This is a genomic window from Nonomuraea monospora (genome assembly GCF_039531895.1).
Lineage (GTDB): Bacteria > Actinomycetota > Actinomycetes > Streptosporangiales > Streptosporangiaceae > Nonomuraea > Nonomuraea monospora.
Genome location: NZ_BAAAQX010000044.1, coordinates 1 through 55,970, shown reverse-complemented (window position 1 = coordinate 55,970; position 55,970 = coordinate 1). Strand labels below are relative to the sequence as shown.

Here is a 55,970-nt window from a genome sequence, read left to right as displayed (position 1 = left end):
TGGATCCGTTAACGCCATTGAAACCCCGGTGCGAGTATGAATGGCGGGTGCGGATTCTGGTGGCCGAAGACGAACGAGACCTGGCCGATCTCGTGGCGGTGGGATTGCGCCGCCATGCCATGGCCGTCGACGTGGTGTACGACGGGGCCGCCACGGTGGAGCGGCTCGATATGAGGAGATCTGACCTGCTTCCTGACCGCTGGAGCCCATAGCCGGAGGCGGGACGCTACAGCCATAGCGCGTCGACCACAGCCCCCCGCGCGCACCACCTTGGCCATGATCCAATACCGTGATTGAATCGAGACCTCAGGCGGAGAGACTCTCGTTACCGCAGGTCAGGGGCTACTTTGTTGGAAATTCTTCATTGCTACCGAGACCCCTCAACGGACATCTGCAGGTGAAGGGACTTCACTGCTGCAGGGGGAGCGCCGGGGTTGCGTTCGATCCAGATCGGCAGCCTGGTGGACGATCCGGGCCTGGCGCGGTTGTACTCGTCCAGCCCCTTGGGCGCGTAGCGGATCGCCGTCAGGGGCAGCGCTTCCCGCTTGGCGGTGCTCGCCGAGCGGAACGTCCACGTCGATTCCACCTTCGTGGACAGCGTCGAGTGCGGGACCTGCCTGCCGGCCGTCGTGCTGAGTGTGTACGTGGCGGGGTCCGCGGGCAGGTCGGCGGTCAACCGGCAGGAATCGGCCTCCCACAGCCCGCACCTGGTGTAGTCGATCCTGGAGATGACCTGATCGCCCTGGGCGAGGCTGACGGTGCCGGTGGCCGCGCCGTCCATGCTGACCCGGCCGGGCGCGCCGTCGGAGAACAACCGGGCGCCGTCGAACGTCAGGGTGTTCCCCTCCCGCCACGCGCCCGAGGTGGCGAAGGACGGGCCGCTCACCGCGACACCCAAGGCCCGCCGATCACCGCCGGTGACCACGGAATCGCCGACGCGCAGACCGCTGGATCACTGGCGTCCTCGCGTCCGGTACTCCGCCAGCTTGCCCGGAAGCGGCACATCGTTCGTGGGGGTCAGGAACCCGTCAGAGACGCCTTCGATGGCGGTCGCCACGAAGTAGGTGCCCTTCGCGGCCGTTCCCCCGCCGCGGAAGGTCGTGGTCACCTTGTCGAGGTCCTTCACCCTGGCTGAGTAGGTGGGATCCGCGGGGATGCCGCCGTGGCGTTCGTCCACCAGGTCGTAGCGGGCGACAGAGCCGTCCTCGTCGTGGAAATGCATCCTGGTGACGTACCTGAGGCCGGGCTGCTCGGAGGCGAGCACGAAGTACACGGCGCTGGGATCGGGCCTGCCGCCGACCCAGCCGAGGTGCCACGAACCGTTGATCACCCACATCTCGGTCCATCCGCTGATGACAGCCGTGGGCTGGTCCAGGGTGAACCTGATCGGTTTGGCCTGGCGTGTGTCCAGGACGATCTCCATGCCCTGTTCGCCGACGTTCATCGGCAGGTGCGTGGTCGTGACGCGCATGCCTTCGAAGATGTCCACGTACAGGCTCCACTCGCCGGCGGGGAGCCGGTAGGTGTCCGGCACGCCGCTCAGGATCATCCGGTGACTTTCGCCCTTGGCGTTGTAGAACTCCCCGACCGCGCTGACGGACCGGCCGTCCATGCCGAGCGCGCTGACCTTCACGTCGTGGGACTCCGGCTCCACGTACGCGGTGGTGACGGTACGGACGACGAGGTCACCCGATCGGGCCGTGATGGTGCCCGCGTGATCACCAGGCTGCTTGCCGGTACCGTCGATCGTCACGGTGACCGATGCCGTGCCCTTGGCGGCCACCTCGACCCGCTGCGCCGAGGTGCGCAGCGTATCGCCGTCCACAGTGAGATCCAGCGTGACCGGAGAGTCGCCGGCGTTGGTGTAGGTGATCTCCTTGGTCACCTGCCGCTCGCCGGATCCGCCCCAGCGGAAGACCGTGCCGATGTTCGCGGGACGGGCGAACACCTGCTGCCCGACCGCCCGGACCACGTCCACGCGCCCGGCCCCCTGGTCGAAGTGCGTGGCGCCGGCTGCGGCGCGGAGCTGCCGATGAGCGCGGCTTTGAGCTGCTGGCCGTTCCAGTCCGGATGCCGCTGGGCGAGGATCGCCGCCGCACCCGCGACGTGCGGCGCCGCCATCGAGGTGCCGCTGTGGGCGGCGTACGGGCCGTCCGCCGTGCCCTGCGCGGCAGCGGCCATGATGTCCAGGCCGGGAGCGGTCGCGTCCGGCTTGATCGCGTGATCGCCCAGCTTCGGGCCACGGCTGGAGAAGTCGGCCATCCGATCGGACCTGTCGACCGCGCCGACCGTGAGTGCCGCCTCGGCGCTGCCCGGGCTGCTGACCGAGCCGGGCACTCCGTCGTTGCCCGCCGCGATGACGAACAGCGCTCCCGTACGCGCCGACAGGGTGTCGACGGCGTGCTCCAGCGGGTCGATGCCGGGTATGTCCAGGCTACCGATGCTCACGTTGATGATCTTCGCTTTGACCTCCGTGGCGGCCCATTCCATGCCCGCCAAGATGGCCGATTCGCCGGCGTACTCCCCGCCGACCTTGCCCAGTGCGATCTTCGCGCCCGGCGCGACGCCCCGATACTTCTCGCCGGCTCCGGCCACGATGGAGGCGACATGGGTGCCGTGCCCGACGCCGTCGGTGATGTCGGGTTCGTCGGAGAAGTTCTTCGCCTGCGTGACGTCCTTGAGGGCGGGGTGGGTGGCGTCGTAACCGGAGTCGAGCACGGCGACCGTGACACCGGCTCCGGTCAGCCCCTGTTGCCACGCCTGCGGAGCCCCGATCTGCTGGACACTCCGGTCCAGGGTGAGGGGCCGCTTGCCGTCCAGCCAGATCTTCGACTTGCCTGCGGCCAGTGACCGGGTGCCGCCGACCAGGCTCTGCCAGGTCCGGCCCGCCGTCGCCTTGGGGACGCTCGTGCTGGCCAGCCCCAGCCCGGCCAGTTCCTCGGTCTTTCGCGCTCCGCTGAGCGCCTGCGCCGCCTTCCCCTCGGCGGACTGGACGATCAGCGGAATCTCCGCCTTGTCGGCGTCGCCGTACCCCAGCTGAGCAGCTGCGTGACGTCGAACAAGCGCTCGTCCAGCAGGCCTTTGGCCAGCAGTCGTTTGGCGTCCTGCGGAATGACGTGAAGGTGGCCCTGACGGCGCTGAACGTCGAAGCGATCTGTTCTGCCCGGCCCGGGCTCGATCCGGTGACCGTTCGCCGTGACGGTCACCCGGTCACCGGTCAGCAGCGTCACCGTGCCCGACACCCCGGCCGAGGGAGTCACCGGCTCGGCCGCCTGCGCGGCGCTCGCGGCGCCGCCTGCGATGACGGATGCCGCCAGGGTGACGGCGCATGTCGCGTGGGTTAAGTTCATCTGCCTCTCGTTGTCGATACTCGTCACTCATGACTCGGTACTCATGGCGAGGGGTGACGCTCGCGGGCCGCGAGCGTCACCCCGGGAGCGTCAGACGAGCTTGCGGTAGATCCGGGTGGAGATCGCCTGGGCCGCGTCCGACCGGCCGAACTCCTGGTAGACCCGCGAGGTGATGTCCGTGGCCTTGGGAGCGTAGGCGGGGTAGAAGTCCTTACCGCACTCCAGATCCTTCAGCGCCGCCTTGATCTCCTTGGCCAGGTGCGGCTTGGCCTGCTCGGGCTTGAGGTTCGGCCGGAAGACGGCGTTCTCGCTGCCCTTGGGCAGCTCGCCCTTCCACGCCTTCTTGGCGACGTCCGAAGCCTGCCGGACGACCTTGGTGTGGCTCAGGACGTCGAGCTTGGTCGGCCGGGTCTGGCTGACGCCCAGGCACGCGGCGAACTGCTTGCCCAGCGTGACGAGTTGCTTGTCCTGGTCGAGGACGCGCAGCGACGTGTCTACCGCGGCGTGGAGCTGGTCGTCGTAGTCCTCCTGGGAGGTGACGGTCTTGCCCAGCACCTTCTTGGCCGCCCGGGAGAAGCAGGTCTGGTCGGCGGCGCGCCACTTCTTCAGCTCGCCGTCCGAAAGCGACATCAGCGTCTTGTTGTTCGGGTTGTCGTGCTGGACGGGGTTGACGGCCGGGTCCTTCGGATAGACGTTCGGCGACCAGACCCCGAAGCCGTACTTGGCGCGGTAGGTCCGCAGCGCCTTCAGGTCACCGGCGAGCCGCTCCTTCTCCCCGGCCTGCCAGGTGTGGTGGGGCTCGGGCGCGGCCACGTAGTCCAGGCCCTGCTCGGTCATGCAGGCGACACGCTCGGCCTCCAGCCGCGTCTGCTTGTCGTAGGCGGCGGCCTCGCCAGACGGGGGCGCGGTCAGGCCGCCGAACGAGCCGGCGAGCAGGGTCGCGGCGACTGCCTTGGCGATGAACATGGACGTTCTCCTTCTTCCTTCAAGGGCATGCCTGATCGAGTTTTCGGGCATGCGAAACAGAACTCACGGCCCGGACGGGCCGGATCAGCGGGAAAGTCTCAGCAGGGGATCTTCATGCGGGACGCCTTCGGCGACACCTCGGGCAGGCCGGCGGCGAGATCGACGGCGAGCACGGCGGTGCCGGTCGCCGCGCCCTTCTTCTCGATGAACTCGCCGCCGGCGCGTACCTTCACCGTGCGGTCCCTGGTGTTCACGGTGCGCTCGCCCAGGTAGTGGTAGGTGTTCCGGTCGAAGATCAGCTCGGAGCGGGTGCCGTCGCCCTCGTGCATGGCCACGGCCAGGCCGGGGCGGCCGGCGGCGTCCACGGCGTCGCCGATGAGCACGATGCCGTCCAGTCCGGCCGCCACCTGGTACAGCGCGGCGCCCAGGCTGGGCCGTACCACGGACTCGATCACCAGGCTCTGCAGGGAACGCCAGATGCGCAGCGGCTCCTCGCCCACCTCAGCGACGATCTTCGCGCGGACCTGCGCCGGGTCGGTCGGCCAGGCGGCCAGCCGCGCGTAGGCCGGCTGGCCGGGACAGGTTCCCGGCTCGGACACGATGTCCTCGACGCCGCGGTCCCAGTACTCGCGCGGTGCCGGTCCCGTGGCCGACAGCTTCTGCGTGCGGCTCAGCCACGGCTTGCCCGCGTCGGCGGCCTCCCACCGCTCCTCGCTGACCAGCACCTTGGTGTAGAGCGTGCGGCCCGACTTGTCCTTGGTGTACAGGCTGTTCTGGGACAGCATCTTGGTGTGGACGTACTGGCCGCGCACCGGCACCGTGTCCGACCGGCCGGCGGCGGCTTGGGCGGCCAGGGAGAGCAGCGCCTTGGCGTCGGCGGGAGGAGCGGCGAACGGGTGGTGGCCGGAGGTGCCCGGGTCGGAACCGCCCAGGCCCACCTGGGCGACGATGATGCCACCGGCGAGCACCACCGACATGGCGCCGACCAGGACGACCCGCCGAACCGGTAGCGCGGCGAGCCACCTGCGGCGCTGCCGGACCTCCCGTGACGCGCGCGCCTCGCGGAGGAATCGTTCACGCCCCTTCGCCGCCGTCTCCGGCGTCGGCCCGGGCTCCGCGAACACGGCCTCGATCAGCTTCAGCTCGTCCATCACCACTCCCCGATCGGGTTGACGTCGCCCAGCGCCTTGCGCAGCTTCTTTCGTGCCCTGTTGATCCGGGACCCGACGGTCCCCACCGGTATGCCCAGGGCCGTGGCGATCTCCTCATAGCCCAGCCCGCCGAACACCAGCAGGAACACCGCGTCACGATCACCCATCGCCAGCCCCTTCAGCCCTCGTACGAGCTTCGGCCGGCTGGCCAGCGCCGCGAGCCGCGAGGTCACCCCGTCCTCGTGGCCGTCCGTGGACTCCACGGCCGCGATCTTGCTCAGCGCGTTCAGCCGGCGGCCCTCACTGCGGCGGTGCCGGGCCACGACGTTCGTGGCGATCCCGAACAACCACGACCGTACGGTGCCCCGCCGCGCATCGAAGCCCGCCCTGCCGTTGAACGCGAGCAGGAAAGCGTCCGAGACCAGATCCTCGGCGTGCTCGCTGCCGAGCCGGGCGGCCAGGTACCGGTAGATCTCGGTGAAGTACCGGTCGTACAGGAGGGCGAACACCTCGGGATCGTCCAGCGACTGCTCGACCACGGTGACGTCCTCCAGCACGTCCTTGGCGTCAGGTGGGGCAGTCATGGCATCCTTCCGAAGGCAACGGTCGCCCAGTGTTCGCCGCTCCGCGGGTTTTCTTCACACCAATTTTCCGGCGGTTCTCTATTCGGCGTGCTCGGCTGCGGCTTTCGGGAGTGCGAGCATCACGAGTGCCGGCTCAATCGATGATCAGGCCCTGGGCGCGATCCTCCTCGACGGCGGCTGTCGGGCGTTCGGCGGGCGGGCCGCCCACCAGGCCCCACACCGGGGTGACCGAGCGCTCGAACCTGCCTCCGAGCCTTTGGCGCTGAGGAGGCAAGCGCGCGGCAGCCTGCCCGATGACCTCCTGCGCCGCCCCCGCCCGGTCACCCTGCCGCACCGGCCGGACACGCGCGGATCGGGTACGCCCGCGCCTCCACCGTCCGCCAGTCCCTGGACACCCAGCTCGACGTGCTCAAGGCCGCCGGCGTCACCCGTGTCTTCGCCGAGAAGATCTCCACCCGCGCCACCGTCCGACCCGGGCTCGGCAGGCCGTCACCCTGGCCCGGGAACCGCGCGCGGCGGGCGTGGCGGTCACCCTCGTGGTGCACGAGCACAAGCGGCTCGGCCGCGGCCTCGACCTGGCCGCCCTCGCCGAGCAACTGAAGGCGGTCGACGTCGGCCTGGAGTTCCTCACCGGCGAGCTGCAGGGCTCCCACGACCCCTCGGGCGTGGTGTTCACCGTGCTCGCCGCCCTGTCGGGGATGGAACGCGAGTACATCCGCGACCGCACCCTGGAAGGCCACGAATCCGCCCGCGCCCGCGGCAAGGCCATCGGCGGCGCCGCCGTCACCGACGAGAACATGCTCTCCATGGCCCTGCACCTACGCGACCAGGACCTCAGCCTGCGCGACATCGCCGCCCGGCTCGTCATCACCAGCGGCAAGAAGAAGGGCCGTCACCCCTCGGCCGCGACCGTCCTGCGCATGCCGCGCGGCCACGACGTCTCATCGGTGTCGCCGGCCGTCAGCGGGTGCCGGACCCGCACCGGCGACGGACGCAGCTCACGCGTAAGATCATGCGCCGGCTCCGCCGCAGCGCCGTCCCGATCGAGGCGCTGCGCACCCCCGCCCGCGCGGCCTCGTACGCCGGCGGCTCCCGCAGCCCGAAACGGAAGCACAGGCCCACGAGCGCCGGCGGCGCGGCGATCAGGAACGCCACCCGAGGCGAACCCAGCAGGAGCCTGCACAGGACGAGCAGGACCGGGGACAGCAGCGCCGCCGTCGCGTAGGTGGGGATCAGGCCGATGCCGGCGGTCGCCAGCCCGATGAGCAGGATCGACGTCATCATCGCGGTACGCCGGCCCTCCCGGTCGGCCATCACCCCGAAGAACAGGCTGCCCGCCGACCTCGCCAGGAACGAGACGCCGAAGACCTCGATGAAATGGCCGATCACGACCGCGGTCACCGTTCTGCGGCGTGCGGAACCGAGCTGGGTGTCGGCATGCCGGTTCTCCTGGTGATCGAACTGGCAGGGGCGATCCTCCGAGAGCCCGCGGCCCCCGACGTTGACGATGATGCGGGCCGGGGGCACGCGCAAGCCGCTCGTCAGTACGCTCCAGTGCCGGTCCGTCAGCGGCGGGTGCCTGAGAGGACGACCAGGGAGCAGGTGACCGGCCCCGGCGCGCGGTCACGCCAGGAGAACAGCACAGGATCGGCGATCCCCTCCCAGGTCAGCCATTCGACGGCGACATCGGCGAACCCGGCGCGCTCCAGAATCTCGGTGTAGGTCCCGGGAAGCCAGTAGTAGTCGTGGATCTCGGTGTCGCCCACCTGGACCGTGATCTGTTCGCCCTCGGCGGCGGGCCGCCGGGCCAGGATGGTGGAGCGCGAATGGTCGATGTCCAGGACGGCGAACCGCGCGCCGGGCCGCAGCACCCTGCCGACCTCGTCGGCCAGCGCCTGGATGGCCGCCCGTGACGGCTGCATCAGCAGCACGAACGCGGAGTAGGCCGCGGCCATGGAGGCCGTGTCCAGGAAGTCGAGTCGCCGTCCCTCGGCCTGGTGGTAGGTCACCGACGGGTGGGCGTGCTCGCGCCGGGCGACCTCGAGCATCGCGGGCGAGGCGTCCACCGCCACCACCGGGCTCGCGAAGCGGCGGGCCACCTCCACCGCCACCTCGCCGTGGCCGCAGCCGACGTCCAGCATCGGGCCCCTTGCGCCGCCGTCGCTCCCTGGTTCCAGCGCGCGGAACAGGAAGGGGTAGCCCAGCAGCCAGGACAGGTCGCGTGCGCGCCACTTGGCGTACGCGGCGGCGACCCCGGGATCGTCGAAGGAACTTGTTGCGCCCATCGTCCCAGGTAAGCACGTGCAGGTGGCCGGCAGGCGCGGCTTGAGGGCAAAGGCTTGGCCTGCCCGCGCTCGCGGGGCCTTCCGCTGCCGGGCGGGCAAGACGGTCAGCCCGGCTCGCCGCCGCCCTCCGCGACCTGACATGACCCCGGGCGCGATGCCGTCGGCGGGCCCCTCAACGCATTCCCAGCTGACGGTAGTCAATTAATTACTCTACGTGCATACTGAGGGGACGTCGGCCCAGACCCCTGGGCGCGACGCAGGGATCTCGGGTTCGAAGGAGCACTCATGTCCCCCATCAAGCTCTCCGCCCTCGCCATGGCGCTGGTCACACCTGCCGCCATCGGCCTGATCGCCGTAGCCGGGCCCGCCGCGGCGGCCACCGGCTACTGCCTGGACAGCGGCGGCGACAACTCCGCCGGACGGGTGCCCGCCTACTTGTTCGGTGACTGCTCCAACCCTTCGCCCAACCTGAGGTGGGTCATCGAGCGCGGCCAGATCAAGAACGTGGCCACCGGCTACTGCCTCGACAGCGGCGGCGACAACTCCAGCGGACGGGTGCCCGCCTACTTGTTCGGTGACTGCTCCAACCCTTCGCCCAACCTGAGGTGGGTCATCGAGCGCGGCCAGATCAAGAACGTGGCCACCGGCTACTGCCTCGACAGCGGCGGCGACAACTCCAGCGGACGGGTGCCCGCCTACCTGTTCCGCGACTGCTCCAACCCTTCGTCGAACCTGAGGTGGGTCATCGAGCGCGGCCAGATCAAGAACCGGTAGCGCCCTACGTCCGCAAGCCGCCGATCTAGTACCATCCCGGCTCAGCGACCCTGGGCACAAGGGCGGGACACCCCGCCTCCGGTGCCTCGAACCGCGCGACCGGAGGAGCCGATGCTCAGATGACGGCAGGGCGACCGATCCCCACACAGGACGACGTGCTCGACTACTTCAACACGTTGTCGAACTGGGGCCGATGGGGCGAAGACGACGAGCTGGGCACCCTCAACCACGTCACCGACGGCGTCCGGCTGGCGGCGGCGCGGGCCGTGCGTCACGGCAGGAGCGTGTCGTGCGCGTGGGAGATCGCCGTACCGAAGGAGATGGAGCGGTCGACGACGGCGTGCCCGTGCGCCGCCGACATGCCGGGCGCCGAGCACATGCCGGCGCCCGGCTTCCACAACGACCGGCGCTGGGGTTTCTCGACAGAACGGCTCGGCTACACCTTCCACGGCAACACCATCACCCACGTCGACGCGCCGTGCCACATCTTCTGGGACGGCGAGATGTACAACGGCCGGTCGCACTCGCTGGTCGGCGCCGACACGGGATCGGCGTGGGCGGCCGTCACGGCGGCGGCCAACGGGATCGTCACGCGCGGCATCCTGCTGGACATCGCGAAGGTCCGCGACGTGCCGTGGCTGGAGCCGGGGGAGGGCGTGTTCCCCGACGATCTCGAGGAGGCCGAACGCCGCCAGGGCGTGCGCGTACGACCCGGCGACGCGGTACTCCTGCGCACCGGCCATGGCCGCGTCCGGCACGAGAGCGGTGCGGCCGGCGGTTTCACGCAGGCGGGCTGGCACGCGTCCTGCCTGCCGTGGCTGCACGAACGGCAGGTCGCGCTGATCGGCGCCGACACCCCGCAGGACGTTCAGCCGTCCGGGTACGACGACGTGCTGATGCCGGTGCACGCCGTGAGCCTCGTCGCCATGGGGCTGTGGATGCTCGACAACTGCGACCTGGAGGCGTGCGCGGCGACGGCCGCCGAGCTCGGCCAGTGGGACTTCCACCTCTCGGTCGCGCCGGTCCGCTTCGCGGGCACGTCCGGCAGCCCGGTCAACCCGATCGCCACCTTCTGACCGCAGGACCTGAGCATGCGGCCACGGCGGACCCGCGCGTGTGCCGGCTGCGCGGGGCCGCCCGTGCGGCCGGCGCCGCACCGCGGTCACATGCCGGCGATCAGCCTGTCGACCCGCTCGTCCACACTCCGGAACGGGTCCTTGCACAGCACCGTCCGCTGAGCCTGGTCGTTCAGCTTCAGGTGCACCCAGTCGACCGTGAAGTCGCGCCGCTTCTCCTGCGCCTTGCGGACGAACTCGCCGCGCAGCCGCGCCCGCGTGGTCTGCGGCGGCACCGACTTGGCCTCGAAGATCTTGATGTCGGACGTCACCCGCTCCACCAGGCCCTTGCGCTGCAGCAGGTAGAACAGCCCCCGCCGGCGGTGCACGTCGTGGTAGGCCAGGTCGAGCTGCGCCACCCGCGGCGAGGACAGCGGCAGGTCGTACTTGCTGCGGTAACGCTCGATCATCTGGTACTTCGTCACCCAGTCGATCTCGCGGGAGACCAGGTCGAGGTTCCCGGTCTCGACGGCCCGCAGCGTACGCTCCCACAGGTCCAGCACCCGGTGCGCCGTGGCGTCGCCGCCGCGGCGGTCGACGAAGTCCTTCGCCTTGGTCAGGTACTCCTGCTGGATGTCCAGCGCGGACGCCTCCCGCCCGTTGGCCAGCCGGACCTTGCGGCGGCCCGTCATGTCGTGGGACACCTCGCGGATCGCCCGGATCGGGTTCTCCAGCGCCAGGTCGCGGATCGCGACGCCCGCCTCGATCATGCGCAGCACCAGGTCGGTGGCGCCGACCTTGAGCAGCATCGTGGTCTCGCTCATGTTCGAGTCGCCTACGATCACGTGCAGCCGGCGGAAGCGCTCGGCGTCGCCGTGCGGCTCGTCGCGGGTGTTGATGATGGGACGGCTTCGCGTGGTGGCGCTGGAGACGCCCTCCCAGATGTGCTCCGCGCGCTGGGACAGGCAGTACACGGCGCCGCGCGGCGTCTGCAGCACCTTCCCGGCCCCGCACACGACCTGCCGGGTCACCAGGAACGGGATCAGCACGTCCGCCAGCCGCCCGAACTCCCCGTGGCGGCCCACACAGTAGTTCTCGTGGCAGCCGTAGGAGTTGCCGGCCGAGTCGGTGTTGTTCTTGAACAGGTAGATGTCCCCGGCGATGCCCTCCTCGCGCAGCCGCCGCTCGGCATCGACGGCCAGGCCCTCCACGATGCGCTCACCGGCCTTGTCGTGCGTCACCAGCTCCACGACGTTGTCACACTCGGGAGTGGCATACTCCGGGTGGCTGCCGACGTCGAGGTACAGGCGTGCGCCGTTGCCCAGGAAGACGTTGCTCGATCTGCCCCAGGACACCACCTTCCGGAAGAGGTAGCGCGCCACCTCGTCGGGAGACAGCCTGCGTTGCCCCCTGAAGGTGCAGGTGATGCCGTACTCGTTCTCCAGGCCAAAGATGCGACGGTCCATCGCCACCTCATTCCCTCCTCCGACCGTTATACGTGCCCCGTGGGGAGCAGAACCACTCTCCGGGCGGGACGGGACGTGTGACGGCCGACGCACGCGCGGCCGGGAGCGGTCGGGCCATCGTGCCGCGATGAGTTCTGGACAGGCGCTGCGCGAAGTGCTGGAATTCACCGCCGCCGAGGTGGCCGCCCAGCTCGGCACCACGGTCCCGGCCGTCAACAGCGCCCTGCAGCGGGCACGCGCCGCCCTCGCCGACGCGGGCGAGTCCCCGGTACGGGCGGGAGGCGTGATGCGCGGCACCTCCTCGTGACCGCGCGCGTAACGGTCAGACGGCGGGCTTCAGGTATCCGGCGGCGGCCAGCCCCGCGAAGGCTGCGTCGGTGTCGGTCATCTGCCCGCTGAGCACGTGCCGGACGAACGCGCCGACCGGCATCAGCACGGTCTCGATGAACTCGGCGTCGTCCAGCCTCGGCTCGGCGACCTTGCGGCACCCCCGGGCCAGGACGGCGTGGCGGCGGTGCGAGGCGTACGACGACAGGAAGGTCCGCATGACGACCTCCAGCGTCGCGGCCTCGTAGCCGGTCTCCTCCAGCAGCTCCCGGGCCGCCGCGACCTCGACCGGCTCGTCGCCGCCGGCGTTTCCGCCCGGCAGCTCCAGCAGCACCCGCCCGGGCCCCGGCCGGTACTGCCGGGCCAGCACCACCTGCTCGTCGCCGGTCAGGGCGACGACGGCGACGGTCGAGCCGCCCACGAGGATGTCCCACACGTCCTCGTTGCCGTCGGGGTAGCGGTACCGTCGGCCACGGACTTTCAGGAACCCGGCCGGTTCGTCCAGCTCACCCAGTTGCGTCCACTCACTGACCCTGGCGTCACTCACACGTCCAAGTTTATGGATCATCAACACGGCGGCCACACCGCGCCCGGCCGCGGGCGGCGGGGGCTGTGGCTCGCCATGGTGACCGCCCCGGCCGGGAGGGCTCCGCGCCCCTACATGGTCGTCCCGCCCGAGACGTCGAGCCGGTGCCCGGTGATGTAGCGGCTGTCGCTGGAGGCGAGGAAGGCGACGGCGTCGGCCACGTCGGCCGGTGTGCCCAGCCGGCCGAGGGGCGTCTGGGACGACAGCCAGGCCAGGGCCTCGCCGACCAGGCGCCCTTGGTGCATGTCGGTGTCGATGACGCCGGGCGCCACGAGGTTGACCGTGATGCCGCGCGGCCCGAGCTGCTTGGCCAGGGCGACGGTCATGACGTCGAGCGCGGCCTTGGACATGGCGTAGCCGATCGCTCTGGGCATGGCCGCTCCCCGGGTCAGCATGGTGCCGACGGTGATGATCCGTCCGCCGTCGCGCAGCCGCGGCAGGGCCTGCTGGGTGATGAGGAACGGGGCGGTGGTGTTGACCGCGAGCAGGCGCTCGAACGCCTCCCGGGTGACGCCGTCGATCTCGGTCTGGCCGCCTAGGACGCCCGCGTTGTTGACCAGGATGTCCAGCCCGTCGGCGTGCGCGTCGAAGGCGGTCCACAGGGTTTCGGCGTCGCCGGGCGCGCCCAGCTCGGCCTGGACGGCGAACGCCCGCCCGCCGTCCGCTTCGATGGCGGCGACGGTGTCCTTGGCGGCGGCGTGGTTGGTGCCGTAGTGGACGGCGACGCGGGCGCCTTCGCGGGCCAGCCGGGTGGCGATGGCGCGGCCGATGCCCCGGCTGCCGCCGGTCACCAGTGCCGTCTTTCCGGTCAAAGTCATGATCAGGCCTCTCCATGCGGTGCAGGGGTGGTGGTCGTAGGGTCACGATGGGGCCGTCCCCCATTTCGCGTACCACGTACGAGAAATGGACCATAACCATTCAGGTACCATGTACGCAAATGACCGGAAGGGGCGTGCATGGCCGACGAGGAACCCGTCAGCATCTGGATGCAGCCGGAGCAGCAGGAACGCTCAGGCCCGGGACGGCGACCCGGCTACAGCCGCGAGCAGATCACCCGCACGGCCGTCCGGATCGCCGACGCCGAAGGGGTGGAGGCCGCCACCATGCGGCGGATCGCCGCAGAGCTGGGCACCGGCGCCATGTCGCTCTACCGCTACGTGCCCCGCCGCGACGACCTGTTCGACCTCATGATCGACCTGGCGATGAGCGAGGTCGGACTGCCCGCAGGCCCGTCCGGTGACTGGCGGGCCGACCTGACGCTGCTGGCCCGGCAGGTGCGCGCCACGGGACTGCGCCATCCGTGGCTGATCACCCTGCTCACCTCCCGCCCCACGCTGGGCCCCCACCTGCTGCGCGTGCACGAGTTCGCCCTCGGCGCCCTCGACGGCCTCGGGCTCGGCATCGACGACGTCACCGGCCTGGTCACCATGCTCGACGACCACCTGCACAGCGCGATCCGCCGCGAGATCGGCTGGCTGGAGGAGTCCCGCCGCACCGGCCTGGACTCCGAGCGCTGGAAGCGGGACTACATGGGGCCGTACGTCCGCCAGGTCGTCGAATCCGGCGCCTTTCCCCTGTTCAACCGGTCGATCCTGGAGTCCCGCACGGCCCACCTCTCTCCCGAGGAGCGGTTCCGGCACGACCTCGGCCGCATCCTGGACGCCATCGCCGCGCTCATACCGTCACTTCGTCCCCGCTGAGGCCATCACCAGGACGGACGAGGCGTCGCGCTCGGCTTCAGCCCCGGCGGACGTCTTCGCGGCCCGGCGAAGGCCTGGGAGAGCCGGATGCGGTATGCGGCTGGACCGGCTCAGGACGACCTCGGGACGGGTGCCGTGCTGGTGCGGCCCGACGGCATCGTCGCCTGGACGAGTGATCACGACCCTGACCCCGAAGCGTTCGAACGAGCCGCCCGCCAGTGGTTCGGGCGCCGGTGATGGTGGGGGGATGCCGGGAAAAAAATCGTTTCCCGTGCCTCACCCGTCCTCGCTACACTCACCAACCGACACCCAAGACGTGACCCAGGGAGGGAGCCGGCCATGTGCGACCACAGCGCCGTCCCCCTGTCGCGTTACGAGGTGATCCTGGTGTCTTCGGGAACCCGGTGCCGGCTGCGCGGCCGTCACTGGTTGCTGCCCTGACCAGACCTTTCTCTGGGCTTTCACAGGCCGCCTGATCGCGCTGTCCTGTCCAGATCCCGTCCCCCGAAGGGGCCCATGAGCCATGCGTGCTCACGTCGTCAACGTCCTGCACAACATCCGGAACCTCGGCATCCTCGCCCACGTCGACGCCGGCAAGACCACCGTCACGGAGCGGATGCTCTACCTGACCGGCGCCACCTACAAGCGCGGTGAGGTGCACGACGGCACGACCGTCACCGACTTCGACCCCCAGGAGCGCGACCGCGGCATCACCATCTTCGCCGCCGCGGTGAGCTGCGACTGGGACGGGCACCGGATCAACCTGATCGACACCCCCGGCCACGTCGACTTCTCCGACGAGGTGGAGCGTTCCCTGCGGGTGCTCGACGGCGCGATCGCGGTGTTCGACGGCGTGGCCGGGGTGGAGCCGCAGAGCGAGTCGGTGTGGCGGCGCGCCGACCGGCACGGGGTCCCGCGCATCGCGTTCGTCAACAAGCTGGACCGCGCGGGCGCCGACCTCGACGCGGCGGTCGAGTCGATCCGCCGCACGCTGCATCCCGCGCCGCTGGTCGTGCAGCTTCCGATCGGACGCGAGGACGGCTTCGCCGGCGTCGTCGACCTGCTCGCCATGCGGGCCCTGACCTGGGACGACGGCGTCCTGGAGACCGGCCCGGTGCCAGGGGAGCTGCTGGAGGAGGCGAGGCGGCGGCGCCGGACGCTGGAGGAGGCCGTGGCCGAGCTGCATCCCGGCGCGCTGGAGGAGTTCTGCGCCGAGCCGTCGGTGTCCGAGGCGACGCTGGTGGCGGCGCTGCGCGAGCTGACCGGTAGCGGCGCGGGCGTGGTGGTGCTGTGCGGCTCGGCCTACCGGGACCGCGGGATCGAGCCGCTGCTGGACGCCGCCGTCCGGTATCTGCCCTCGCCGCTGGACGTGCCCGCCGTGCGCGGCCAGGACGGGCAGCGGCGCCCGGCCGATCCCGAGGCGCCGCTGGCCGCGCTGGCGTTCAAGGTGAACGCGACGCCGACCGGGCGGCTGACGTACCTGCGGATCTATTCAGGCACGATGCGGAAGGGAGAGACGGTGCTGGACGCGGGCACGGGACGGACCGAGCGGATCGCGCGGATCCTGCGCGTGCAGGCCGACCGGCACGCCGAGACGGACCAGGCGGCGGCCGGCGACATCGTCGCCGTGGTCGGGCCGAAGGCGGCCCGCACGGGCACGACGCTGTGCGCGCCGGACGCCCCGCTGCTGCTGGAGCCGCCGGGCGCGACCGAGCCGGTGGTGTCCGTGGCCGTCGAGGCGCGCCGCGGCACCGACGGCGACCGGCTGGCGGCGGCGCTGGCCCGGCTGGCGGAGGAGGACCCCTCCCTGGCCGTGCGCACCGACGCCGAGACCGGACAGACCGTGCTGTCCGGGATGGGCGAGCTGCATCTGGAGGTGGCGGCGGAGAAGCTGCGGCGCGAGCACCGGCTGGCCGTGAGCGTCGGCCGGCCGCAGGTCGCGCTCAGGGAGACGGTCGGCCGAGGCGTGTCAGGGCTGCTGTACCGGCACGTCAAGCAGGACGGCGGCGCCGGGCAGTTCGCCCACGTGGTGATCGACGTCGAACCGCTGGCCGAGGGCTTCGCCTTCGTCTCCACGGTGACCGGCGGCCGGGTGCCGCGCGAGTACGTGCGGGCGGTCGAGGCCGGCTGCCGGGAAGCGCTGTCCGACGGGCCGCTCGGCGGCCATCCGGTGACCGGGCTGCGCGTCACGCTGACCGACGGGGCCACGCACGTCAAGGACTCCTCGGAGATGGCGTTCCGCGCCGCCGGGCGGCTGACGCTGCGCGAGGCGCTGCGCCGGTGCGCGATGGTGCTGCTGGAGCCGGTGGTGGAGGTGACGGTGACCGTGCCCGACGAGATGGCCGGCGGGGTGCTGGGCGACCTGTCGGCGCGGCGCGGGCGCATCTCGGGCTCCAAGGCGCGGGCCGGCGCGGTGGTGATCACCGCGGTGGTGCCGCTGGCCGAGGTGTTCGGGTACGCGACCCGGCTGCGTAGCCGTACGCAGGGGCGGGGGACGTTCACCACGCGCCCCGCGGGGTACGCGCCCGCCTGACACGCCTGGGGAGCGCCGGGCCGGTGCGGCAACGGCCCGGCGCTCCGGTGTCACTACACGGAGTCGTAGATCCACGCCTGGTCCGAGTACGCCCTGTTCGCGCAGTCCCATTGCATGGCCAGCGCGCCGTTGGCGTTGCTGCCGGCGCTGATGCCCAGACATCTTCCGCTCTTGTAGTTGCGGAACTGGACGCGATTTCCGCCCAGGGACTCCTCCAGCCACGTCTGGTTGTTGTAGGTCTGCGCGTTGCATTCCGCCTGAATGGCGAGTGCGCCGTTGGCCACACTGGCCCGATCGATGCCCAGGCAGAGGAAGCTGTTCTGGTTGAGGATCTGGTAGGCGTTGGCCCGCGAGCCGATCTGGAAGAGCCACCAGCCCTGGTCCGAGATGGGTTGGTAGGCGCACTGCCACTGCATCGCGAGGGCGCCGATGTCCTTGCTCCCGGAGTTGATGCCCAGGCACTTGTTGGAAAGTCCGTTGATCAGGTAGAGCGGGTTAGCCGGTGGGACTGCCGCTGCCGGGGCGGCCATCATGGCAGGGCCCCCGATCAACATCAGGGCTGCCACTGCGGCATGGCGGAGCTTTCTGCTACGGGTTACGCGCATGGCGGTCACCTCTCCTGCTCGTCGCGGATCCCAGCATCGGCGTGCGGCCGTGGCACGGTAAGAGTGTTTCGGCGTCCGCCGAAAGACACAGCTCCCGGGCCCGCGCTACAGCGGCATCCGGGGCGGTGCCGGAGGCAGGCGATCGCCCCGCAGGCCCGACCCGGCGACCAGCGCGTCGCCCAGTTCCGACCGCAGGTACAGGACCGAGCGGCCGTGGCGGGCGCCGGCGAGCAGGCCGGCGGCGCGGAGGGTGCGGAGATGCTGGTTGACGGCCGATGTGGTGACCCCCAGGCGGCCGGCGAGTTCGGTCGATGAGGCGGGGGTCTCCAGCATGGTGAGCAGGCCCGCCCGGGTGGCGCCCAGCAGGTCCGTCAGCACGGCCGGGGACGGGCGGGACTCCGCCTGCCAGAGCGTGCCGGCGCCCCGGGTCCCGTACATGATCACAGGCGGTTCGGACGGCGAGATGGGGATGGTGGCGGCCCGGCTGAAGAGGGTCGGGACCAGGGTGAGGCCTTCACCGCTGGTGGAGCGCCGGTAGCGGGTGTCGCTGATGAGGCGCGCGCGGACGACCCCGTCCCGCAACTGGACGCGCTCGTTGAGGTCGGCGAACATCGCGGCCAGGCCGTGAGCCGAGATGACCTGGCCGCGGTGGACCACGTCGGCTTGCAGGACCGCGCGCATCCTGGGCCACCAGGGCGCGAAGCAGGTGCGCCAGTACTCGCGCAGCGCGTCCAGGATGCGGGCCGACGGGTCGCCGCGCAGCGGTTCGGGGAGGCGGGGGTGGAGGGCGCGCAGGTCGGCGAGCACCCGGTCGGCGGGGACGCGGGCGACGGCGGCGAGTTCGTCGTCGATGCGGGTGAGCGGGGCGTGGGGCCGGGGCGACAGGTAGTCGGGCGTCCACATGTCGTCGTTGGTGAGCGCCAGGAGGAGGGGCACGTCCAGCGTGGATCGGGCCTGCTCGGTGCGGCGCAGCCAGGGCAGGTGCACGGGATAGCGCCCGGGGTCGCGGAACGTCCGCAACGACAGCGTGAGCTCGTTGAGCGGCGAGATGGCGAAGCGGACGTCCGCCACGTCCATCCCCGCGAGCTCGTACTCAATCAGCCCCGGCATGAAGCCATACGCTACATCAATTGGCGGCAAAGGCCTTATCAGGGGATAAAGTTCCCCGTGATTCAGACCTTCCTCCCTTCGGACCGCGTCGCCCGCGCGCTCACCCTGAGCACGATGGCGTTCGCGCTCTCCAGCGGCGTCTTCTACGCCGTCAGCACCCTGTACTTCACGTTCGTCATCGGCCTCGGCGTGACGACGGTGGGGCTCGGGCTGGGCATCGCGGGCGCCACCGGGGTGCTGGCCGCGTACGGGGGAGGGTGGCTGGCCGATCGGGTCGGCGCGCACCGCGTCCAGACGGTGGCGACGGCGCTCAACGGGGTGGCGCTGCTCGCCTACTCGTTCGTCTCGGACGCCGTCGCGTTCACCCTGATCGCCTGCCTGGCCGTGATCATGCGTTCGGTGGGCTCCTCGTCGAAGCAGGCGATGCTGGCCCGCTGGTACCTCGGCCCCGAGCGGGTCCAGGTCCGGGCCCGGATGCGCGTGGTCACGAACGTCTTCATCGGCCTGGGCACGGGAGCCGCCGCCGTGGCGCTCCTGATCGGCACCGCGGCGGCGTACCGGGTGGCGATGCTCGCCGCCGGCGTCCTGCTGGTGGTGGCCGCCGTGCCGCTGGCCGCGCTCGGGCGCCGGGTGCCCGAGCTCGCCGCCAGGATGACCGCCGTCCGGGAGCGCGCCGAACCCGGCGGTCCTTCGCCGCTCAGAGATCGTACGTACGTCGCGAGCGTGGCGTGCAACGCCGTGGTGGCCATGCACTTCGGCCTGCTGACCGTCGGGATGCCGCTCTGGGTGGCCACCACCGGCGCGCCCGTCGCCATCGTGTCCGTGCTGCTCGTCCTCAACACCGTGGCCGTGGCCGCGCTCCAGGTGCGCGCCTCGCGCGGCACCGACGACGTGCGCAAGGCCGGGCTCACGGTCAGGCGCGCGTCGTGGCTGCTGGCGATCGCCTGCGGCCTGTACGCCCTGGCCGGCTACGGAAGCGCGATCGTCGCCTGTGCCCTGCTCGTCCTGGCCGCGTCCGCCCACACGCTGGGCGAGATCCTGGGCGAGGCGGGCGGCTGGGGCATGGCCTTCGAGCTGGCCGACCAGCGCAGCGCCGGCGCCTACCAGGGCCTCAGCCAGGCCGGGTACGCGATCGCCGCGATGCTCTCCCCGATCCTGGCCACCACGGCACTCCAGCACGGCACCGGCGGCTGGCTCGGCCTGGCCGCCCTCTTCGTCCTGGCCGGGACGGGCGCCGCCGCGGTGGCCCGGCACGCAGCCGCGCGGACGGACCGGCTGGAAGCTCGGCGGCGGGCATCACCATCGCCGGCCCGAACAAAATGACTCGCCGCGTCAGCGGGAAGGCCGATGTAATACCGCCATGCGCATCACCTCGGAGACGTTCTCTGACGGCATCCGCGAACGGCTCTTCACCATCGGAGACATCCCGGGGGTGCTCTGGACGCCCGCCGAGGGCTCGGGTCCCCGTCCGCTGGTCCTGATCGGGCACGGCGGCGGCTCGCACAAGAAGGGCTGGGAGGTCGTCTCCCGGGCCTTCCCCTACGTCACCTCCTGCGGCTTCGCGGTCGCCGCGATCGACGCGCCGGGCACCGGCGACAGGCCGGAGCACCCGGAGGTCCGGCGGCTCGTCGCGAGCATCCAGGAACGAGAGGCCGCGGGCGAGCCCTTCTGGCTCAGCCCGGAGTGGCCCGCCCTCAACGAGACCGTGGCGGCGCAGCTCATCCCCGACTGGCAGACCGCCCTTGATGCGCTCCGGAAGCTGGACTCCGTCGGTGACAGCCGTCCCGTCGGGTACTACGGCCTGTCCCAGGGCGGCGAGATGGGCGTCCGCCTCGTCGCGGCCGAACCCCGGATCGGCGCCGCCGTCCTCGGCCTCATCGGAAGCGAGTGGCTCATCGACGCCGCGGCGCGGATCACGGTCCCGGTCGAGTTCCTGCTGCAGTGGGACGATGAAGGCAATCCGCGTGACTCGGTCATGAAGCTGTTCGACGCGCTCGGCTCCGCCGAGAAGACCCTGCACGCCAACCCCGGCGGCCACTTCCGCGTCCCGTCGTTCGAGATCGACAGCTCGATCCGATTCTTCGCCCGGCACCTGGGCGGCTCCTGACAGGTGTCCTGACGCGTACCGGCCGCCGCCAGAGGCCCTGGATCACAATCGATCGACCAACCCGTCGAGATATTCAGGGGTCAGCGGGCCCGCGTCGAACAGGACGCGCATGTAGATCGGCGCCAGCACATGATCCAGCACCTCCAGCGCGTCGGGCGGCTCCTCACCACGGTCGCGAGCACGATCCAGCATGGCCTGCAACTGCCTGCGCCGATCGGCCAGCAGCGCGTCACGCGCCTGAAGCCCCTGCCGGCCCTCGCCTGACAGCGCGACGGCCAGCCGCACCAGCGCCAGGCCGTCGGGTCCGGTGACCTCGCGGGCCACGGCGGCGGCGTAGGTGCGCAGGTCGCCGGCCAGGCTGCCGGTGTCGGGCATCGGCGACTGCTTGTTGAGCCGGGCCAGCAGCACGTCGCTGAGCAGGGCCTGGAGGTTGCCCCATCGGCGGTAGAGGCTGGTGTCGGCCACGCCCGCGCGGGCCGCGATGTCGCCGATGGTGAAGTTGCCGTAGCCGCGTTCGCCGACCAGCTCGGTGACGGCCTGGTGCACGGCCGCGCGGACCCGGGCGCTGCGCCCGCCGGGTCGTCTGGCCCGCTCCTGCTCTTCCATGCTCCCACCTTAAAGCAGTTGCGGCTTGCGTTATAGTCGTCCTAAACGCAGTCAATGACTGCTTTTAGGAAGAGGTGTACGTGAGAGCGTTGCTCACCCTGGCCTGCGCAGGTCAGTTCATGGTGTTGCTCGACAACACGATCGTCGGCGCGGCCCTGCCCGACATGCAGGAGCGGCTGCACACCGGGCTGACCGGCCTGCAGTGGATCGTCGACGCCTACGTGCTGCTGGTGGCCATGCTGCTGCTGTCGGGCGGCGTCTTCGCCGACCGGTTCGGCCGCAAGCGGGTGTTCCTGGCCGGGGTGGTGGTGTTCACGGCCGCGTCGGTGGTGTGCGCGCTCGCGCCCTCGATCGGCTGGCTGATCGCCGGGCGGGTGCTGCAGGGCGTCGGGGCCGCCGCGCTGAGCCCCGCGTCGCTGGCGCTGCTCACCGCCGCGTATCCCGCACCGGGCGAGCGCGTCCGGGCGATCGGGCTGTGGGCCGGGTTCAGCGGCCTCGGCCTGGCCGCCGGGCCGCTGGCGGGCGGGATCCTGGTGGAGGCCTTCGGCTGGCCCGCCATCTTCCTGGTCAACGTGCCCATCGGGGTGGTCCTGCTGCTGGCCGGGCTGCGCGTGCTGAGGGAGTCGCGCAACCCGGGCGCGCCGCCGATCGACGTTCCCGGCACGCTCCTGTCCGCGGCGGGCGTGGGCGCCGTGACCTATGGCCTCATCGAGGGCGGCTCCCGCGGCTGGACCTCGCCGGTGATCCTGGGCAGCTTCGCCGCCGGGCTGGCGCTGCTGGCCGCGTTCGTCGTGGTCGAGGGACGGGTGCCGACGCCGATGCTGCCGCTGCGGCTGTTTCGCCGGCGGTTGTTCACGGTGTCCAACACGGCGATGGTCGTGGTCGGGTTCGCGCTGATGGGGTCGTCGTTCTTCTTCTCCCAGTTCTTCGTCTACGTCCAGAACACCTCGATCCTGGTCGCCGGGCTGCGGACACTGCCCACATCGCTGGCCATGGTGATCGTCAGCCCGTACGCGGGCCGGCTGGCGGCCAGGTACGGCTTCCGCGTCGTCACCGGCATCGGCCTGGCACTGGCCGGGGCGGGGCTGCTGGCGCTGGGCTTCGTCCACGCCGACACCGGCTACGGGAACGTGTGGTGGCGGCTGGCGGTCGTCGGCGTCGGGTTCGCCCTGACCATGTCACCGCTGACCGGGGCCGCCATCCAGGCGGTCAGCCCGCAGGAGGGCGGCTTGGCCTCGGGCGTCAGCAGCACCACCCGGCAGATCGGCGCGGTGCTCGGCGTGGCGGTGCTCGGGGCGATCGTGCACACGCGGGAGTCCGGTGGCGCTTCCTTCGCGGCCGGTCTCAACAGCGCCTTTCTCGTGGCGGGCGCGGTGACGCTGGTCTGCGCCGTGTTCACCGGCCTGTGGCTGACGGCGGGCCGACCGGCGGCGGGCGTCCGGGCAGAGGGTGAGCCGTCGCTGACAGCTCCTGCCGGCCGGTCCACGTCCTGAGCCGCTCGGGGTGGCAGCCTGGCTACTGCATCAGCTCGGAGTGCGGATGCTCCGGTGTCGTCGGGCAGACGTAGAGCTGCTGGCTGTAGCCGCGGCCGATCTGGACTGCTGTCGGGTGGCCGTGGCCGGCGGTTCGGTCCTCGTACGGGATCCAGCTCTGTTTGCTGTCGTCCCACTCGCCCGTGGCGATGGTCAGCAGCGGCGCCATGGGGGCGCCGCAAACTCGACAGTGCTGAGGAACAGGGTCGGTGAGGCCCCAGGAAGCCCAGCCGCCGACCTTCCAGCCGGGAGCGACCGACAACGCGTCGCCGTAGAACTCCTGCGGGGCGGGCGCGTAGGAGCCGTCCGGAGCAGCGCCCGCGGCCTGCCACGCGTTCCAGTCCGCCAGCCGCTCCTGCGACTCCTCACTCAACTCCATGAGATCGGGGTACTCGGTGACCTGCTCCGGGTCGATCAGGCACGGCTCGGGCACGTAGCCGTCGAACTGCACCGCCGGCGGCTCAGGGGGCGTGCTCAGGACGTCGACGACCTCAGCCGCGGACCGCCAGAACAGCGCGGTCCTGGGCATGTACTGCTCCGGAGGGTGATCGAAGGGGCACCACAGGATCTGCAGGACGTCCGTCCCCTCGGGCGCACGAAGACCGGGCACATCACGCACGTACAGCTGCGCGACCGGCAGCATCGCCATCGAACCGCCGTACGGCTGAGGAACCGGCGGCTCCGTCATCGGACCGCTCCGCGCGGGACGGATCCGGGCGAGGGCCTCCCGCTCCTGTTCGGTCAGGCTCCTGCCGTACGCGGCAGCACGGATCCGTCGTCCCCGCCTCACGTCCGGCAGGGGCATGGCCGGGTTCACCCCGGCCAGTTCATGAGGGCCGTCGCAGTGCGGCCACGGCTCGGCGGCCGGCCACAACAGCGCGCCGCCCACCGAGCTGTCGCGGGCGGACGGCGATCCGGGGCGGGGGTGCAACCGGGTCGCCGTGCGAGCCAGCGGCGCCAGTCGCGGCAGGACCGCCGTGACGTCGGCCGGCCGCGGGGGCGTGGTACGCGTCATGCCGGCTCCCGGCGCGATGATTCCGCTTTCGAGGTCGAACGCGTCCCACCGTAGCGGCCGGTCCCGCCGGCCCGCATCGGGCTCGCGCTCCGATTAGGTTTCCGCACCGCGTCCGTCTGTACATATGTCGATCGACTCACGAAAGGCCGGCACGATGCGGAAACTGATCTTCGGCATGAACGCGACCCTGGACGGCTACATCGCCGCGCCCGGCGACGACATCGGCTGGAGCGGAGGGGACGGACCGGACTCCTCGCCGAGCGGCGAGCTGTTCCAGTGGTGGTACGAGCAGATGGGCGCGAGCGAGCTGACGCTGTACGGGCGCAAGCTGTGGGAGGCGATGAGCTCCCACTGGCCGACCGGCGACCAGCGGCCCGGCGCCACCCAGGCGGAGATCGCGTACGCGCGCCTCTGGCGGGACATGCCCAAGGTGGTGTTCTCATCGACGCTCGACAAGGTCGACTGGAACACCCGCCTGGTCACCGGCGACGCGGTCACCGAGATCGCCCGGCTCAAGGCCGAGGACGGCGGCCCGCTGGACATCTGCGGCGCGACACTCGCCGGGGCGGCCATGCGGGCCGGGCTGATCGACGAGTACGTGGTGGTCACCCATCCGGTCCTGGTGGGCGGCGGCACGCCGTTCTTCACCGCGCTGGACAACTGGGTGAAGCTGAGCCTGGTCGAGACGCGGACCTTCCCCGGCGGCGTGGTGATGGCCCGATACGAGACGAGACGATGAGGAAACCTCCTCCCTCGCGTTCCGAATGAGCCGTTGACCGCCCCGCCGGCGACGCCGGCGGGGTCGGGGCGCTCACGAGTGGGACGTGTCTGCTCCCAGCGTCGCGGGCAGGCTCAGCCACGGCTTGCCGGTGGCGTCGAACCCGGTGAGCTCCGCGATCTTCCCGTCCGCGATGTGCAGGACCGCGATGTTGAACAACCGGTGTTCCTGGTCGCCGGGGGTGCGGCGGTACAGCACGGCGGCGGGCATGAGGTTGACCGTCGTGGCGACGCAGCGCCAGTCGTCGTAGCCGCGCTGGAAGAGCCCGCTGGAGACCCAGCCGTCCACCGCGTCCTTGGCCGTGACGACCAGGGCGCCCGGGTCGGGCAGCATCGTGAAGCGCAGGTCCTCGCGCAGCAGGGCCGTCAGCTTGTCGAGGTCGTTGCGCTCATGGGCGTCGATGTACGACTTCACCACGCCGCGCTCGTCCTCCGACAGCTCGTGCGTGGCGGGGCTCCGCCAGTCCAGGCGCCGGTCGGGCAGTTGCTCGCGCATCGTCACGCGCGCCCGCTGCAGTGCGCTGGTCACCGAGGCGACGGTCAGTTCGAGGACGTCGGCGGCTTTCGGCGCCGGCCAGCCGAGGACGTCGCGCAGGATGAACACCGCCCGCTGCCGCGGCGGCAGGTGCTGGACGGCGACGATGAACGCCAGCTCGACCGTCTCCCGCGCCACCACCGATTCCTGCGGGTCCTCCGGAAGCATCCGGTCCGGGTAGGGCTGCAGGTAGTGCACCTCCGAGCCCGCGCCCGGCAGCTCGGCGGGCACGGGTGTGCGGTCGTTGCGCTTCTCCAGGAAGTCGAGGCAGGCGTTCGTCGCAATCCGGTACAGCCAGGTGCGCAGCGTCGCGTGGCCCTTGAACGACTCCCGCTTGTTCCACACCCGCAGGAACGTCTCCTGCGTCATGTCCTGGGCGTCCTCGTAGTGCGCGAGCATCCGGTAGCAGTGGACCTGCAGGTCACGGCGGTAGCGCTCGGTGATGAGGGCGAACTGTGCCGCGTCGTTCGAACGGGCCGCCGCGATGAACGCGGCCTCGTCGCCGCCCGGCACTCTGGCGTCGGTCATGGTGGTCAATCCTTCCGCGGATAGTGAGGGAGGTACCAGAACTGACGACGTGGCGAAGGATTTCTGAGCGGTGAAGCCGCTGACACGTCATCCGGGTGTCGCTTCCGCCGATCATGAGATGGGATGAGATCAAGAGCGCTCGACCACCGGACCGGAGGATGAGGACAGATGGCAGATCGCCAAGCAATGGAACGCATGTGGGACGAGCACACCTCGGCCGAGTTCGTCACTCGCGACGTGGCGGCCACGATGCGCACGATGACGGGCAACCCGAGCGTGATGCACGTGCCGACCGGCATGGGAGGTGCCGGATTCGACGGCGTACGCGACTTCTACCGGCAGTGGTTCGTGGGCCGGAACGCGGCCGACATGTCCATCGAGTCGCTCAGCCGTACGGTCGGGGATGCGAGCATCGTCGACGAGATGATGATCACCTTCACCCATGACATCGAGATCCCGTGGATCCTGCCCGGCGTGCCCGCGACCGGCAGGCAGGTGCGCGTCCCGGGGATCGCGATCGTGGGCTTCGAAGGGACGTCCATCGCCAGCGAGCGCATCTACTGGGACCAGGCCTCCGTACTCGCGCAGGTGGGCCTGCTCGACCAGGAAACGGTGGGACGACTGCCCATCATCACCGACCCCCATGGCCTGCTGGCCGGGACGGTGGCCCCCAACCAGTTGGCGCAGCCTCGGTAGCGCGACTGCTGGGGCGATCTGGGAGGACATGTCGCGTCGAGCTTGCGCCCGGTGATCCGACCCGCCAGCTCCAGAGCGGACGTGACGCTGACCTCGATGGTCACCGGGTCCTCGACCGCTTCACTTGCCTCGATGTAGCGTTCAGGAGATCCGGAGGCGGTCCTGCTGAGGGTCGTAGCAGTGCAGACCGAGTTCGGTCGCGACCTGGACCGCGTACGCCGAAGCCTCCTCCGCACGGCTGTACACCATGGGAAGGTCTGGCCAGCGCTGCAGAAGGCGCTGCACGAATCCTGCGATCAGCGGGGTAGGCGGAGTCTCCATGTCCGTGTCGATGTACTGGTCATAGAGGGCGGAATGCCTTTCTCCGGCTTCTTGGTCGTTGGCGGGGCGCTCGCCCTCCCATACCGCAAGGTCATAGCTCAGGCCGAGATGATGTCACTTTCGGGGTGCATCAGCACTTGGACGGTTCCAGGCACTGGTGGTTCGGTTCGCGCTTCCCGTACGCCGCCATTCGGTGCTAGGTCGGATGCGCGAACCGCACGCTGATGGACAAGCCGCCCTCCGGGCGGGCGCTGGTGGTGAGGGTGGCGTGGTGAGCCTGCGTGACGGCATGGACGATGGCGAGACCGAGGCCATAGCCACGGTGCCGGCCGTGACGATCGGGCGCCAGTTTCTGGAAGGGATGGAGGAGGCGCTGGAGCTGGCCGTCGGGGATGACGGGCCCGCTGTTGGTGACCGTGAGGAGAGCCTGCGTGCCGGACGCCCGCGTAGTGATCTCCACGTGCCCGCCCGCATGGTTGTGGCGGATGGCGTTGTCGACGAGGTTGGCGACGAGGCTTTCGATCAGTTTCGCGTCGCCGGCGATGGTTGCGGGCGTCAGGTGTTCGATGAGGCCGACGCCTGCCTCTGTCGCTGGGCCGCGGCGCGTGGCAAGCACTTCTTCGACGACGCCGGCGAGGTCGAAGCTGTCCCAGCGGGTGACGCCGCGGTCGCTGGTGGCCAGCGTGAGCAACGCTTCGACGAGCCGCTCCTGGTGTGCGCCCAGGGCGAGGGCTTCCTGGCAGGCCGCGCGCAGGGCGTCGGCGTCGGCGTCCGGGTCGGCCAGGGTGACTTCGAGGAGGGTGCGCAGGCCGGCGAGAGGGGTGCGCAGCTCGTGGGAGGCGTTGGCGACGAAGTGGCGCTGGGCGTCGAAGGAGGCTTGGAGGCGGGCGAACAGGTCGTCGAGGGTGTGGCCGAGCTCGGTCAGCTCGTCCGCGGGCTCGCCGAGGTCGAGGCGCCGGTGGAGGTCGCCGGAAGAGATGGTTCTGGCGGTGGCGGTGATGGCGCGCAGCGGGCGCAGGAACCGGCCCGCGACGAACCAGCCCAGAGCCAGCGCGACGGGAATCAGGACGATCAGCGCGACGGCGGAGCCGGCGAGGAGCTGGGGCAGGCCGATCCCGGGCCCGGTGTGGGTGATCGCGCCCGCTGAGGGGCGGCCCTTGGGGACGGCCGCATCGATGTCGGCGAGCGGGACGGCGACGAGGACGAGCACGAAGAGCCCGGCGGCGTAGAAGCCCGCCGCGTAGGCGAGCGCGAGCCGCGTCTGCAGAGATCTTCTGGCGAGCCGCTGGGAGGTCATGACAGCCCGATGCGGTAGCCGCCTTCACGGATGGTCTCGATCACGGGCGGGTCGCCGAGCTTGGCCCGCAACCGGTGCACGGTGTGCTTGACGGCACTGCTGAACGGATCGGCGGCCTCGTCCCAGACCCGTTCGAGCAGTTCCTCGGCGGAGATGACCAGGCCGGGCCTGGCGAGCAGGCATTCGAGCAGGGCGAACTCCCTGGGGCTCAGCTCAAGACGCCGCCCGGCCCGCGACGCGACACGGCGGGCCGGATCGAGGGTGAGGTCGCCGCAGGCCAGGGTGGGCGGTAGGGGCGGGGTGGCGCGGCGGGCCAGCGCACGGACGCGGGCGACCAGTTCGGCGAACGCGAACGGCTTGGGCAGGTAGTCGTCGGCGCCGAGACCGAGCCCGTCGACGCGGTCCTCGATCGTGCCGGAGGCGGTGAGCATCAGGACGCGGGTCTCACAGCGGCCGTGGGCCAGCCGCCGGCAGATCTCGTCCCCGTGGACGCCGGGCAGGTCGCGGTCGAGGATCACCACGTCGTAGCGGACGGCGGCCAGGCGGCCGAGGGCGGCGGTCCCGTCCAGGACGACGTCCACGGCCATGCCCTCCCGGCGCAGCCCCTTCCCGACGGAGCGGGCGAGGACCTCGAAGTCCTCGACGACGAGAACCCTCACCCCCGCCGCCCGCCGGTCGTCGCGCGGGCGGGGCGGCTGGATCGGCTGCCGGGTCGAGGTGCCATGACTCAACGATGACAGATCCCCGGTCGCAGCCGGGTCGCAGCCGCTGCGACCCGGCTGCGACCGGGTGCCGCGTACAACCGTCGGCATGAGTTCGTCAACGCCGCACCGATCCAGTCAGCGGGACCGCTTCTCTCAGGTGCTGTACGCGGAGTGGGCCAGGTTCCGTGCCGTGCGCGGCTGGGCGCTCGCCATGGCGGCCTCCGTGCTGGTCACCGTGTCGCTCGGACTGCTGATCGCCGGCAGCGCCCGCAGCACCTGCGTGACCGGGAAGGGAGAGGGCCCCTGCCCCGCGCCCCTGGTGGGGCCCGACGGCACGGCGGTCAGGGACAAGTACTACTTCGTGCATCAGCCGCTCCAGGGCAACGGCAGCATCACCGCCCGTGTGTCGGACCTGACCGGGCAGGTGCGGTTGCCGGACGCCGTACCCGGGGTGCGCAACGTCAAGGAGGGCGTGGTGCCGTGGGCGAAGGCGGGGCTGCTGGTCAGGCAGAGCCTCAAGCAGGGCACACCGTACGCGGCCGTCATGCTCACCGGAGCGCACGGCGTACGCATGCAGTACAACTACACCCACGACCTGCCCGGCGGCCCGCACAACGGCCCGCAGTGGCTGCGGCTGACCAGGTCGGGCGACACCATCACCGGCTACGAGTCGGACGAGGGCCAGACGTGGACCGAGGTCGGCACGGTCAAGCTGACCGGGCTGCCGGACACGGTGCAGATCGGGCTGTTCGTCACCTCGCCGGGCGCCCTGTGGGACATGGCGCAAGCCTTCGCCCAGGCCACCGCCACCTTCGACCGGATCACGCTGCGGGGCGCCGACGGTTCGTGGCGCGGCGATGATGTCGGCGTCGTCATGGAGTCCGACGGTGAGACCCCGCATCATCCCGGTGGGGTTGTCGAGTCCGGCGACAAGCTCATCGTGACCGGGGGCGGTGACATCGGGCCCGCTTCGGTGGAGGGCGGCATACGCGCCGACCTCACGCTGATCGGCGGGGCCGTGGGGCTGATCCCGGTGCTCGTGGCGGCGGTCACGTTCTTCAGACGTGGGCTCGACTCCATGGCCGGGCCGCATCCCGTGCGGCGGCTGGCGGCCCAGGCCGCGGTGATCGGCGCGGTCGCGTTCGTGGCGGGGCTGGTGGCCTCGGGGGCCGTGGTTCCTGCCGGACTGGCGCTGTTGCGTGCCCATCAGAACCCGGTTCAGCCGATCACTCTGGGGACCGAGTCGCGGGTGATCGTCGGCTACGCGGCGCTGACCACGGCCGCCGCCGTGCTGGCGCTGAGCCTCGCCGCCTTGGTCAGGCGGGGCATCGTCGCCGTCGGGCTGGGCCTTGCGCTGGTCGTCGTGCCCTACCTGCTGGTGAGCGCGGGCATGGCGCCGTGGCTGCTGGTGATCACCCCTGCCGCGGGGTTCGCGATCACGCAGAGCGTCCCGGCGTTCTCGCATGTGGACGTCGGCCCGTCGCTGATCGAGGGCTATTACCCGCTCCCGCCATGGGCAGGTTTGGGCGTGGCCTTCGGATATGCCGCCCTCGCCCTCGGAGCGGCGATGGCCGTGCACCGCAGGACACCGGGGTCCCGTTCAGCCAACCACCAGGAGAACGCATGAACGGTCTTCCTACGTGTCCTTCTCGTCCCGCCAGCCGCCGGGTTCGGGATGGTAGCCGTAAGCGGCGGCCCGCACCGTGTCCTCGTCCTCCAGCCCGGAACCGATCGTGCCACCCACGGTGGCCAATGAGCTGATGATCCAGGCCAGGGTCAGGTAGTCGGTGAGATCGACCGGCCGCTGCAGGTTCTGTTCCAGCACGGAGGTGTCGATCAGCAGCGCCGCGACGAGTGCCGTTCCGGCGAACAGCACCAGATAGGACACCGCGGCGGCCAGGGTGAGGGTGAGGATCGTACCCAGGTTGAACAGCCGGGCCAGCTCAGCCGGTGTCTCCCGGCCCGGTTTCTCCCACAGGTCGTGCGCGATGATCAGCCAGGTCACCAGCGCGGTCAGTCCGAGAAGCATGATCACGGTGAGGCGGAGCCCGCCGAGCGCGTCACCCATCTCCCAGATGGTGTTGGTGGTGAGCGCGAACGCGGCCGTGGCGAAGGCGCCGGCCAGGAGTTTGGACAGGCCCAGCAGGGCGCGTCCCGGGCGGTTGGCCCGGATCATCCCGGTCAGCAGCCGCACCCGGCCGGCCAGCCGCGAGGCGACGTAGCCCAGGTCGCCGACCTCGGCCCCGCCGACCACCCGGTGAATGGCCGCGACCTGGCCGGTCAGCTCGGCTGGTGCCCGGCCGGTCAGCGGCACCCGTTCCTCGGGCGTGTCGGTGAGCAGCCGTCCCACGAGACCCGGGACGGCGGCGCGGAGCGCTTGCAACTGGCGCAGTCCCAGCGCGGGCAAGGACACCGCCGCGACCCGGCGCCGGGCGGACGTCTGCGCGACCAGCGGCACCCGCTCGGCGTGCAGCGGCAGGTCGGTCAGGCAGATGGCGACGTCCCACCGGGCGTCGGCGCGCCGGCAGGCGAGATCGTCGAGCAGCGCCTCGACGCCGCCGTCGCGGCGCGGAGGCAAGTCACCCCAGCCTGCCCGGACGGTCCACCGCACGTCCGGGTCCACCTGCTCGGCGAGCCGGTCGGCCAGCTCGGCGGCGAGCCGCGTGACCACGTGCGCCGGATAGTCCGGCGGGGTCGCCACGAGCCCGACGACGACCTCCGGCCGATGCTGCTCACTGATGGCCATGGGCGCTCCTCGCCGGTAGCCGAGCGGAATCCCGGCAGTGACTACCCACCGCGAAGCGACACATGCGAGATGTATCGGGCCATGGGTTGCCTGTGGGGCCGTTGATCCGGCGGCACGACCAGGATGTATGTAACGGTTAGTGCTCGTCAAGCCGCGTTTGAGAAGTTTTCTGGGGGTATCGGGCTGGGGGGCCGCCCTGGGGGAGGGAGGCATCTGCGACGGGGAGATCGTCATGAAGGCAGTGGTGTACGAGGGGCCACGGCAGGTCAGCGTCAAGGACGTGCCGGACGCGCGGATCGAGCGGCCGACCGACGTCCTGGTACGGATCACGTCCGCGAACATCTGCGGCTCTGACCTGCACATGTACGAGGGACGGACCGACTTCGAGCCCGGCCGCTGGTTCGGGCACGAGAACCTGGGCCAGGTCGTCGAGGTCGGCACGGGGGTCGACAAGGTCCAGGTGGGCGACTGGGTCGTCCTGCCGTTCAACATCGCCTGCGGGCACTGCAAGAACTGCGAACGCCAGCTCACGAACTACTGCCTGACCGCCCAGCCGGAGCCGAACATGGCCGGCGCCGCCTACGGCTTCGCCGACATGGGCCCGTACGGCGGCGGACAGGCCGAGCTGCTGCGCGTGCCCTGGGGCGACTTCAACTGCCTGCGGCTGGGCGAGGACGCCGAGCAGCGCCAGAGCGACTACGTGATGCTCGCCGACATCTTCCCGACCGGGTACCACGCCACCGAGATGGCCGGCGTGCGGCCCGGCGACCAGACGGTCATCTACGGCGCGGGCCCGGTCGGGCTGATGGCCGCCCTCTCGGCGACCATCCGTGGGGCGAGCAAGGTGATGGTCGTCGACCGGCACCCCGACCGGCTGCGGCTGGCCGAGTCGATCGGCGCGATCGCCATCGACGACTCGAAGGTCGACCCGGTACAGGCCGTGCTGGAGCAGACGATGGGGCTGGGCGCGGACAACGGCTGCGAGTGCGTCGGCTATCAGGCGCACACGCCCGACGGCCAGGAGCAGCCCAACCTGACGATGAACCGGCTGGTCGCCTCGGTGCGCTTCACCGGAACGATCGGCTGCGTCGGCGTCTTCGTGCCCCAGGACCCCGGAGCCGGCGACGAGCTGGCCAAGCAGGGCAAACTCGCCTTCGACTACGGCATGTTCTGGTTCAAGGGCCAGCAGATCGGCAGCGGCCAGGCCCCGGTCAAGAAGTACAACCGGCAGTTGCGCGACCTGATCGCCGCGGGCAAGGCGGAACCGTCCTTCATCGTCAGCCACGAGCTGTCCCTCGACCGCGCGCCGGAGGCCTACGAGCACTTCGACAAGCGGGACGACGGCTGGACGAAGGTCGTCCTGCACCCGGCGATGGCGGGGGCGGGTGCCTGACATGGCCGGAGAGCTGAGCGGACGCCGGATCGCCATCCTCGCGGCCGACGGGGTGGAGCGGGTGGAGCTGGAGCGGCCGCGGCAGGCGCTGGACGACGCCGGCGCCCGCACCGTCGTGGTCTCCATCAGCGGCGGCGAGATCCAGGCGCGTGACAACGACCTCGAAGACGCCGGCACCTTCCCGGTGGACCGGCTGGTCGGCGAGGTGTCGGTCGACGACTACGAGGCGCTGCTCCTGCCGGGCGGGACGGTGAACCCGGACAAGTTGCGGATGGAACCCGCCGCGGTGCGCTTCGTCCGGGACTTCGTCCAGTCGGGCAAGCCGGTCGCCTCGATCTGCCACGGCCCGTGGAACTTCGTCGAGGCCGACGTCGCGCGGGGCCGCCGGTTGACCTCGTGGCCGAGCGTGCGCACCGACCTGCGCAACGCCGGGGCCGAGGTGGTCGACGAGCCGGTCGTCACCGACGGCAACATCACCACGAGCCGGTCGCCCGACGACCTGCCTGCCTTCTGCGAGCGCATCGTGCGGGAGTTCGCCAAAGGCCCGCAGGCCGGCGCCGGCGCACCCCGGGCCTGACCCCGCAGCCGGCCATCCAGGCGACGCGCGCCTTTTATCCCTGTGTCATCCGTTTTGTCGGGGGCAAGGGACGGAGGCCGCGGGGGCCGCCTGCGGCGTACGCACGTACCACCGCAACCTGCGTTAGGACACATGATGACCGACAGATTCGCCCGTGCACTCGGGTGGACCAGCCTCGCACTCGGCGCGGCGCAACTGGCGGCGCCACGGGCCGTGACCCGCCTGTGCGGCGTCGACGACGCGCCCGGGGCCACGACCGTCGCCAGGCTCGTCGGCGGGCGCGAACTCCTGCACGCCGCCCTGCTGCTCGGCGCCAGGAACCCCGCCCAGTGGGCGTGGACCAGGGTCGCCGGCGACACGATGGACCTCGGCGTCCTCGGCAGGGCCGCCGCCAACCGCACCGGCGCCCGCCGCACCCGCGCGCTGGCCGCGCTCGCCGCCGTCGCCGGGATCACCGCCCTGGACGCCGCCTGTGCCCGGCGCGGCACCGCCAAGGCCAAGGGCCCGTTGCAGGTGCGCGCCTCCATCACGATCAACAAGCCGCGCGAGGAGGTCTACCGCTTCTGGCGCGAGCTGGAGAACCTGCCCTCCTTCATGGTCCACCTGGACTCGGTGCGCGCCATCGACCAGCGCCGCTCCCGCTGGAAGGCCAGGGGCCCGATCGTCGACCTGGAGTGGGAGGCCGAGATCATCGACGACCAGGCCGGCGACCTGATCGCCTGGCGGTCCGTGCCCGGCACCGGCGTCTCCACCGCCGGCCTGGTCGGCTTCACCGACGGCCCCGGCGGGCGCGGCACCGTCGTGGACGTCTCACTGGAGTACGGCGCACCCGGCCGCCGGCTCGCCGCCGCCGTCGCCCGGATGGTGGGCGAGCACCCCGAGCAGCAGGTCCGCGACGACCTGCGCCGCTTCAAGCAGGTCATGGAGACCGGCGAGGTGGTCCGCTCCGAGGGCAGCCCCGAGGGCCACCGCGCCCTGCGCCAGCTCCACCAGCGTCCCGCACAACCGATCGGAGGACGGGCATGAAGGCCAACGTGTGGACCGGCCGCAACCGCCTGGAGATCCAGGACGTCCCGGACCCGCGGATACTCAACGCCCGCGACGCGATCGTCCGCGTCACCTCCACCGCGATCTGCGGCTCCGACCTGCACCTCGTGGACGGCTACATCCCGACCGTCAAGAAGGGCGACATCCTCGGCCACGAGTTCATGGGCGAGGTCGTCGAGCTCGGCCCCGGCGTGCGCAACCTGCGCCTCGGCGATCGCGTCGTGGTGCCCTTCCCGATCGCCTGCGGCGCCTGCTTCGCCTGCCAGGACGGCCTGTACTCGGTGTGCGAGAACTCCAACCCCAACGCCGGGATGGCCGAGAAGCTGATGGGCCACGCGCCCGCCGGCATCTTCGGCTACTCCCACATGCTGGGCGGCTTCCCCGGCGGGCAGGCCGAGTACGCGCGCGTCCCGTTCGCCGACGTCGGCCCCGTCAAGGTCGAGGACGACCTGCCGGACGAGAAGGTGCTGTTCCTGTCCGACATCTTCCCCACCGGTTTCATGGGCGCGGAGATGTGCGACATCAAGCCGGGCCAGACGATCGCCATCTGGGGCGCGGGGCCGGTCGGGCAGTTCGCCGCGGCCAGCGCGTTCCTGCTCGGCGCCGACCGGGTCATCGTCATCGACCGCTTCCCGTACCGGCTGCGGCGGGTTCTGCGCACCGGCGCCGAGGTCCTCAACTACGAGGAGGTGAACGTGCTGGAGGCGCTGCGCGACATGACCGGCGGGCGCGGCCCGGACGCCTGCATCGACGCCGTCGGCATGGAGGCCCACCACCCGACCCCGGCCATGTACGCCTACGACCGCACCAAGCAGGCCGCCCGGATGGAGACCGAACGCCCCTACGTGCTGCGCGAGGCCATCATGGCCTGCCGCAACGGCGGCGTGGTGTCCGTCATCGGGGTCTACGGCGGATTCGTCGACAAGTTCCCGATGGGCACCGTCATGAACCGGTCGCTGACCATCCGTACCGGCCAGTGCCACGTGCAGCGCTACACCGAGCCGCTGCTGCAGCGGATCCGGGCGGGCGAGATCGACCCGAGCTTCGTCATCTCGCACCGGATGCCGCTCAGTGAGGCGCCGCGCGGGTTCGAGCTGTTCAAGCAGAAGCAGGACGAGTGCAACAAGGTGGTTCTCACTCCGTAGCGCGTGCCTTCGCGGTGGGCGGCACGGCCGGCGATCACCATCCGCCGTCGAAGAAGGCCAGGAGCGCCGGCGCCGGGTCCGCCACGTTGGTCATGTTCGCCACCACGACCACGAACATGATCAGCGACGACATCGCCGCGAGCACGCCGAACGACCTCAGCACGCGCCTCGTCCGCCTGTCGGGCGACCCGGTTCTGGCGGACGCCGTCCACAACACGACGCTCACGCCGGTGAGCACGACCGCCACGACGAAACCCGTCACGACCAGCGTCAGGTGGTACAGCGCATAGTCGCTGATCATCACTTCGAGAGCGGGCGGGGTCCGGTGACCCGCGCCCGCGGGCTCGGCCAGCCCCTGTCTGACCTGGTGGATCGTGTCGGCGAGCGCTCCGTCGGAGGCGCCGGCCGGCAGCAGCGACAGCAGCGAGGCGAAGGGCGCGACCGCGCCCTGCACGTTGGCCACCACCACCAACAGCGAGAACAGCGCGGGGATCGTGACCAGCACGCCGGTGGACGCGAGGGCGGCCCTCCTGACCGCCCCGAGAGCGCCGGACCTCAGGAACGCCTTCCAGAGGAGAACGCCGAGCGCGACGAGCACGATCAGCAGGATCGCGGCGATCACGGCCTTGGCCACGTGGTAACGGGACCAGTAGTCGACGACCCTGTTCAAGCTCGGGGGGAGATCCCGGTTGCCGGACCTCCAGTACTCGACGAACGCCTTGCCGAGGGTCTGGACGAGGCTGCGCTGATCGGCGAAACCGCCGTCCGGCCTGCTCGCCGCCAGCGTGCGCGGGGCGACGACGAAGGCCGCGGCGAGGAGCACGGCGAGCACAGCGAGTGCGCGGGCGGGGACGCCGGGGCCCGAGCGCGACGACGCCGAGCCAGGCCACCTGGCCGGCGGTGACGCCAGGATTCTTCTCACACCTGTAGTTCGACGGCTGGATGCGCCTGGATGGCGGTCCCGGATTCACAGGACTCTGCGGACGCCCGGCAGCCGCCGGATCGGGCCCGCCAGCGCGAAGCAGGCCGTCAGCGTCACCACGGCCACCAGCGCGAACTTCGCCGATGTCGGCCACGCCAGGCCGCCGAGCGCGAGACCGGCCAGGGTCACCACGAACGCGTGGATCACGTACACGGTGAACGCGTGCGCGGACAGGTAGCGGCCCAGCGGCCCCTGGCCGTCCAGCCTGCGGCGGAAGAGGGCGAGCAGCGCGATCACGGCGCCGACCGCGAACGCCGAGTCCCACAGCGCGAAGAACAGGGAGCTCAGGGTGCCGCGCCCCATCCACGCCTCCAGCCCGCCGGCCAGCGCGAGCGGCAGGAACACCACGCTGGCCACGGCGGCCAGGGCGAACCCGGCCCAGCCAGCGCGCGGGGTGATCGTGTGGAACCAGCCGCGCCGGTAGGCCACGGCGCCGGCGACGAACAAGCCGACGTACTGGGGGAGGTAAGCGACGCTCGGGAAGTCGATGATCGGCACCCAGGTGCCCGACGGGAGCACGATCCGCAACGCGTACGTCACCGCGGCCAGCGCCGCCACGAAGCCGAGCACCACGGGGAACGTGAGCGGCCGGGCGGCCCGCTCGCGCGGCGCGCGCCGGGCGGCGGCCACGCGGAAGGCGGCGTAGCAGACGTCGAAGACGAGCAGCGCGAGCACGAACCACAGCGGCCCTGTGCCGATCGTGTCCAGGTAGGCCGCCACAGGAGAGCCGTCAGGGAAGGAACCGGCGTGCAGCAACGGGCTGAGCACGAAGTAGAATACGACCAGCGGGATCCCCAGGCGGATCAGCCGGTCGCGCAGGAACGCGCCGGGCCCCTTGCGGTCGTAGGAGCCGGGCGTGAAGTAGCCGGACAGCAGGAAGAACGCGCCCATGAACCACGCCTGGTTCACCACCACGAAGATCGACAGGACGGCTCCTGCCGCCGCGCTGGTCGGCGGCTCGATGTAGTACCACAGCGGCAGCCCGCTGTACATGACGGCGACGTGGTGCAGCACCACCAGCGAGGTCAGCAGGATCCGCAGGTTGTCGGCGAACCACAGCCGCTGCGGGGACGCACCGCCCCGTGCGGGTGGCGCGGGGCGGGGATCGGTTCTCATGGCGCGCTCCGTTCTCGAGTCGTCGGGTGTGATCCCGAGGCTAGAGAGAGCGGAGACGAGCCGGTATGCACCTGAACGCCGAGAAGGGGGTGGACCTAGGCACACCCCCTTCCGGGTCACCGCTGCTTGCCGTAGACGCTGACCTCCGACAGGTGGAACGACAGGTTGGCGCTGTTGTGGGTGCCCATCACCCGCACGTAGCGGGCGGCGGCCTCCATGGTCATCGTGTCGCCCGCGTCGGTGGCGGGCTGGGGACCTCGCCGGCCGCCGATGGTGTACCAGGTGGTGCCGTTCAGGCTGCCCTCCAGCCGGTACTCGTAGTAACGCTCCCCCGAGACGTAGGTGCGCACGTTGACCCGGGAGAGGTCGTTGACCGCCCCGAGGTCCACCTGCCACCAGGTGCTGCCCCAGTCCATCTGGCCGGCGAAGTACGGGGAGTTGGCCCGGTCGCCGTCGTTGGCGTGTTCAGGGTCGCGGTTGGTCTCCCAGCTCAGCGCCTTGACCGGCTTGTTCAGGCTGCGCAGGGTGTCCGCGGCGGCGTCGCGCGCGGTGGAGGGGGCCGCCACGGGGTCGGTCAGCACCGCGATCGCCTCCTGGCCGGTGTGGCGGTTGGCGGCGCTGACGAAGAGGCCGGCGTCGAGGGTGGCCTCCGCGCCCGGGACGCGCGCGGACCCCACCACCGACCAGTTCTTGCCGTCGGTGCTGCAGGAGCCGGTGAGCCGGTCGCCCGACTTGCCGATGCGAACCCGTACGGGCGGCGCGAACCCGCCCATCTCGCGATAGGAGTCGAGCTGCCCGTCGCTGTTGGAGTCCCAGCCGAAGACGCAGCCGCGGCCCGGGGTGACGGCGATGTTCGCGTAGCCGGCGGACCCGGTGGCGGCCAGGTCGTTGCTCACCACCAGCCCGGCCCGGGTCCAGTCGGCCGCGCCGTCCTGCCGCTGCACGGTGCTCGTGAGCTGCCGGCCGGCGGCCAGGGCGTCCTTGCGGTAGGCGGTGGCCAGCTCATTGGTCGCCCGCCACAGGTCCGCGCCGCCCGCGGCGATCGCGACCCCGCCGGTGACGGGCGCGAACTCGGCCGGCGCGCTGGCCATGGTCCGGTACGAGGCGGGGGCGGCACCGCCGATCAGCAGGTGCGTCACGGCCTTCTCCGGGAGGGCGTCCGGCCCCCAGGTGGCGGTGGCGGTCAGCGCCGGGGTCTGGCCGGGGGCGGCGTCGACGGGGGCGGTCACCGTCCAGGACGCGGTGAACGTCCCGCCGGCGGCCACCTGATCGGCGCCGGTCGGAGAGGCCGGCTGCACCTGGTAGCCGGCCGGGGCGTCGAGCCGGAGCGCGACCTGCCCGGCGGGACGCAGCGTGTTGCCGTTGGTGAAGGCAGCGGTGACGCGCACCGTGCCGCCCGGCTTGACGCCCTTGCGGTCGGCGCCGACGCTCACCGAGCCGTACGGCAGCGCGGCCACCTGGCCCGCCTCGGCGTAGGCGTCGCCGCTCGGCTCGGCGGCCAGGTCGGTGCCCGCCTTGGCCCAGTCCTGGGCGACGGCCTGCCAGTCGATCGGCGCGGGGTACTCCTTGCCGGCGCGCAGCGCGGTCGCCAGGCTCGCGAAGAACAGCTCCCACCGCTTGGCGTAGTACTGCCCCACCAGGCCGTTCATCTCCCGGCGGGCGTAGTCCTGCAGATCGGTGCCGGTGGCCCAGAGCGTGACCAGCGACTTCAGGTTGTAGTCCAGGGTCGCCGCCTCGGCCGGGGTGGCGGCCTGCCGGCGGGCCTCGGCCTGCCAGGCGCCGAGCAGGAAGTTCTCGTCGGTGCCGAGCAGCCGGTCCAGCCGGCGCGTCCAGTCCAGCCACTGGGCGGTGAGGGTCTCGAAACGGTCGAGGTCCCGGCTGCGGTAGGCGGCGCGGATCTTGGGCAGCAGCAGCCGGCTGTGGTTGGCCAGCACCTGCCGGGCGACGTCGACCAGGTCGTAGCGGTAGGCGCCGGACTGGCGCAGCCCCTCGCCGACCTGGAGCAGCTCGTCGAGCGCCCGGTCGAAGGCGGCGATGTCGTACGGCAGCGGGTAGCCGGTGTTCGACAGGCCGGGCTCGTCGTCGTACAGGCCGGTCACGTGCCGGCTGTCGGCGGCGGCGGGCCAGGTGTAGACGGTGTCGAGCAGGATGCGCCAGGCCGCCTTCGCGTGCGGGTCGTCGCCCCCGTACCGGGCGGTGGCGTAGCCGTCGAACCAGGCGGGCAGGTCGGCGGGGCCGTCCTGCCAGGGCAGGTCGGCGAAGAAGGCGACGGCGGCCGGGTTGTTGTCGATGGCCTCGGGCATCAGCGCGATGCCGTTCATCGCCGTGCCGGGCTTGGCGCGCCAGGCGTGGAACTTCTCGTTCCAGACCGTCAGCCGGGCGCCGAGGTTGAAGTGGCCGCCGAAGTTCCAGATCGTGCCGAACGCGTAGCCGGTGCCGAGGAAGTCCTTGTCCCGGTCGGTGATGCCGGGCTCCTCGCTGATGCCGTCCACGATGAACATCTTGCTGCGGTCGATGGCCTGCAGCGTCGCGGGAAGCGGGTTCTTCTGCCAGCCCAGGATCGTCCACAGCGCCTTGGGGTGGGCGGTGTTCAGCGCCCGCTGCACCGCCTGCGAGGCGCGCGCGACGTCGACCGTGCCCGCCGTGCCGCCCTCGTGCAGCAGGTCCATCTTGTACATGGTGCTCGCGCCGAACAGCTCGTTCTGCACCTGGTAGAAGCGGGCCGCGACGCGGGTGAACAGGGCGTTCGTCGGGTCGAGCCAGTGGGGGCGCGGCAGCCGGTTCCAGGTGCCCTGCGCGACCGTGTTGGCCGTGGGGTTGCGGGACTTGAAGTCGGCCGGCACGGTGCCGAAGTAGCCGGGCAGCACCGGGGTCATCCCGAGCTCGCGCAGCCGGTCGGTCATCTTGCGGCCGAGCTCGGCCCGCCGGTCGATGAGCTGCTGGGAGATGGGGCCGTCGGTGCAGCACATGTTCTGCAGCAGCCACCACGCCTGGTGGCCCGGCTGCGGGATCCACGCGCGCATCTCCTGCTCCGAATAGCCGAACTGGGTGAAGGTGCGCTGGTAGACGGCCTCCTGGCCCTCGTACACGAGCACCTCGTTGATGCCGTGCAGCGCCAGGACGTCGATCCGCCGCTGCCACTCCTCCCAGCTCAGGTACGGTCCCGCGTAGCCCTGATTGGTGTCGTTGAGCGCGAAGCGATGCTCCACGGAGGAGTCCTCGGCGATGGGCGCTGCGGGGAGCGGAAGCCGCTCCGGCAGGTTCGTCTGGGAGCCGTTGATGGAGACGTCGGCGTGCGCCACGTGGCGCAGGTAGTAGCCGAAGCCGGTGAGCTGGACGGCGGGCGTCGTGCCGGCGACGACGAGCCCGCCGCCCTCCGCCGACACCTCGAACCTGTCCGGGCCCGTGCCCCTGTCGATCGTGCGCAGGGTGACCTGCTGGGCCCGCGACGCCCCGATCAGCCGTTCGAGCGCCTGCGCGGCCGGCGACTCCGCGCCGGCGCCGGCGGCTGCTGTGGCGGCGGGCATCGGGACGAGGGACGTGGCGAGCAGCGCGAGCAGGGCGGCGACGGCCGCCAGGGGCCAGGGTAAGGCGGTGGCGGGGCGGGAAGTGGTCATGGGGCGAGCGACCTCCGAGCCGGTGAGCAGATGTCGATCATGCGACCAGTGTGATCGACAACGGAGGGCTCGACACCCTTTGGACCCTTTTCGTCACGAGGCGGTGGGCGCCCGGCCTGTCAGCGAGGATCACGGAAAGCGGTGTCACCGGCGAGATGGTCTTGCAGTTCGGCGTGCCGGAACTGGTAGATCGGGCCCACCGCGCGCAGCAGCCCGAGCCGGTGGGCGTCATCGAGGAAGGACATCAGCGCGCGGGGAAGGTGACCGGCCAGCGCGAGGCGGGTGGTGGCGATCAGGTAGGCCATCCAGGCGTGGTGCCGCCCGGCCGCGAGCCCGGCGGTGACGCCGAAGGTGAGCGCGTAGGACGTTCCGACGGCCAGCCCGAAGGCGGGGGTGTCGGTGAGACCGGCGGCCAGCCCGCCCGCCAGGCCGCCGGTCAAGGCGGCGGTGGAGCCGACGGTGGCGGCGCGCACGAGGTTGAGCGTGCGGTCCGCCCGCCAGCTCGCCAGGGGAGTGCCGGCCCTCCCGTCGCGGGACGGGGGCTGCTCGACGTCCGGCTGCCCGGGCAGTCCGACACGGCGGCCGTTCACCACCCGCCCGCCTCCGCCGGCACCTGCCCGCATCACGCCGGCCAGGACCAGACCGAGCCCCGGGCTTCTGACCTGTGCTGTCGCTGACGGCCGGGTGGTGGTGGCCGGGCGTGCCGGGGCCGAACGCCTCCGCACGCCCGGCGGCCCCTTCGATTCCACCAGCCCGTGATCGCCAAGACTCCTAAAGTGGATCAGATGCCCCCCGCCTTCCGTCGTTACGTCGCCGCCGACGGCTTCAGCCAGTTCGGCACCCAGGTCACGCGCGTGGCCCTCCCGCTGGTCGCGTTGCTGGTGCTCGACGCGGGCCCGCTGGAGCTCGGGCTGCTCGGCGCGGCCGAGATGATCGGCTTCCTCCTGTTCGGGCTGCCCGCCGGCGTGTGGGTGGACCGGTTGCGCAGGAAGCCCATCCTGGTGACGGCCGACCTGCTGCGCGCGGTGTCCCTGGCCTCCGTCCCGATCGCCGCGCTGTTCGACGCGCTCACGCTGGCGCAGCTCTACGCGGTCGCCGTGATCGTCAGCATCGGCACGGCCTTCTTCGACGTCGCCCACCTGAGCTTCCTGCCCTCCATCGTGACCAAGGAGCAACTGCCCAAGGGCATGGGAACCCTGGAGTCCGTGCGCAGCCTCTCCGTGCTCTTCGGCCCGGGATTCGGCGGCTGGCTCGTGCAGGTGCTCACGGCGCCCATCGCCATCGTGGTCGACGCGGTCAGTTACCTGATCTCCGCCACCCTGCTGGCGACCGTCAAGGCCGAGGAGACCCCCTCCGGGGGGCGCGTGAGCCTGATGGAGGGCCTGCGCTACGTGCTCGGCCACCCCATCCTGCGGCTGATCGGCCTCGCCGGCGCCATGAACATGTTCTTCAACGGCATCTGGGCCATCGTCCGGCCGTTGTACCTGGTCGACGAGCTGGGCGTGAGCGCGGCGGGCTACGGCCTGATGATCTCGGGCGCGGGGGCGGGCGGCCTGCTCGGCGCGCTGCTCGCGTCACGCGTGATCGACCGCTTCGGTCACGGCCCCACGATGTACGGCGCAGCCGCCCTCATGCTGCCGCTCTTCGTGCTCGTCGCCTTCACCGGACCCGGCTGGCGGCTCGCCCTGTACCCGATCGGCATGGGGCTCATCTTCCTGGTCGCGGTCATGCACAACGTCGCCCAGGGCAGTTACCGCCAGGCGATCTGCCCTGAGGCCCTGCGCGGCAGGATGAACGCCTGCCTCCGCTTCCTCATGTGGGGTTCGCTGCCGCTCGGCGGTGTCGTCGGCGGGCTGCTGGGCGAGGTCGTCACCGTTCACCAGCTCCTGTGGATCGCCTGCCTCGGCACCGCGGCGGCCCACCTGCCCTTCGTGCTGGCTCCCGCCGTACGAAAGCTCAAGATCACGGACGCCGACGCCAAGCAGGACAGCCGCGCGTAGGCCGTCGGGGGTGCCGACGTCGTCGGTGATCGACGGCCCCTCTCGGGGCTCCGGCCTAGGATCGCTGCCTATGAACGACTACAAAGGTGTCAGCTACGCGCAGATCCCCGGTTTCCGACCGCTGTTGCTGGACCTTCGCGTGCCCTCCGGTGAGGGACCGTTTCCGCTGGTGGTGTGGATCCACGGCGGCGCCTTCCTCTTCGGCGACCGGAGGTTCCTCCCCGAGACCGTGCCACCGGATTCGGTGTTCGACGCGCTCATCGAGGCGGAGATCGCGGTGGCCACCATCGACTACAGGCTCTCGGGCGAGGCGCTGTTCCCCGCCCAGCTCGACGACGTCAGGGCGGCATTGACCTACCTGCGAGCCTCCGCCGGGGACTTCGATCTGGATGCCGGCCGCATCGGCCTGTGGGGTGAGTCCGCGGGCGGCCACCTCGCGGCGCTGGCCGGGCTCACCGACGGCGCGATCTCCGCCGTGGTCGCCTGGTACCCGCTCACCGACCTCAGCGTCCTCGACCCGCACAACCCCGAAACGCCGATGGCGAGACTGATCGGCGGGCCGCCCGCCGAGTCGCCCGCACTCGCCGCGCAGGCCAGCCCCGTCAGCCACGTCCGGGCCGGCGCGCCACCCTTCCTGCTCATTCACGGCACCGCCGACGAGCAGCTTCCGCACAGCCAGAGCGAGACGTTGCACAAGCTGCTGCTGGCGGCGGGCGCGAGCTCGACGTTCCTGCCGGTCGAGGGGGCCGGGCACACGTTCACGGGCCACGACGACATGGCGGACCTCATCGCCGTCTCCGTGGCATTCCTCGCGCAGGCCTGACGGCGCACCGGCCCGCCGGCAGGACTTCCCGCGAACCCGGGCGACGCTGTTCCTCCGTGCCGGGTCACCGTCCCGGACGTACACCTTCACAGGAGCCGCGCCACCGGGGTTCGGGCGGGTGCCGGTGCTCGCGCCGAGGCCCGGCCTGGGGTGGTCGCGGCGATGCGAGGCCGACGCGCCCGGTTGCGTGGCATTTGCCCTGCTAATGACCTTAGCGTCGTATTAGGGCTGGTCTCGGGGGCAGTGAGGGGTGGGGGAACAGCGAGGGGGCATGTCCATGAACGGATGGACCTTCGAGGGGCAGCCGGGGGCACTGGGGGAGACGGTCACGCTGGTCGAGGGCGGTTCGTTCTGCCTGTGCCAGCGCGGCGGCGACATCGTGCCGGGCGGCGCGCTGGGGGTCTACCACGCCGACACCCGGCTGCTGTCGGGGTGGGTGTTGCGGATCGACGACCGTCCGGTGGAACCGCTGGAGATGGTCTCCTCCGCGCCGTACCACGCCACGTTCGTGGGCAAGGCCGCGCCGCGGTCGAACGGGGTGGAGAGCACGCTGCTGGTCGTGCGCGAACGGTACGTGGGCGGCGGGCTCCGCGAGGACCTGGTGCTGCGCAACATGTCGAGGGAGCCGGCCGGCTGCGTGGTGAGCGTCCACGTCGCCTCGGACGTGGCCGACCTGTTCGAGGTGAAGGCCGAGCGGATCCAGCAGGCCGGCGACGTGGAGATGCGGCCGGGGGAGTCGGAGCTGACCGTGTTCTCGGAGTCCCGCTCGCGCGGGGCCAGGATCGGCGTCGAGCTGGCCGGCACGCCCGTGGTGGTCACGCCCGGCCTGCTCACCTTCAACCTGGTGATCGGGCCGCGCGCCGAGTGGCGGGCGACGGTCGTGGTCAACCCCATCGTGGAGGGCGTGGAGTCGTCGGCGTGGTTTCCGGCCGAGCACTCCATCGAACACGCGGAACCGGCCCGGCGCCTCGCCGACTGGACGCGTAACAGCCCCGGGTTGAAGAGCACGAACCCCGACGTCGTCCACGTCCTGCGGCAGTCGCGCGAGGACCTCGGCAGCCTGCGGCTGTTCGACAGGGAGCATCCGGACGAGCCGCCCGCCATCGCCGCCGGCGCGCCCTGGTTCATGACGCTGTTCGGCCGCGACTCGCTGCTGACCTCGTGGATGGCGCTGCCGCTGGACCAGTCGATGGCGCTCGGCACGCTGCGCCGCCTGGCCCGGCTGCAGGGCACGAAGACCGACCCGCTCTCCGAGGAGGAGCCCGGGAAGATCATGCACGAGCTGCGCTACGGCCCGCATGACGGCGCCTCCCCCTACGGCGGCCAGGCTTACTACGGCTCGGTGGACGCGACCCCGCTCTTCGTCATGCTGCTCGGCGAGCTGCGCCGCTGGGGCCTGCACGACGAGGCGATCGAGGAACTGCTGCCGCACGCCGACGCCGCCGTGACCTGGATGGAGGAGTACGGCGGGCCCGACGGCCTGCTCTGGTACCGGCGGAAGACCGAGCGTGGGTTGTTCAACCAGGGCTGGAAGGACTCATGGGACGGCGTCAACTTCCGCGACGGCGCCATCGCCCAGCCGCCGATCGCCCTGGCCGAGGCCCAGGGCTACGCCTACGCCGCCTACCTGGCCCGCGCCCACCTGGCGCACGAGCGCGGCGACGACCAGACCGAACGACATTGCGTGCGCCGGGCCGGCGAGTTGCGGCAGACGTTCGACGAGCGCTTCTGGCTGCCGGAACACGGCTACTACGCGATGGGGCTGGACGGCGAGGGCCGGCCCATCGACGGCCTCGGCACGAACATGGGCCACTGCCTGTGGAGCGGCATCGTGGCGGAGGACAAGGCGTCCAGGGTCGCGGCGCACCTGCTGTCGCCGGAGATGTTCACCGGTTACGGGGTGCGCACCCTGGCCTCCTCCATGGGCGCCTACAACCCGATGAGCTACCACAACGGCTCGATCTGGCCGCACGACAACGCGATCGTCGCCGCCGGGCTGATGCGCTACGGCTTCATGGAGGAGGCCCAGCGGATCGCGGTGGGGCTGCTGCGGGCCGCGCGGGGGTTCGGCTGGCGGCTGCCCGAGCTGTTCTGCGGCTTCGACGAGAGCGAGTTCCCGCGGCCCATCCCGTACCCGACCTCCTGCTCGCCGCAGGCGTGGGCGGCCGCGGCCCCGATCCACCTGCTGCGCACGCTGCTGCGGCTGGACGTGTGGGAGCCGTACGGCAAGTTCTGGGTCGCGCCCGCGCTCCCCGCGGGGTTCGGCGAGCTCACGATCGTCGACCTGCCCGTGGCCGGCGGCCGGGTCACCATCAGGGTCCGCGACGACGGCAGCCCACCGCTGGTGTCGGGGCTGCCGGAGCGCGTCGAGCTGCTCACCGAGCCGCGCCCGCCGGTGGACGGCGCCTGCCGCTCCGACTTCACCGGGCGGACGGAAGGGCTGACGGCGCCATGAGCACGGACACCACGAGCGGCCTGCGCGTCGTGATGGTCGCCCCGCCCTGGGGAACCATCCCGCCACGCGCGTACGGCGGGATCGAGGAGATGGTCGCCGGCCTCATCGACGGCCTCGACCGGCGCGGCCACGAAGTGACGCTGATCGGCGCGGGCACCGCCACGGAGGCGGCGGCGGCCTTCATGAGCACCTATGGCCACGCGCCCGTCGAGCGGATCGGCCAGTCGCTCCCCGAGGTGCTGCACGCCGCCCGCGCCTGGTGCCTGCTCGCCGGCCTGGAGGCCGACATCGTGCACGACCACTCCCTGGCGGGCCCGCTGACCGCCGCCGGACGCGCCCAGCCGACGGTCGTCACCTGCCACGGCCCCACCCACGGTGAGCTGGGAGACTACTACCGGAAGCTGGGCGAGGACATCTCCCTGGTGGCCATCTCCGAGTCGCAGCGCAAGCAGGCGCCCGACCTCAACTGGGCCGGCACCGTGCACAACGCGCTCGACGCCGCCTCCTTCCCCTACCGGGACCACAAGGAGGACTGGGTGCTCTGGCTGGGCAGGTTCGACGCCTGCAAGGGCGCGCACCTGGCCATCGACGCCGCGCGCGCAGCCGGGCGGCGCATCGTGCTGGCCGGCAAGCTCGCCGAGCCCTCCGAGCACGTCTGCTTCGAGGAGCAGGTCAAGCCGAAGCTCGGCGAGGACGCCGTCTACGTAGGCGAGGCCGACGCCGCCCGCAAGCGCGAGCTGCTCGCCGCCGCCCGCTGCCTGGTCTTCCCCGTGCAGTGGGAGGAGCCGTTCGGCATGGTCGTGATCGAGGCGATGGCCTGCGGCACGCCCGTCGTCGCGCTCGGCATGGGCGCCGTGCCCGAGATCGTGGTGGACGGCCGCACGGGCTTCGTCGTCCAGACGGTCGCCGAGCTGCCCGGAGCCATCCAGGCCGCCGGGCGGCTCAACCCGCTCGCCTGCCGCAGGCACGTGGAGCAGTACTTCGGCGTCTCGGCGATGGCGGGCGCGTACGAGGGGGTGTATCGGCAGGTGCTGGCCGAACGCGGGTGAGCCAGGGCAGGGCTCACTCACAAGCTCGCCGCGCGCGGCATCGGCCCGCTCAGGGCCGGGCGCTGATGCGAGCCCTTCAGCCCAGACGAAGGAGAGCGGACGCCGCCTCGACGCTCGCGACGACGTCAAGACGGCCCCATCGGACAGGCCAGGAGAAGCGGCGGCCGACGGTCCAGGCCAGGACGGCGTCGAGGTCGTCCGGGGAGTCCATGCGGTCCTCGTCGGCGACCACCAGGGCCGCGGCGGGACCGACGGCGGGGTCGGCGATGGCGCACCACGAGGAGTCCGTCAGAGGGAAGGCGTCGGACCGGAACATCCCGTGCAGGGTCGCGTGCTCGTCGTCGAGCGGACTCCGTTCACTGTCGAAGTGCCGGCCGAAGACGAAGTCGCCCAGCACGGCACCGGTGAAGGCGCCGACGAAGCGGAGCGTCCGCGCGCCGATGAGCGCGAGCACCCCGTCCGCGCCCCACAGCACCGCCTGCGTCCCGTCCGGCGCCTCGATCGATCCGACCCGGGCCGGTTCGTCTCCCAGCGACCACACCTCCGCCCGCCCGTCCGCGGTCAGGCACGCGGCGAAGTCCCCGGTGCTCTCCCAGGCCCAGGGGCGTGCCTGGCCGTCGTAGAAGTGCTGGCCGATGCGCTTGGCGGTGGCGATGGGCAGGTGGTACCGGTGGCGCCCGTGCGCGTCGTGAACGTCGACACCGCCGCCGTCCTCCACCACGACCGCCAGCCGGGCCTCGGACCCGCGCATGCCCCAGTGCAGTGACCCCTCGGCCTGGGCCACGGGGTCGCCCACCGGCTGCCCAGTGCTGCCGTCGAAGACGGTCAGCCGGCGCGGGCGGCCCGGCGTCAGCGCCGCGGCGTACCGGTCGTCCGGGCTCCACGCGACCGGGCCCGCGGTCAGCGCCAGCCAGCGCATCCGCCCGCCCGGGAGATCGACGACGGCGGCCCACGTGTCGTCGTCCCCGAGCAGCCGCCCGCCGTCGCGGGACCAGCGCACCCGGCGGAAGGCGAAGTAGTCGTTCTTGAGCAGCTCTTTCGCCTCCTCCGGCAGCGGTTCGGTCAGCATGGCCGGCTCCGGGCCCGCGTTGTGGTGGCGGTAGTCGTTGTAGAAGACCTTGCCCTCGTCCAGGGCCGCGACGCAGCCCATCATCTCGTGCTCGCTGCTCATCGAGATGTAGGCCCGGCGGCCGTCGGGGGCCAGGGTGAAGATCGCCGCGGCGTCGTACCCGTCCGTCACGTCCGCGCTCCCGTACGGATTGGTACGCGCGCCGAACGGGTCCCACACTCCGACGTTGTTCGTGCAGAACGCCAGCGCGACCCGGGTGCCGTCCGCGGACCACTGCACGGTGTCGCGGCGGCCGGGCCAGCCGACGCCGTACATGACGTCGATCGTGTTGACGAGGCGTCCCGTGGCCATCTCCCATACCTGCAAGGGGCCGGTTCCGTCGTAGTCGTCCTTCGTGAGGCCCCGGCCCGTGGCGAGGTAGCGGCCACACGGGCTGAGCGCGTAGTCCTGAAAGTCGCCTCCGAACATGGTGTACGGGTGACGCAGCCGCGCCCCGTGCTCGCGCAGGCGCTCGGTGGCCAGCCGGTGCGCACCGGTGACGCCGTGCCGCTCCTCAACGCCGGCCAGGAGGGCGCGCAGCGTGAGCAGGTCCCGCTCCGGCTCGAACGCCGACCAGTCGGCCTCCTCCAGCAACTGGAGCAGGGCCGCGGGATCGTCCTGCACCATCTCCAGGTCGGCATGGCCGGGAAAGTCCCCGGACCCCGTACGCCTGGTCCGCGAAGCCAGCAGTTCCTCCACCGGCAACACCGGCACGCCCAGCCGCTCCGCCGCGGCAACGCGCTCATTCGGGTAACCGCCGTCGTACCCGTCGAACACGAGGTCCACGGAACGCGACACCTCGTCCACGACGTTCGCCCCGGCCCCCTGAAGCCGCATCCTCAGCTTCGCGGCGGACTCGGTACGGAACCTGCCGGCCACGACGACGGTCTTACCTCGAAGATCCATAGCTGTGGAGGTTAGACGAACCATGCAGCGTCGTACGGCTCAAATCAGGAAGAAGTGAAACGCCCCATGCGCCACCATGCGCCACCGTCACTCTTTGTTCACTTGGTCCCGCCTACGCTGCCCTTCGCCGACAACCGGGGAAAAGAGGACGGTCTTGCGCAGGAGAATCCGGGTCGCGATCGCAGCGGCCCTGACCTTACTGGTATCCATGGTCATCGCCTCGCCGGCGCACGCGGTGGAGGGCGACTACGCCAAGTTCGGCGAAGGCGTCACCCCGAACACCCCGGCCGTGGTGTCGGTGCCGGGGCACACCATCAGGATCATCCGGGGGACCGACGGCAGGCTCTACTGGTCCGACCAGATGCGCGACTTCGTGCCGATACCCGGGGCATGGCGAACCCCGTTCGCGCCCACGGCGGTCGTCTATCGCGGCATCCTGTGGGTGTTCATCCGCGGCAACTCGGACAACAGGCTCTACTACGCCAGGCTCACCGACGCCGGCAACAACACCTGGAGCCCGTGGACCGGCATTCCGGGCGCCGCCTCGCTGGGCTCCCCGTCGGCCGTGGAACTGGGCCAGGCGCTGCACGTCTACTACACCGGCACCGACTATCGCATCTACCACGCCCAGTACGAGGACAGGTGGCACTTCACGGGCCAGGAGGTCGCCGGGATGGGCCGGTCGGAGTCGCCGCCCACGGCCGTACGCTACGACTACCCCAACGCGCAGATCATGCTGCTGCACCGCGGCACCGACAACCGCGTCTACCGGCAGGTGTGGAACCCGCTGAACAACTCCTACAACGGCTGGCGGGCGATCGGGAACATGCGGACGGCGCTGCGGATCGCGGCGGCCTCGGACCCCGACAACTACTCGATCGTGCAGCTCGCCGCGCGCGGCAGCGACGGGCTCGTGTGGCATGCCACTCTGACGGGCGACTACCAGACCTACCCCTGGGTCCCGGTGACCGGGCTGCAGTTCCACACCGACGCCGCGCCGACCTTGTACACGGCGGCGAACGTCATCGGCCAGATCGCCGTCTACCTGGTCATCACGCTGCGGGGATACAACGACCTGTGGGCCAAGCGGCTGAACTGATCGCCGCCGATCCGGGACGGTCGCCGTCTGTTCAAGGCCGCCATCACCAGCGGGCCCGCCTGATCACCGCATGCACCCGGCTCGACTGACAAGAGGCGGCTGCCGTACCGGGGATGGATACGCTCCGGCCTGACCTCGGCCAGGTCGGAGCATCTGCCGGAGGTCTGTTACCGCGTTTCGATGCCCGGATCGAAGCCACGCCGTGCGTTCGACGGGCAGGTGGCGATACTGTTGCTGGGCGGGGAAGTGACACTCAGCCAGTTGCCGTACACAGTCATGTCCGGCCGCCAGGGGATGTCGCACCGCAATTTGGCCCGGAACTGTCCGCTACCTGAGCTGCACGTCGCGTAGCTCGATAGATTGGTGTTGTAGAAGTCGAAGCGGCAGTTCGTCGGCGCAGCCTGCGCGGGGCTCGATCCCAGAAGGACGAATGCGGTGGCGGCAGTAGTGAAGAAAACCGACAGCTTCGCTGCGTGACTCTTCAAGAAAGCTCCTCTCATAAAGCCTCTTGCCGGTCAGCCCGTACGTCGCTGATCAGCTCTGGTCGCGCCCCGACTGGTAACGGCGCTGGCCCGCGGGGCACTCCACCCCGGACCAGGCCGGGTTGCTGAACGAATGGCGGGTCGGGCCGACGAGCTTGGCGCCGACGAGCCCGCCGCTGTCGATGCACCTGATCCAGGCGCGATAGTAGAACCCTTCCCAGACCCAGTCGCTCTCGCATCGCGTCTGGAACGAGGTGCTCGTCGTGAAACCCTGGCAGAGGGTCTCGGCGCCGGCCGTGGCGGGAGCGGCGATGAGCGTTCCCGTGGCCGCCGCCAGGAGCACGAGCACCGTGGAGCAGGACTTCACCACTTTGTGCATGCCGATTCACTTCCTTCATCTGGATGGAGTGACCGCGGACGTCGTGGGCGGGGCCGCTTTTCTCCGAGGTTCATCGGAGTTTCTCCCGCGTTTGAGAACACCAATCACCTCCCGGGTAGACGATCGAGGACGTGACAAAGGTAAAGGGGATCGCCTTCAGAAATCTTTCGCCTTTCTTGAATGGCCATCGGTAATTATGGTTCGATGGCTTTGGCCGGGTCTCGCGCCGATGGGGGATGCACAGTGGAGTTTCGGCTGCTGGGCGCGTTCGAGTTGGTGGCTGGGGGCCGCAGTCTCGATCTCGGGCCGGCCAAGCAACGAGTCCTGTTCGCGTCCTTGGCCGTCGACGCCGGGCACCCGGTGCCCACAGAGACACTCATCGACCGGATATGGGACGACGCCCCACCGCGCGAACCCCGCAAGGTGCTGCACACCTATGTCGCACGCTCCCGCCGCGTGCTGGAGCAGGCACGGCATCTCGACCATGGACAGACCGCGCTGGAACGCCGGGCGGACGGCTACCAGCTGACCATGGACCTCGATCGCATCGACCTGCACCGGTTTCGCCGGCTGGTCGAGCAGGCCCGCGCCCCTCGCCGCCACCGGCCGGAGCGCGCTGCCCTGCTGGGTGAGGCCGTCGGCCTCTGGCGGGCATCCCCGCTGGACGGCATGGCAGGGGAGTGGGCGGCGCGGGTCCGCGAGGGGCTCCGGCAGCAGCGGCTGGGCGCGTTGACCGACTGGGCCGAGGCCGAGCTGGCCCTGGGCCGGCACGCGCCGGTGATCGAACGCCTCGAAGAGCTGATCGTCCACTACCCGCTGGCGGAGTCCTTGGCGGCCCGGCTGATCCAGGCGCTGAGCCTGGCCGGCCGTGATGCCGAAGCCCTGGAGGTCTACTCAAGGGCGTGCCGGCGCATCGACGACGAGCTCGGCGCCCAGCCCGGCCCCGAGCTGCGTGCACTGCACACGGCCATCCTCCGCGGAGAAGCGGTCACTCTCGCAGCCGACGCGCCGGTTCTGGCCGTGCGCAGGCCCGTACACCATGAGATGTCGTCACGTCCGCAGCCCGCGCAGCTCCCGGCGCAGGTGCCGGCGTTCGCCGGCCGCACCGGATACCTCAAGCGGCTGGACGCCATGCTGGGATCCGACGATCAGGGCCGGATCCAGGTCTCGGTGATCGCCGGTGTCGCAGGGGTGGGCAAGACCGCACTGGCCCTGCATTGGGCGCATCGGGTGCGCCACCGATTCGGTGACGGGCAGTTGTACGTCAACCTGAGGGGCTTCGATCCGAGCGGTTCCCACCTGGGCACGGCGGAGGCGCTGGCCGGATTCCTGGACGCGCTGGGGGTGCCGCCGGATCGGGTCCCGCCCGACCCGGACGGGCAGGCCGGCCTGTACCGCAGCCTGCTGGCGGAGCGGCGGATGCTGGTGGTGCTGGACAACGCCCGCGACGCCGAGCAGGTCCGCCCGCTGCTGCCCGGCACGCCAGGCTGCCTGGTGGTGGTGACCAGCCGCAGCCAGCTGTCCGGCCTGGTCGCCGCGGAAGGCGCCCATCCGCTGCGGCTGGATCCGCTGCCCGCCGCCGAGGCGCGCGAGCTGCTGGTCCACCGCGTCGGCCCGGCGCGGGCAGCAGCCGAGCCCGACGCGGTGGCTGAGATCATCGCCCGGTGCGCGGGGCTGCCCCTCGCCCTCGCCATCGTGGCCGCCCGAGCCGCCACCCACCCGGAGTTCCCCCTCAGCGCGCCGGCCGGCGAACTGCGCGACGCGCGCAACCGGCTCGACGCCCTGGCCGGCCAGGACCCGGCCACCGACCCGCGTGCCGTGTTCTCCTGGTCCTACCAGGCGCTGAGCCCGGCGGCCGCGCGGTTGTTCCGGTTGCTGGGGGTGCTCCCCGGCCCGGACATCGCCCTGCCCGCCGCGGCCAGTCTGGCCGGCGTGGCCGTGCCCGAGGCCCGGCCGCTGCTGGCCGAGCTGGCCGGCGCGCACCTGGTCGCCGAGCACCAGCCCGGCCGGTACGCCCTGCACGACCTGCTCCGCGCCTACGCGGCCGAGCTCGTCCACGCCCTCGACACCGAGGACGACCGGCGGCAGGCCTCGCGCCGGTCACTCGACCACTACCTGCACACCGCGCACGCCGCCACGCTGCTGCTGGCCCCGCGCCGCCGCCCGATCGCACTCCCTCCACCCGCACCAGGGGTGAGCGCCGAGGCGATCGACGGGGCCGAGCAGGCGCTGGCCTGGTTCACCGCCGAGCATCCCGCGCTGCTCGCCGCCGTACAGGAGGCCGCCGCCCAGGGACACGACGAGGAGGTGCGGCACCTGGCCTGGGCGCTGAGCGCCTTCCTGCGCTGGCGCGGCCTGCTGCTCGACTGGGTCACCGCCGAGCAGGCCGCCCTGGACGCCTCGCGCCGCCTGGCCGACCCTCGCGGACAGGCCCACGCCCATCGCCACCTCGGCCGCGCCTTCACCCTGCTCGCCCGCTTCGACCGCGCCCACGGCCACGCCGCGCAGGCCCTCGACCTGGCCGTCGGCCTCGCCGATCGGCCTGGCCAGGCGCACGCCCATCACGAGCTCACCTGGGCCCTGTCCCGGCAAGGCCGCTACGCGGACGCCCTCCACCACGCCGAGCAGGCGCTCGACCTGTTCCGGGCCGCCGGCCACCGCCCCGGGCACGCCAAGGCCCTCAACGGGGTCGGCTACTGCCACGCCCTGCTCGGCCGGCACGACCGGGCGCTCGTGTACTGCCGCCGCGCCCGCACCCTGTTCCAGGAGCTCGGCGACCTCAACGGCCAGGCCGCGTCCCTCGACGGCCTCGGCTACGCCCACCATCACCTCGGCCAGTACGACCACGCCCTCCGCTGCCACCGGCAGGCGCTCGACCTGTACCTGACCCTGGGTGACCGCATCGGCGAGGTCGAGGCGCTGATCCGGCTCGGCAACGCCCACCACGTCGGCGGCGATCACGACACCGCCCGCGACACCTGGCGGCAGGCCCTCGTCCTGCTCGACGAGCTCGCCCACCCGGACGCCGGCCACGTCCGCGCCCAGCTCGCCGACCCCGCACTGCACCGGACGACACCCTCGGATCCCGCCGGGACGCGGCTGTACTGGCCCCACCGGTAGAAGCTCCGCGGCAGTGCGATGGTCATCTCGGGTTCTCGACGGGTGACCTGGTCGTTCGGGTGCGGGCAGCAGCGGTTCCAGCCGCGCCCACTGCGCATCTGAACGCACTGCAAGATCTTGAGAACGGCACTTGAGCCGATACGGATCCCTTGACCACGGCCCGGTCCCGCCGGCGATGACGGGCCGTGATCGAGGGAGTGCGGGTCAGGCGCAGGTGTAGCCGGACGGCAGGGCGGTGTTGCCGTTGGGCCTGCTCGCCTGGAAGCCGAAGCTGGTGGAGGCTCCAGCAGCGAGGGTGCCGTTATGGGCGGCGCTTCTGGCCGTGATGGTCTGGCCGCTGGTGGTGATGGTGGCGTTCCACGAGCCGGTCAGGGTGTGGCCGGCCGGCAGGGTGAAGGTGACGGTCCAGGTGGTGATCGTCGAGGTGCCGGTGTTCGTGATGGTCAGCGGCTGGATCACGTACCCGTTGCCCCACTGGGTCTGTACGGTCGCGGTGGCCGAACAGGCGCCGGTCGTGCTGCCTGGCTGCGTGGTGACCTGGATGGTGCCGGAGACCGGTGAGACGTTGCCGGCGGCGTCGCGTGCCCGGACCTGGTAGCGGTAGGTGGTGTTCGCGGTCAGGCCGGTGTCGGTGAATGAGGGTGTGGGCGAGGTGCCGGCCTGAGTGAACGTTCCGCCCGTCGTGCCGGCGGCGCGCAGGATGTCGTAGCCGGTTACGCCGGTGTCGTCGGTGGAGGCCGTCCAGGTCAGGGTGGTGCCGGTCGCGGTGGTGCCCGAGGCGGTGAGCCCGGCAGGGGCGGTCGGCGGGGTGGTGTCGGTCTGGCTGGTGGTCAGGCCGAAGAAGTCGATGGCGTAGCGGGCCATGCCGCTCTGCGGGAGGACGTGCCCGGCGCCCTGGATGCTGTACGCCTCCACCTGCGCGGTCCCGGACGCGTTCGCGTACCGGCTGCGGTTCCAGCCTGCTTGCGGGGTGTCGGTGGCGGTCGGGGGCTGGCTCAGGCCGAACACGTCGGTCCACTGCTCGATCGACTCGCGCAGCAGCGAGTAGGGCACGAGGGTGTCGCCGGTGCCGTGCCACAGCTGCACGCGCGGGCGGGGGCCGGAATAGCCCGGGTACGCCTGCCGGACCGCGTCGCCCCACTGCTGGGGGGTGCGGTCCATGCTGCCGCCGGTGCACCTGCTGCTTCCGGGCGGGTAGTCGGAGGCGCCGGCGAAGCAGTTGAAGGGCACGCCCATGAAGGAGGCCCCCGCCTTGAACACGTCCGGGTGAAGGGCGAGCAGGTGCTGGGTCATCATGCCGCCGGACGAACTGCCCG

50 protein-coding genes and 4 pseudogenes are annotated in these 55,970 nt (G+C 71.3%); 25 read left to right on the top strand and 29 right to left on the bottom strand.

Annotated features, from left to right (window positions below; all coding sequences use genetic code 11):
* Positions 1 to 47: 47 nt before the first annotated feature.
* Positions 48 to 191 (top strand): annotated as a pseudogene (locus ABD331_RS50875) (response regulator transcription factor); the annotation flags it as partial.
* A gap of 176 nt (positions 192 to 367) precedes the next feature.
* On the opposite strand, the gene ABD331_RS50870 reads toward ABD331_RS50875, so the two are convergent.
* The 8 genes from ABD331_RS50870 to ABD331_RS50835 all read right to left on the bottom strand — a co-directional run bounded on the left by ABD331_RS50870 (position 368) and on the right by ABD331_RS50835 (position 6,385).
* On the bottom strand, positions 368 to 886 hold the full coding sequence (locus ABD331_RS50870) for a hypothetical protein (RefSeq protein ID WP_344493008.1): 519 nt from the start codon (positions 884 to 886) through the stop codon (positions 368 to 370).
* A gap of 66 nt (positions 887 to 952) precedes the next feature.
* On the bottom strand, positions 953 to 1,978 hold the full coding sequence (locus ABD331_RS50865; RefSeq protein WP_344493006.1) for a hypothetical protein: 1,026 nt from the start codon (positions 1,976 to 1,978) through the stop codon (positions 953 to 955).
* The gene (locus ABD331_RS50860) at positions 1,882 to 2,745 is read right to left on the bottom strand and encodes a S8 family serine peptidase (protein ID WP_344493102.1); all 864 of its coding nucleotides are present in this window, start codon (positions 2,743 to 2,745) and stop codon (positions 1,882 to 1,884) included. Before ABD331_RS50860 ends, ABD331_RS50865 begins: the two co-directional genes overlap by 97 nt.
* A gap of 251 nt (positions 2,746 to 2,996) precedes the next feature.
* Positions 2,997 to 3,377, bottom strand: coding sequence for a hypothetical protein (locus ABD331_RS50855; protein WP_344493004.1), 381 nt, complete (start codon positions 3,375 to 3,377; stop codon positions 2,997 to 2,999).
* A gap of 63 nt (positions 3,378 to 3,440) precedes the next feature.
* Positions 3,441 to 4,316 carry a hypothetical protein gene (locus ABD331_RS50850; RefSeq protein ID WP_344493002.1) on the bottom strand — a complete coding sequence of 292 codons (876 nt, stop codon included), beginning with the start codon at positions 4,314 to 4,316 and terminating at the stop codon, positions 3,441 to 3,443.
* 98 nt (positions 4,317 to 4,414) lie between these two features.
* Positions 4,415 to 5,467 (bottom strand): CU044_5270 family protein, encoded by a 1,053-nt coding sequence (locus ABD331_RS50845; protein ID WP_344493000.1) that lies wholly within the window; start codon positions 5,465 to 5,467, stop codon positions 4,415 to 4,417.
* On the bottom strand, positions 5,467 to 6,051 hold the full coding sequence (locus ABD331_RS50840; RefSeq protein ID WP_344492998.1) for an RNA polymerase sigma factor: 585 nt from the start codon (positions 6,049 to 6,051) through the stop codon (positions 5,467 to 5,469). The genes ABD331_RS50845 and ABD331_RS50840 overlap by 1 nt, the downstream gene beginning before the upstream one ends.
* A 133-nt stretch (positions 6,052 to 6,184) precedes the next feature.
* On the bottom strand, positions 6,185 to 6,385 hold the full coding sequence (locus ABD331_RS50835; RefSeq protein ID WP_344492996.1) for a hypothetical protein: 201 nt from the start codon (positions 6,383 to 6,385) through the stop codon (positions 6,185 to 6,187).
* 71 nt (positions 6,386 to 6,456) lie between these two features.
* Here ABD331_RS50835 and ABD331_RS61180 point away from each other — a divergent pair, with 71 nt between their 5' ends.
* Together ABD331_RS61180 and ABD331_RS61175 are read left to right on the top strand one after the other, a co-directional pair.
* A complete protein-coding gene (locus tag ABD331_RS61180) occupies positions 6,457 to 6,651 on the top strand; it encodes a hypothetical protein (RefSeq protein WP_425566252.1) in 195 nt (64 codons plus the stop codon).
* A pseudogene (locus tag ABD331_RS61175) lies at positions 6,573 to 6,755 on the top strand (recombinase family protein); the annotation flags it as partial. The gene ABD331_RS61180 and the pseudogene ABD331_RS61175, both read left to right, overlap by 79 nt.
* 256 nt (positions 6,756 to 7,011) lie before the next feature.
* Here ABD331_RS61175 and ABD331_RS50825 read toward each other — a convergent pair.
* Both ABD331_RS50825 and ABD331_RS50820 read right to left on the bottom strand, forming a co-directional pair.
* Complete coding sequence (locus ABD331_RS50825) at positions 7,012 to 7,584, bottom strand: MFS transporter (protein ID WP_344492992.1); 573 nt, start codon at positions 7,582 to 7,584, stop codon at positions 7,012 to 7,014.
* 32 nt (positions 7,585 to 7,616) lie between these two features.
* Complete coding sequence (locus tag ABD331_RS50820) at positions 7,617 to 8,336, bottom strand: class I SAM-dependent methyltransferase (protein ID WP_344492990.1); 720 nt, start codon at positions 8,334 to 8,336, stop codon at positions 7,617 to 7,619.
* Positions 8,337 to 8,621: 285 nt separating this feature from the next.
* Between ABD331_RS50820 and ABD331_RS50815 the strand changes: the two genes are divergently transcribed.
* Positions 8,622 to 9,110, top strand: coding sequence for an RICIN domain-containing protein (locus ABD331_RS50815; protein WP_344492988.1), 489 nt, complete (start codon positions 8,622 to 8,624; stop codon positions 9,108 to 9,110).
* A 119-nt stretch (positions 9,111 to 9,229) separates the two neighbouring features.
* Entirely contained in the window at positions 9,230 to 10,186 is a 957-nt protein-coding gene (locus ABD331_RS50810) for a cyclase family protein (protein WP_344492986.1), read from the top strand.
* Between the two features lie 86 nt (positions 10,187 to 10,272).
* Here the strand turns inward: ABD331_RS50810 and pafA are convergent, their stop codons facing one another.
* Positions 10,273 to 11,631: a Pup--protein ligase gene (gene pafA, locus ABD331_RS50805; RefSeq protein ID WP_344492984.1), complete on the bottom strand. Its 1,359-nt coding sequence runs from the start codon at positions 11,629 to 11,631 to the stop codon at positions 10,273 to 10,275.
* 145 nt (positions 11,632 to 11,776) lie between these two features.
* Between pafA and ABD331_RS50800 the strand changes: the two are divergent.
* Positions 11,777 to 11,881, top strand: a pseudogene (locus ABD331_RS50800) (sigma factor-like helix-turn-helix DNA-binding protein); the annotation flags it as partial.
* A 72-nt stretch (positions 11,882 to 11,953) separates the two neighbouring features.
* On the opposite strand, the gene ABD331_RS50795 reads toward ABD331_RS50800, so the two are convergent.
* Together ABD331_RS50795 and ABD331_RS50790 are read right to left on the bottom strand one after the other, a co-directional pair.
* The gene (locus ABD331_RS50795) at positions 11,954 to 12,505 is read right to left on the bottom strand and encodes an NUDIX hydrolase (RefSeq protein WP_344492983.1); all 552 of its coding nucleotides are present in this window, start codon (positions 12,503 to 12,505) and stop codon (positions 11,954 to 11,956) included.
* Between the two features lie 110 nt (positions 12,506 to 12,615).
* Positions 12,616 to 13,362 carry an SDR family oxidoreductase gene (locus ABD331_RS50790; RefSeq protein ID WP_344492982.1) on the bottom strand — a complete coding sequence of 249 codons (747 nt, stop codon included), beginning with the start codon at positions 13,360 to 13,362 and terminating at the stop codon, positions 12,616 to 12,618.
* 138 nt (positions 13,363 to 13,500) lie between these two features.
* Here ABD331_RS50790 and ABD331_RS50785 point away from each other — a divergent pair, with 138 nt between their 5' ends.
* The 3 genes and pseudogenes from ABD331_RS50785 (at position 13,501) to fusA (ending at position 16,777) form a co-directional block, all read left to right on the top strand.
* A complete protein-coding gene (locus ABD331_RS50785) occupies positions 13,501 to 14,244 on the top strand; it encodes a TetR/AcrR family transcriptional regulator (protein ID WP_344492981.1) in 744 nt (247 codons plus the stop codon).
* Positions 14,245 to 14,265: 21 nt separating this feature from the next.
* Positions 14,266 to 14,481: pseudogene (locus ABD331_RS50780) on the top strand (aromatic-ring hydroxylase C-terminal domain-containing protein); the annotation flags it as partial.
* Positions 14,482 to 14,767: 286 nt separating this feature from the next.
* A complete protein-coding gene (fusA, locus tag ABD331_RS50775) occupies positions 14,768 to 16,777 on the top strand; it encodes an elongation factor G (RefSeq protein WP_344492979.1) in 2,010 nt (669 codons plus the stop codon).
* A gap of 53 nt (positions 16,778 to 16,830) precedes the next feature.
* On the opposite strand, the gene ABD331_RS50770 is transcribed toward fusA, so the two are convergent.
* Both ABD331_RS50770 and ABD331_RS50765 read right to left on the bottom strand, forming a co-directional pair.
* Positions 16,831 to 17,382, bottom strand: coding sequence for an RICIN domain-containing protein (locus tag ABD331_RS50770; RefSeq protein ID WP_344492977.1), 552 nt, complete (start codon positions 17,380 to 17,382; stop codon positions 16,831 to 16,833).
* 105 nt (positions 17,383 to 17,487) lie between these two features.
* Complete coding sequence (locus ABD331_RS50765; RefSeq protein ID WP_344492975.1) at positions 17,488 to 18,492, bottom strand: ArsR/SmtB family transcription factor; 1,005 nt, start codon at positions 18,490 to 18,492, stop codon at positions 17,488 to 17,490.
* Positions 18,493 to 18,549: 57 nt separating this feature from the next.
* On the opposite strand from ABD331_RS50765, the gene ABD331_RS50760 reads away from it, so the two are divergent.
* Both ABD331_RS50760 and ABD331_RS50755 read left to right on the top strand, forming a co-directional pair.
* A complete protein-coding gene (locus tag ABD331_RS50760) occupies positions 18,550 to 19,815 on the top strand; it encodes an MFS transporter (protein WP_344492972.1) in 1,266 nt (421 codons plus the stop codon).
* Positions 19,816 to 19,852: 37 nt separating this feature from the next.
* The gene (locus ABD331_RS50755) at positions 19,853 to 20,599 is read left to right on the top strand and encodes a dienelactone hydrolase family protein (protein WP_344492970.1); all 747 of its coding nucleotides are present in this window, start codon (positions 19,853 to 19,855) and stop codon (positions 20,597 to 20,599) included.
* Between the two features lie 42 nt (positions 20,600 to 20,641).
* Here ABD331_RS50755 and ABD331_RS50750 read toward each other — a convergent pair whose 3' ends face one another.
* The gene (locus ABD331_RS50750; RefSeq protein ID WP_344492968.1) at positions 20,642 to 21,205 is read right to left on the bottom strand and encodes a TetR/AcrR family transcriptional regulator; all 564 of its coding nucleotides are present in this window, start codon (positions 21,203 to 21,205) and stop codon (positions 20,642 to 20,644) included.
* Between the two features lie 80 nt (positions 21,206 to 21,285).
* Between ABD331_RS50750 and ABD331_RS50745 the strand changes: the two genes are divergently transcribed.
* Positions 21,286 to 22,698, top strand: coding sequence for an MFS transporter (locus ABD331_RS50745; RefSeq protein ID WP_344492966.1), 1,413 nt, complete (start codon positions 21,286 to 21,288; stop codon positions 22,696 to 22,698).
* 22 nt (positions 22,699 to 22,720) lie between these two features.
* Here ABD331_RS50745 and ABD331_RS50740 read toward each other — a convergent pair whose 3' ends face one another.
* The gene (locus ABD331_RS50740) at positions 22,721 to 23,752 is read right to left on the bottom strand and encodes a hypothetical protein (RefSeq protein ID WP_344492964.1); all 1,032 of its coding nucleotides are present in this window, start codon (positions 23,750 to 23,752) and stop codon (positions 22,721 to 22,723) included.
* A gap of 154 nt (positions 23,753 to 23,906) precedes the next feature.
* On the opposite strand from ABD331_RS50740, the gene ABD331_RS50735 reads away from it, so the two are divergent.
* Positions 23,907 to 24,491: a dihydrofolate reductase family protein gene (locus ABD331_RS50735; RefSeq protein WP_344492962.1), complete on the top strand. Its 585-nt coding sequence runs from the start codon at positions 23,907 to 23,909 to the stop codon at positions 24,489 to 24,491.
* Positions 24,492 to 24,563: 72 nt separating this feature from the next.
* Here the strand turns inward: ABD331_RS50735 and ABD331_RS50730 are convergent, their stop codons facing one another.
* Positions 24,564 to 25,592, bottom strand: a complete 1,029-nt coding sequence (locus ABD331_RS50730) for an RNA polymerase subunit sigma-70 (RefSeq protein WP_344492960.1) — start codon at positions 25,590 to 25,592, stop codon at positions 24,564 to 24,566.
* A gap of 168 nt (positions 25,593 to 25,760) precedes the next feature.
* On the opposite strand from ABD331_RS50730, the gene ABD331_RS50725 reads away from it, so the two are divergent.
* A complete protein-coding gene (locus ABD331_RS50725) occupies positions 25,761 to 26,288 on the top strand; it encodes a nuclear transport factor 2 family protein (RefSeq protein WP_344492958.1) in 528 nt (175 codons plus the stop codon).
* Between the two features lie 517 nt (positions 26,289 to 26,805).
* On the opposite strand, the gene ABD331_RS50720 is transcribed toward ABD331_RS50725, so the two are convergent.
* Both ABD331_RS50720 and ABD331_RS50715 read right to left on the bottom strand, forming a co-directional pair.
* Positions 26,806 to 27,906: a sensor histidine kinase gene (locus ABD331_RS50720; RefSeq protein ID WP_344492956.1), complete on the bottom strand. Its 1,101-nt coding sequence runs from the start codon at positions 27,904 to 27,906 to the stop codon at positions 26,806 to 26,808.
* Complete coding sequence (locus tag ABD331_RS50715; protein WP_344493100.1) at positions 27,903 to 28,565, bottom strand: response regulator transcription factor; 663 nt, start codon at positions 28,563 to 28,565, stop codon at positions 27,903 to 27,905. Before ABD331_RS50715 ends, ABD331_RS50720 begins: the two co-directional genes overlap by 4 nt.
* Positions 28,566 to 28,716: 151 nt before the next feature.
* Between ABD331_RS50715 and ABD331_RS50710 the strand changes: the two genes are divergently transcribed.
* Positions 28,717 to 30,237 (top strand): DUF1349 domain-containing protein, encoded by a 1,521-nt coding sequence (locus ABD331_RS50710; RefSeq protein WP_344492954.1) that lies wholly within the window; start codon positions 28,717 to 28,719, stop codon positions 30,235 to 30,237.
* 9 nt (positions 30,238 to 30,246) lie between these two features.
* Here ABD331_RS50710 and ABD331_RS50705 read toward each other — a convergent pair whose 3' ends face one another.
* Entirely contained in the window at positions 30,247 to 31,356 is a 1,110-nt protein-coding gene (locus ABD331_RS50705; protein WP_344492953.1) for a hypothetical protein, read from the bottom strand.
* A gap of 232 nt (positions 31,357 to 31,588) precedes the next feature.
* Here ABD331_RS50705 and ABD331_RS50700 point away from each other — a divergent pair, with 232 nt between their 5' ends.
* The 4 genes from ABD331_RS50700 to ABD331_RS50685 all read left to right on the top strand — a co-directional run bounded on the left by ABD331_RS50700 (position 31,589) and on the right by ABD331_RS50685 (position 35,518).
* Positions 31,589 to 32,749, top strand: a complete 1,161-nt coding sequence (locus tag ABD331_RS50700) for a glutathione-independent formaldehyde dehydrogenase (RefSeq protein ID WP_344492951.1) — start codon at positions 31,589 to 31,591, stop codon at positions 32,747 to 32,749.
* Between the two features lies 1 nt (position 32,750).
* Positions 32,751 to 33,326, top strand: a complete 576-nt coding sequence (locus ABD331_RS50695; protein ID WP_344492949.1) for a type 1 glutamine amidotransferase domain-containing protein — start codon at positions 32,751 to 32,753, stop codon at positions 33,324 to 33,326.
* A gap of 135 nt (positions 33,327 to 33,461) precedes the next feature.
* Positions 33,462 to 34,352 carry an SRPBCC family protein gene (locus tag ABD331_RS50690; protein ID WP_344492947.1) on the top strand — a complete coding sequence of 297 codons (891 nt, stop codon included), beginning with the start codon at positions 33,462 to 33,464 and terminating at the stop codon, positions 34,350 to 34,352.
* Complete coding sequence (locus ABD331_RS50685; protein WP_344492945.1) at positions 34,349 to 35,518, top strand: zinc-dependent alcohol dehydrogenase; 1,170 nt, start codon at positions 34,349 to 34,351, stop codon at positions 35,516 to 35,518. Before ABD331_RS50690 ends, ABD331_RS50685 begins: the two co-directional genes overlap by 4 nt.
* A 34-nt stretch (positions 35,519 to 35,552) precedes the next feature.
* Here the strand turns inward: ABD331_RS50685 and ABD331_RS50680 are convergent, their stop codons facing one another.
* The 4 genes from ABD331_RS50680 to ABD331_RS50665 all read right to left on the bottom strand — a co-directional run bounded on the left by ABD331_RS50680 (position 35,553) and on the right by ABD331_RS50665 (position 41,958).
* Complete coding sequence (locus ABD331_RS50680; protein ID WP_344492943.1) at positions 35,553 to 36,440, bottom strand: hypothetical protein; 888 nt, start codon at positions 36,438 to 36,440, stop codon at positions 35,553 to 35,555.
* A 45-nt stretch (positions 36,441 to 36,485) separates the two neighbouring features.
* Positions 36,486 to 37,616: an acyltransferase family protein gene (locus ABD331_RS50675; RefSeq protein WP_344492941.1), complete on the bottom strand. Its 1,131-nt coding sequence runs from the start codon at positions 37,614 to 37,616 to the stop codon at positions 36,486 to 36,488.
* Between the two features lie 116 nt (positions 37,617 to 37,732).
* Entirely contained in the window at positions 37,733 to 41,233 is a 3,501-nt protein-coding gene (locus ABD331_RS50670) for an alpha-N-acetylglucosaminidase TIM-barrel domain-containing protein (RefSeq protein WP_344492939.1), read from the bottom strand.
* Positions 41,234 to 41,352: 119 nt separating this feature from the next.
* On the bottom strand, positions 41,353 to 41,958 hold the full coding sequence (locus ABD331_RS50665) for a hypothetical protein (protein ID WP_344492937.1): 606 nt from the start codon (positions 41,956 to 41,958) through the stop codon (positions 41,353 to 41,355).
* A gap of 60 nt (positions 41,959 to 42,018) precedes the next feature.
* Between ABD331_RS50665 and ABD331_RS50660 the strand changes: the two genes are divergently transcribed.
* The 4 genes from ABD331_RS50660 to ABD331_RS50645 all read left to right on the top strand — a co-directional run bounded on the left by ABD331_RS50660 (position 42,019) and on the right by ABD331_RS50645 (position 47,560).
* Positions 42,019 to 43,233: an MFS transporter gene (locus tag ABD331_RS50660; RefSeq protein WP_344492935.1), complete on the top strand. Its 1,215-nt coding sequence runs from the start codon at positions 42,019 to 42,021 to the stop codon at positions 43,231 to 43,233.
* A 70-nt stretch (positions 43,234 to 43,303) separates the two neighbouring features.
* The gene (locus ABD331_RS50655; RefSeq protein WP_344492933.1) at positions 43,304 to 44,056 is read left to right on the top strand and encodes an alpha/beta hydrolase fold domain-containing protein; all 753 of its coding nucleotides are present in this window, start codon (positions 43,304 to 43,306) and stop codon (positions 44,054 to 44,056) included.
* Between the two features lie 277 nt (positions 44,057 to 44,333).
* The gene (locus ABD331_RS50650; protein WP_344492931.1) at positions 44,334 to 46,511 is read left to right on the top strand and encodes an amylo-alpha-1,6-glucosidase; all 2,178 of its coding nucleotides are present in this window, start codon (positions 44,334 to 44,336) and stop codon (positions 46,509 to 46,511) included.
* A complete protein-coding gene (locus ABD331_RS50645) occupies positions 46,508 to 47,560 on the top strand; it encodes a glycosyltransferase family 4 protein (RefSeq protein WP_344492929.1) in 1,053 nt (350 codons plus the stop codon). Before ABD331_RS50650 ends, ABD331_RS50645 begins: the two co-directional genes overlap by 4 nt.
* 76 nt (positions 47,561 to 47,636) lie before the next feature.
* On the opposite strand, the gene ABD331_RS50640 is transcribed toward ABD331_RS50645, so the two are convergent.
* The gene (locus tag ABD331_RS50640) at positions 47,637 to 49,574 is read right to left on the bottom strand and encodes a WD40 repeat domain-containing protein (RefSeq protein ID WP_344492927.1); all 1,938 of its coding nucleotides are present in this window, start codon (positions 49,572 to 49,574) and stop codon (positions 47,637 to 47,639) included.
* 208 nt (positions 49,575 to 49,782) lie between these two features.
* On the opposite strand from ABD331_RS50640, the gene ABD331_RS50635 reads away from it, so the two are divergent.
* The gene (locus ABD331_RS50635) at positions 49,783 to 50,673 is read left to right on the top strand and encodes a DUF8189 domain-containing protein (RefSeq protein WP_344492925.1); all 891 of its coding nucleotides are present in this window, start codon (positions 49,783 to 49,785) and stop codon (positions 50,671 to 50,673) included.
* Positions 50,674 to 50,840: 167 nt separating this feature from the next.
* Here ABD331_RS50635 and ABD331_RS50630 read toward each other — a convergent pair whose 3' ends face one another.
* A complete protein-coding gene (locus ABD331_RS50630) occupies positions 50,841 to 51,158 on the bottom strand; it encodes a hypothetical protein (protein WP_344492923.1) in 318 nt (105 codons plus the stop codon).
* 49 nt (positions 51,159 to 51,207) lie between these two features.
* Entirely contained in the window at positions 51,208 to 51,534 is a 327-nt protein-coding gene (locus tag ABD331_RS50625) for a hypothetical protein (RefSeq protein ID WP_344492921.1), read from the bottom strand.
* Positions 51,535 to 51,777: 243 nt separating this feature from the next.
* Here ABD331_RS50625 and ABD331_RS50620 point away from each other — a divergent pair, with 243 nt between their 5' ends.
* Positions 51,778 to 54,654 (top strand): AfsR/SARP family transcriptional regulator, encoded by a 2,877-nt coding sequence (locus ABD331_RS50620; protein WP_344492919.1) that lies wholly within the window; start codon positions 51,778 to 51,780, stop codon positions 54,652 to 54,654.
* 204 nt (positions 54,655 to 54,858) lie between these two features.
* On the opposite strand, the gene ABD331_RS50615 is transcribed toward ABD331_RS50620, so the two are convergent.
* On the bottom strand, positions 54,859 to 55,970 hold a 1,112-nt coding region (locus tag ABD331_RS50615), incomplete at its 5' end, for a cellulose binding domain-containing protein (protein ID WP_344492917.1).

Excerpts from the sequence above, each read along its gene's own strand:
- pafA (WP_344492984.1), bottom strand. The coding sequence starts at position 11,631 with ATGGACCGTCGCATCTTTGGCCTGGAGAACGAGTACGGCATCACCTGC.
- ABD331_RS50635 (WP_344492925.1), top strand. The coding sequence starts at position 49,783 with ATGGTCATCGCCTCGCCGGCGCACGCGGTGGAGGGCGACTACGCCAAG.
- ABD331_RS50720 (WP_344492956.1), bottom strand. The coding sequence starts at position 27,906 with ATGACCTCCCAGCGGCTCGCCAGAAGATCTCTGCAGACGCGGCTCGCG.
- ABD331_RS50645 (WP_344492929.1), top strand. The coding sequence starts at position 46,508 with ATGAGCACGGACACCACGAGCGGCCTGCGCGTCGTGATGGTCGCCCCG.
- ABD331_RS50705 (WP_344492953.1), bottom strand. The coding sequence starts at position 31,356 with ATGGCCATCAGTGAGCAGCATCGGCCGGAGGTCGTCGTCGGGCTCGTG.
- ABD331_RS50735 (WP_344492962.1), top strand. The coding sequence starts at position 23,907 with ATGCGGAAACTGATCTTCGGCATGAACGCGACCCTGGACGGCTACATC.
- ABD331_RS50850 (WP_344493002.1), bottom strand. The coding sequence starts at position 4,316 with ATGTTCATCGCCAAGGCAGTCGCCGCGACCCTGCTCGCCGGCTCGTTC.
- ABD331_RS50765 (WP_344492975.1), bottom strand. The coding sequence starts at position 18,492 with ATGCCGGGGCTGATTGAGTACGAGCTCGCGGGGATGGACGTGGCGGAC.
- ABD331_RS50810 (WP_344492986.1), top strand. The coding sequence starts at position 9,230 with ATGACGGCAGGGCGACCGATCCCCACACAGGACGACGTGCTCGACTAC.
- ABD331_RS50750 (WP_344492968.1), bottom strand. The coding sequence starts at position 21,205 with ATGGAAGAGCAGGAGCGGGCCAGACGACCCGGCGGGCGCAGCGCCCGG.
- ABD331_RS50740 (WP_344492964.1), bottom strand. The coding sequence starts at position 23,752 with ATGACGCGTACCACGCCCCCGCGGCCGGCCGACGTCACGGCGGTCCTG.
- ABD331_RS50660 (WP_344492935.1), top strand. The coding sequence starts at position 42,019 with ATGCCCCCCGCCTTCCGTCGTTACGTCGCCGCCGACGGCTTCAGCCAG.
- ABD331_RS50695 (WP_344492949.1), top strand. The coding sequence starts at position 32,751 with ATGGCCGGAGAGCTGAGCGGACGCCGGATCGCCATCCTCGCGGCCGAC.
- ABD331_RS50725 (WP_344492958.1), top strand. The coding sequence starts at position 25,761 with ATGGCAGATCGCCAAGCAATGGAACGCATGTGGGACGAGCACACCTCG.
- ABD331_RS50820 (WP_344492990.1), bottom strand. The coding sequence starts at position 8,336 with ATGGGCGCAACAAGTTCCTTCGACGATCCCGGGGTCGCCGCCGCGTAC.
- ABD331_RS50710 (WP_344492954.1), top strand. The coding sequence starts at position 28,717 with ATGAGTTCGTCAACGCCGCACCGATCCAGTCAGCGGGACCGCTTCTCT.
- ABD331_RS50625 (WP_344492921.1), bottom strand. The coding sequence starts at position 51,534 with ATGCACAAAGTGGTGAAGTCCTGCTCCACGGTGCTCGTGCTCCTGGCG.
- ABD331_RS50685 (WP_344492945.1), top strand. The coding sequence starts at position 34,349 with ATGAAGGCCAACGTGTGGACCGGCCGCAACCGCCTGGAGATCCAGGAC.
- ABD331_RS50670 (WP_344492939.1), bottom strand. The coding sequence starts at position 41,233 with ATGACCACTTCCCGCCCCGCCACCGCCTTACCCTGGCCCCTGGCGGCC.
- ABD331_RS50690 (WP_344492947.1), top strand. The coding sequence starts at position 33,462 with ATGACCGACAGATTCGCCCGTGCACTCGGGTGGACCAGCCTCGCACTC.
- ABD331_RS50640 (WP_344492927.1), bottom strand. The coding sequence starts at position 49,574 with ATGGATCTTCGAGGTAAGACCGTCGTCGTGGCCGGCAGGTTCCGTACC.
- fusA (WP_344492979.1), top strand. The coding sequence starts at position 14,768 with ATGCGTGCTCACGTCGTCAACGTCCTGCACAACATCCGGAACCTCGGC.
- ABD331_RS50845 (WP_344493000.1), bottom strand. The coding sequence starts at position 5,467 with ATGGACGAGCTGAAGCTGATCGAGGCCGTGTTCGCGGAGCCCGGGCCG.
- ABD331_RS50675 (WP_344492941.1), bottom strand. The coding sequence starts at position 37,616 with ATGAGAACCGATCCCCGCCCCGCGCCACCCGCACGGGGCGGTGCGTCC.
- ABD331_RS50770 (WP_344492977.1), bottom strand. The coding sequence starts at position 17,382 with ATGCGCGTAACCCGTAGCAGAAAGCTCCGCCATGCCGCAGTGGCAGCC.
- ABD331_RS50755 (WP_344492970.1), top strand. The coding sequence starts at position 19,853 with ATGCGCATCACCTCGGAGACGTTCTCTGACGGCATCCGCGAACGGCTC.
- ABD331_RS50700 (WP_344492951.1), top strand. The coding sequence starts at position 31,589 with ATGAAGGCAGTGGTGTACGAGGGGCCACGGCAGGTCAGCGTCAAGGAC.
- ABD331_RS50785 (WP_344492981.1), top strand. The coding sequence starts at position 13,501 with ATGGCCGACGAGGAACCCGTCAGCATCTGGATGCAGCCGGAGCAGCAG.
- ABD331_RS50840 (WP_344492998.1), bottom strand. The coding sequence starts at position 6,051 with ATGACTGCCCCACCTGACGCCAAGGACGTGCTGGAGGACGTCACCGTG.
- ABD331_RS50730 (WP_344492960.1), bottom strand. The coding sequence starts at position 25,592 with ATGACCGACGCCAGAGTGCCGGGCGGCGACGAGGCCGCGTTCATCGCG.
- ABD331_RS50650 (WP_344492931.1), top strand. The coding sequence starts at position 44,334 with ATGAACGGATGGACCTTCGAGGGGCAGCCGGGGGCACTGGGGGAGACG.
- ABD331_RS50655 (WP_344492933.1), top strand. The coding sequence starts at position 43,304 with ATGAACGACTACAAAGGTGTCAGCTACGCGCAGATCCCCGGTTTCCGA.
- ABD331_RS50815 (WP_344492988.1), top strand. The coding sequence starts at position 8,622 with ATGTCCCCCATCAAGCTCTCCGCCCTCGCCATGGCGCTGGTCACACCT.
- ABD331_RS50790 (WP_344492982.1), bottom strand. The coding sequence starts at position 13,362 with ATGACTTTGACCGGAAAGACGGCACTGGTGACCGGCGGCAGCCGGGGC.